Genomic DNA, 50,411 nt, shown 5'->3' with positions numbered 1-50,411 from the left:
AGTTCGTCGCTCATGCGGTTGAAGCCGTCTTCGAGCACGCCGAATTCGTCGCCGCGGTTCAGCGCAAGGCGCTGCGACAGGTTGCCGGTGCGCATGGAGTCGTGCACCTCGACGAGACGCGCCATCGGCACCGTGATCGCGCGATAGAGCGCGTAACCCGTGGCGAGCGCGGCGAGCAGCACCACGCCCAGCGCCGTGGCGAGCGTGATCTCCGTGCCCGTGACCGAGTTGCGGATGGTCTGCGCGGACTCGTCGGCCTGCTGACGGTTTTCCTCGACGAGCGAGTTGGCCGTGGCGAGCACCTCCTGCCAGGCCGGGCCGATCTGCGTGAACGCGGCCTGCGCAGCCGGGCGCGAGGCGGGCAGCTGGCTCGCTACCGCCTTCGCCAGCGGCAGATAGCGCGCATACGCATCGCGAAAGCGCTGGAAGCGTTCGCGGTCGTCGCTGCGAAACAGCGTGCGTTCGTACTGCCGTTCGGTCTCCTCCACCTGCGCCAGGGCCGCGGGCAGGCCAGACAGGTCGTGGGCCACGCTGTCCGCGTCGGCATCGACGAAGGCCGCGCGCTCGACGAGGCTATAGGTCTGGTTGGCCGCCGCGCGCAGCGAGGTCGCGTAGAACAGGCCCGGCACCGAATCGCCCGTGAGGCTCATCGCCTCGCTGTCGATGGCGCGCAGGCGGTCCCACGAGATTGCGGCCATCGCGAGCATCAGCACGAACAGCAGGCCGAAGCTGAGGACGATGCGCGTGCCGAGGGTGAAGCGACCCTGAGTCTGTCGAGGCAGGCCGGCTTGGCCGGAACGGGGCATGGCGGTGCTCATTGCGCTAGAGACTCTCCGGTGGCGTGGACCGGCGCGCCGGCCCTGCCGGCGAGGCGGGGCGCGGCTGCGCCGGGCGTGGCCGCACGCGGCGGCCGTGACCGCCGTAGTGTAATGCGTTTGCGCACTTTTATGGGACAAGCGATGCTAGTTGTCAGCCACGCAGGACGGGGCTCGCCGGGCTTTGGGAGATAAATCTGCAGGGTTCGCCGGGGCCTTTTGGCGACCCGGCGCGGCGCCGTGCGGGGATCGGGCGCACTGCGGCCAATGCGTCCCGCATCGACAGGCGCTCGGGAAGCGGCCGCGGCGCTGGGCCTGCCTTACTTCTTGACGAAGCGCAGCGTAGCGTCGACGACCATCTCGCGATGACGCGCGCGCAGGCGCGGATGCGAGGGGTCGCGCCCGAACGCCGCGCCGAACGTGTGGCGGTTGCCCACGCGGTGAAAGCACATCGAACTGATGAGCAGGTGCAGGTCGATGGGATCGATGTCTTCGCGGAACGCGCCGCTCGCCACGCCGCGCGCGAGCAGGTCTTCGATCGTGCGGATCGCGCTGGCGTTGCGGCTGCGGAAGGTCTTCAGGCGCTCGATGTACTTCGCGCCGTGAATATTCTCGATCGTCACGAGGCGCACGAAGTCGCGATGGCGGTCGTGATAGTCGAAGGTGAATTCGACGAGCCGCCGCAGGCCTTCGCTGGGATCCAGTTCGTCGATGTGCAGGTCGAGTTCGAGCGCGCGGATGTCGCCGTAGACCTTGTCGAGCACCGCTTCGTACAGCCCTTCCTTGCTGCCGAAGTAGTAATACAGCATGCGCTTGGTGGTATTGGTGCGCTCGGCGATCGCGTCTACGCGCGCGCCTGCGAGACCCATGGCCGAGAATTCGGCCGTCGCCACTTCGAGGATATTGCGCTTGGTCTGCTCGGGATCGTACTTGCGCCGGCTTTCGGATTGAGCATCGTTGCGTTCGGCCGAAGCCGCCGGTCTTGCCATGTTTTTTTGGGCCCGCAGCAGGGATGGGATGCGGGGGATTCTAGCACGCGGGGCGCGGCCCGTTAGAAGGCGCCGCGCCCCGCTATCCCGCTGAAAGCCGCCCGCAGGCGGCCTCTGCGAGCCTTACAGCTCGATGCGCTTGATATCGCCCACGATGAAGATATACGAGGCCGCGCCGATCAGCGCGATCACGCCGATGAACACGAGCGCCCAGACGAACGAGCCCGTCGCACCCACGATCAGCCCGACGACCAGCGGCGTGATGATGCCCGCGAGATTGGCCGCCAGGTTGAAGATGCCACCCGTGAGGCCGAGCATGCCGGCCGGCGCGATATCCGACACGAGCGTCCAGCCGAGCGCGGCCATCCCTTGCGCGAAGAACGCCACCGAAAGGATCGCGATCACGGCCACGTTGCTATCCACAAAGTTCGCGAGAATGATCGTCGAGGCGAGCAGCAGCCCGGCGATGATCGGCAGCTTGCGCGCCACGTTGGCCGAGATCCCGCGGCGCAGCATCCAGTCGGAGAACGTGCCGCCGAACATCACGCCGATCGACGCGGCAATGAACGGCATGATCGCGAAGAAGCCGATCTTGAGCCAGCCCATGTGGCGCTCGGTGGCGAGGTAGGTCGGGAACCACGTGAGGAAGAACACGAGCGTGGAGTTGCCCGCGAACTGCCCGAGGCAGATGCCCGCGAGCTGACGGCGGCGCACCAGCTTGCCGGCCATGCGCCAGTCGAAGCCCTGCTTTTTCGTTTGCCCGGCAGCGGCTTGCGTGTCGGCCTTGCGCTCGTAGCGAGCCAGACCGCCGCCCGCCTCGATGTAGTCGAGTTCGGCGCGGTTGGCCGCGGGGTGCTCGTGCGGCTCGCGATACAGGAACCACCAGACGAGGCCGAACGCGATGCCCACGCCGCCGACCACGTAGAACAGCGAGCGCCAGCCGTAGGCGCCCATCAGCGCGAAGAGGAACGGGCTGAAGAACGCGAGGCCGATATATTCGCCCACCGTATAGGTGCCCGTGGCGAACGCGCGCTCGCTTTGCGGGAACCACGTGGCGACCACGCGACTATTGGTCGGGAAGCACGGCGATTCCGCGGCGCCCAGACCCAGACGGCACGCGAACAGCGCGCCCACGCCGCTGATGAAGCCCTGGGCGAGCGTGCACATCGACCAGAGCGTCATCGAAAGCCAGTAGGTGAACTTGCTGCCGAAGCGGTCGAGGAACACGCCGCCCGGAATCTGCGCGACGACGTAGCTCCACGAGAACGCCGAGAACACGAGGCCCATGAGCGCCGCGTTGATGCCCAGCTCCTTGGTGAGCTGCGGCGCTGCGATGCCGAGCACGGTGCGATCGAGGTAATTGATCATCGTGCCGACGGCCAGCAGGCCGAGGATGCGATAGCGCGCTTTCGAGCGGCGCATGGCGCCCTCGGCGGGCGCGGCTGCGGAAAGGTTCGGCGCGTCGCCGCGCCCCGTGGATACGGGTTGTGCCATGTCTTTGTCTCCGATTGGTCGACGGGAGTTGGCGCTTTAGCGCTTACTCCCGTCCCATGCCTGTAAGGCGGTCGACGGGAGTCAGCGACTTAACGCCGACGCCCGTCGCGCGCTGTCGTTGTTATTCGCCGGCGCCTGCAGCATTCGCGGCCAGCATGGATTGCAGATGCGCATACATGCGTTCCGCGTCGGGCTCGACACCCGTGAACAACCGGAACGCATCCACTGCCTGGTACACCGCCATGCCGCCGCCGCTCAGCGTGCGGCAGCCGCGCGCCTCGGCCGCTTCGAGCAGCGCGGTGCGGATCGGGAAATACACAATGTCCGCCACCCACAGCCGCTCGTGCAGATACTCCGCAGGCAGCGGCATGCCGGGCAACTTCGCCATGCCGGTGGGCGTGGCGTGGATGAGGCCCGTGGCGTGCTGCAGCACGTCGCGCAGATCGCCGCCCGCGCTCACGCGGGCCGCCGGGAAGCGCGCCTGCAATTCACCGGCGAGCGACCCGGCGCGCGAGGCGTCCACGTCGAACAGCGTGAGCGCCTGGGCCCCCATCTGCAGCGCCGCGTGGGCGACCGCCGCGCCCGCGCCGCCCGCGCCCAGCTGCACCACCGCTTCGAGCGAGACATCGGGCAGGCCGCGCTGGAACGCGCGCGCGAAACCCGACCAGTCGGTGTTGTGGCCGATGCGCTTGCCGTCGCGGAACAACACCGTGTTCACGGCGCCGAGCGCGCGGGCGTCGTCGGAAAGTTCGTCGAGCAGTTCGATCACAGCCTGCTTGCACGGATAGGTGATGTTCAAACCGTCGAAACCCATGCGCTCGGCGGCCAGCAACAGATCGGGCAGCGCGGCGGGCGTGAGCTTCAGCGCTTCGAGGTCGATGCGACGGTACACATAGTGGAAGCCGAGTTCGCGGCCTTCCTGCTCCTGCATCGCGGGCGTGAGCGAGCCGCCGATGCCCGAGCCGATCAGGCCGCAGAGAAACGAGTTGGCGGTTGCGCGCGCGCCCAGCGCATTCGTTGTGGCATTGGTCTGGGCGCTCATTTCGTCACCTTTTTGGCGAGCAGCGTGGCCATGCGCTCCAGCGCGAGCACATACCCTTGCGTGCCGCAGCCGACGATGATGGCCTCCGCAATGGGCGAAACGAACGAATGGTGCCGGAACGCCTCGCGCTTGTGCACGTTCGAGATATGGACCTCGATCACGGGCTTCGCGATGGCGGAAAGCGCATCGGCGATCGCTACCGACGTATGCGTATAGGCCGCCGGATTGATGACGATGCCGTCCACACGCGTGCGCGCCTCATGCAGCCAGTCGATCAGCTGATGCTCGGCGTTCGACTGGCGAAAATCGATCTCGAGCCCAAGACGCCCCGCCGCTTCGCGGCACAGGTTGGCAACGTCATCTAACGTTTCAGCGCCGTAGATCGCGGGCTCCCGCGTTCCCAGCAGATTCAGGTTCGGTCCGTTCAGGACCAGCACCGAAGGCATTCCCATTACACACACTCCAGAACAGCTTGACGACCGGCACGGCGCATGCTCGAGAACCGTTGCATGTTTCACCGCATGGCCGCCAGTGTGCCGCGAAGCGGTGCACCGGTCACCTGGGGTTTGCCAGAATTTGTACTAACTAGTTAGTTTGGCGTATCCTTCGGGCACTCCAGCGGCAAGTGTGCCTGCGGTGCGCCAGTTAGTTAAACGCCCGCCCCACGCCCCGCACCGGACCCTTGTTCTACACCGAAGTCGTAGTCAGCACGCTCGCCATGCCCATGTCCAAGCCGCTCCACATCCCCTCTCGCGCGCTGCGCCGCTCGATCGCCACGGTGTCGATCAGCGGCACGCTCGCCGAAAAGCTCGCCGCCATCCGCGCCGCGGGCTTCGACGCCGTCGAGATCTTCGAGAACGATCTGCTCTATTTCGAAGGCTCGCCCGCCGACGTGCGCCGCATGGCTGGCGATCTCGGCCTCGATATCGTGCTGTACCAGCCGTTCCGCGATTTCGAGGGCGTGGCGCCCGAGCGGCTCGCGCGCAACATCGAACGCGTGAAGCGCAAGTTCGACGTGATGCATCAGCTGGGCACTGATCGTTTGCTGGTCTGCAGCAATGTCTCGCCCGACACGATCTGCGACGACGGCCTCTCCGCCGAACAGCTTGGCGCGCTCGCGCAAGCCGCCGGGGAAGCGGGCGTGACGATCTGTTATGAGGCGCTTGCATGGGGGCGCCACGTGCGCACCTATGGCCACGCGTGGCGGCTCGTCAACACCGTCGACCACGCGAACCTGACGCTCGCGCTGGACAGCTTCCACACGCTCTCGCTCGACGACACGCCCGACGGCATCGCCGCGATTCCGGGCGCGCGCATCGGCTTCGTGCAGATCGCCGATGCACCGAGAATGCAGATGGACGTGCTCGAATGGAGCCGGCACTATCGTTGCTTCCCGGGCCAGGGCGACTTCGCGCTCGCGGATTTCACGGCGCAGGTGGTGAAAAGCGGCTATACGGGCCCGCTCTCGCTCGAAATCTTCAACGACGGCTTTCGTGGCGCGCCGCCTGCCGCCACCGCCGCCGACGGTCATCGCTCCCTCTTGCTGCTCGAATCGCTCACGCGCGAAACCCTGCAGGCGGAGCAGGTCGACGCGAGCGCGCTCTATCACCCGAGCGCCGCGCCCGCGAACGCGCAGTGGCAATTCCTCGAGTTCGCCGTGGACGACACCGCGCGCGCGCATGTGGCGAACTGGCTAGAAAAGCTGCATTTTCGCCGCGCAGGCCAGCATCGCTCGAAGGACGTGACGCTCTATCAACACGGCTCGGCCGCGATCGTGCTCAACGCCGAGCCCGACTCGTTCGCCAATGCGTTTTTCCAGCGCCACGGGCTCTCGCTCTGCGCCTCGGCGTTTCGCGTGGACGATGCGCGCCTCGCGCTCGAACGCGCGGCGGGCTTTGGCTACCCGCCGTTCTCGGGCCGCGTGGGTCCGAACGAGCGCGTGGTACCCGCCGTCCAGGGGCCGGACGGCAGTCTTAACTATTTCGTTAACGAGGAGCCGGGCCAGCCCACCCTCTTCGAAGCCGATTTCGCGCTCACGGATATCGACGGCCCGGTCGAAGTGGGACCGATCGCCGGCATCGATCATGTGAGCCTTTCGCTGCCCGCCGGCGCGTTCGACTCGTGGGTGCTGTTCCTGAAGTCGGCGTTCGGGCTCGAAGCGACGCCCGCCGTGCTGCTGCCCGATCCGTACGGGCTCGTGCGCAGCCGCGCGCTCATGAGCCGCGACCGCGGGCTGCGCGTCGTGCTCAACGCCTCGGTGGACCAGCACACGGCCGCGGCGGAAACCGTGCGCGCCTACCATGGCACGGGCCTGAACCACGTGGCGTTCAACACCGGCGACATCTTCCGCGCCGTGACCGAATTCGAGGCGGCCGGCGTGCCGCTCCTGCGCGTGCCCGCGAACTACTACGACGATCTCGACGCGCGCCACGCCCTCGACGCCAAGTTTCTCGACGCGCTGCGCAGCCACAACCTGCTCTACGACCGCGACGAGCGCGGCGGCGAGTTCCTGCACGCCTACACGGAGACGCTCGACCAGCGCTTCTTCCTGGAGATCGTGGAGCGGCGCGGCGGCTACGACGGCTACGGCGCGCCCAACGCCGCCGTGCGCCTCGCGGCGCAGGCGCGCCAGCGCGCACTTGCCGCGCAGAGCGCGGGAAATCCGCAGGATTGATTCAAACGCAGTCACCGTAGTCACTTCGCGCAGCAGTACGCACGCCGCATCGACCCGAAAGTCAGGCGGCGTAGCAAAGAAAAATATAAGCAGTCCAAATCTCACCCGGAGACACACAACGATGAAGAAAGCAGGCCTCGGTTTTGGCACGTTCCTCGCGACTAGCGCGGCCCTCGTGGCGAGCCCCGCGTTCGCGCAAAGCAGCGTGACGCTTTACGGCGCAGTAGATGACGCCATCACCTACGTCAACAACCAGAACGGTCACTCGAACGTCTATCTGCGCCAGGGCAATCTGTATGCGTCGAAGTTCGGCCTGCAGGGCAAGGAAGATCTCGGCGGCGGCACGTTCGCGATCTTCGACCTGCAGAACGGCTTCGACCTCAACACGGGCGCACTGTCCTCGAGCGGACTGATCTTCAATCGCCAGGCCTACGTGGGCCTGCAGAACCAGAACCTGGGCACGTTCACGGCGGGCCGCCAGTACACGCCGTATTACCTGTTCGTCGGGCCGCTCACGGGAAGCTCGTGGCTCACCGGCGCAACCGGCGCACACCCCGGCGATATCGACGGTCTCGACACGACGGTGCGCATCAACAATTCGGCCACTTACACCTCGCCGATCTTTTATGGCCTGCAGGCCAGCGCCATGTACGCGCTCGGCGGCATTGCGGGCAGCACCGGCAAGGGCCAGACGTGGAGCGCCGCGCTGCGCTACTCCGCCGGCCCGGTGAGCCTCGCCGCGGCCATCCTGCGCATGGACAACGCGCAGTTGACGAGCGGCTTCGACAGCTCGTCAACGGGCAGTTTCGGCAAGTCGTCACTGAATACGGGCTATGTCTCGGCGAGCGCGGTCCAGCACATCGCGGCGGGCGGCAACTACACGCTGGGCAACCTGGTCCTCGGCGCGTCGTATTCGAACGTTCAGTACATTGCGGGCGGCAAGTCGATCTTCCACGACACGGCCATCTTCAACACCTGGGCCGCGCTCGCCGTCTATCGCTTCACGCCGGCCTTCGACGTGGGCGGCGGCTTCGCCTATACGCTGGCCTCGAAGGCCAACGGCATCACGAGCGCGGCGCGTTATCAGCAGTACTCGCTCAAGGAGTCGTACCACCTCTCGAAGCGCACCACGCTGTATGCGCTGCAGGCCTACCAGCACGCGGGCGGCCAGACGCTCGGCGCGAACGGCGCGGGCAACATCGTCAACGCGAGCCCGGCCGTGGGCGACTCGCAGAACTCGACGCCCTCGTCCACGCGCTCGCAGTTCGTCGGCATGGCCGGTATCGCGCTGTTGTTCTGAGCGTTGTGCCAATGCACCGCCGGGGGCCGCCTGCACGGCCCCCGGTTTCGCTTGCCGCCTCTCGACGCAGCGGCACGACGCTGAGTACACTCGCGGGTATCGCCTGAACGAACCCGCGCGAATCCGCAAACTCACCGTGCCGCCCCCCGTCCCCGCCATCAGCCCACGCCTGCGCAGCCGGCTTCGCACACTCGCCAGGACCCAGCCCAAGGCGGTCCAGCGCACCTACGACACGCTGCTCTCGCTCGAAGGCTATAGCGCGCTCTCGGCGGCGGCGCGCAAGGACATCTTCTCGTCGATCGCGTTTTCCGCGAACCTGTGGTTCCAGTGCCTGCTCGACGGCACGCCGCCCACTGCCGAAGTCATGGACCAGACCGCGGCGTTCGCGCGCCGCCGCGTGCACCAGAACGTGCCGCTGCGCTCGCTGCTGCGCGCCTTTCGCCTCGGCGCGCGCGAGTTGTGGCGCACCTGCACGGAGCTCGCTGAAGCCGACCCGGCGCTCGCGCACGAACTGCTATTCGATATTTCGCCTTATCTACTCGATTACTTCGACGCGTTGGCCGAGCACATCGCCGAGGCCTATCTCGACGAGCAGCACCAGCAGGCGCGCTGGCGCGGCTCGCTGCTGCAACAGCTCTACGACCTCGTGTTTCATGCCCCGGACGACGCCGCGCGCTTTCGCGAGACCGTCGAGGCACTCGGCCTCGACGCCACGCTGCCGCGCATTGCGCTCGCCGTCGATCTGGACTTGCGCGACCACGCGCCTTCGGTGCGCGAGGACGCGCTCGACCGTTTCGCACTCAGCGCCGCGCGCCATTTCGAGCTGAAGCCCGACGCGCTGGTGCGGGCGTGGCACCGCGAGCGGCTGGTGTTCTGGCTGCCGTGCGTGCGCGGCGATTCGATGACGCGCAACGATCAGCGCGTGGCCGAGCATGCGGCCGCGCTCGCGCGCGCCGAGCCGCGCGTGCGCAGCATCGGCATCGGGCTCATGAACGAAGGGGCGCGCGGCTGGGCGGCCTCGGTGGAAGAAGCGCTCAAGGCCGTGGACTTTGCGCCGCGTGGCAGCCGTGCGGACGACGGCGATGAAAACGGCGAGGAACCCGGCAACTTCCTGCGCGTGCACCGCTTTTCCTCGATCGCGATCGAGGAGAGTGTGCGCAGCAGCGCCAACGTACTGCGCTATCTCGTCTCGCTCGCCGAGCAGCTGGCAACCGAGGCGGACCTGCTCGCCACGCTCGAAGCATGGTTCGCGAGCGGGCAGCGCCGGCGCCAGACGGCCGAAACGTTAGGTGTGCATCCGAATACGCTCGACTACCGGCTCGAGCGCGTCGAAACGCTGCTGGGCGCGAAACTCACTGATGCGCACTGGATTGCGCGGCTGGATATCGCGCTCAAGCTGCGCGGGGCGACGCAGGGTTCGGAGCGCGACGGCAAGAAGAAGGAGAAGAAGGGGCGCCTCGGGGTAAAGAGGGCGAAGAGCGCGGCGCGCTGAACGACGTGGCGCGCTCCTTTCGCGTTTCACCCCGCGTCGCGCAATTCCCGCCGCAGGATCTTGCCCACCGTCGACTTCGGCAGCGCCTCGACGAAGCTCACCACGCGCGGCACCTTGTACGCCGCGAGTTGCGCCCGGCAATGCGCGATCACAGCTTCCTCGCTCAGCACCGCCTCACGCACGGGCACCACGAACACGCGCACGGCCTCGCCGCTGCGCTCGTCGGCCACGCCCACGCACGCGCATTCGGCCACGCCGGGCAGCGCGGTCACGACCGCCTCGATTTCATTCGGATACACGTTGAAACCCGACACGAGGATCATGTCCTTCGAGCGATCGACGATGCGCAGGAAGCCACGCGCGTCGAACATACCCACGTCGCCGGTGCGAAAGTAGCCATCGTCTGTGAAGGCGGCGCGCGTTGCCTCGGGCTGGTTCCAGTAGCCCTGCATCACCTGCGGACCCTTCGCGCAGATCTCGCCCGGCTCACCCGGCGCGGCTTCGACGCCGTCGTTCATCAGCTTGACGTCGGTAGAGGGCACCGGCAGTCCCGTCGTCCCGGTGAAGTGATCGACGCTCCCCGGATTGAACGACAGCACCGGGCTCGTTTCCGAAAGCCCGTAGCCTTCGCGGATGAAGCCGCCCGTAATGGCCTGCCAGCGCTCGGACACCGTGGGGATGATCGCCGCGCCGCCACCGCCCGCGAGCCGCAGCCGCGAAAAATCGACCTCGCCGATGCGCGGATGCGCAACGAGCCCCGCATAGAGCGTATTCACGCCCATGAAGCTCGTGGGCCGCGCAGCCTTGAACACGTCGATCATGCCGCTCAGATCGCGCGCGTTCGCAACGAGCCAGTTCTCGGCGCCAATCGAGAAGTAGGTGATGAGATTCACTGTCAGCGCGAAGATGTGATAGAGCGGCAGCGCGGTGACGACGACTTCCTCGCCCGGGTTCATGAAGCCCGGCATGAAGGTCTTGAATTGCTCGACGTTGGCGACGAGGTTGCGATGCGTGAGCAGCGCGCCCTTGGATAGCCCGGTCGTGCCACCCGTGTATTGCAGGAAAAGCGGATCGTCGCCGCACAACGCGGGGGCGTCGAACGGCAATCCGGCGCCCTGCGCGAGCGCCGCCGCAAACGAGCCGGGCTGCGCATCGCGCTCGCCGCTCGCGCTTGTGCAATCGCTCGCGGCGACGCTGAGCACGTTCTTGACGGACGTATTCGCCTTGATCGCATCGAAAGTGGGCAGCGCGCCGTCGAACGCCACGAGCGTTTGCGCGCCGGAATCCGCCAGCTGGTGCTGAAGCTCACGCGGCGTATAGAGCGGATTCACGTTCACCTGCACCGCCCCTGCCCGCACGACGCCGATCAGCGCGATGGGAAACGCGAGCAGGTTTGGCAACATCACGGCGACGCGGTCGCCCTTCTTCACCCCTGCGTGCTGCAAATACGCCGCGAAATCGCGCGAGAGACGATCGACGTCGGCGTAGCTGAGCGAAGCGTCGCCCGGCGAAGCGTCGCCCGCGCGCAATGCCGGCCGGTGCGCATGTTCGCGCATCGCCTCATTGAACATATGGGCGAGCGACGGATGCCGGTCGGCATCGATGGTAGCGGGAATCTCGCCATAGCTGGCGAGCCAGGGGGCTTTCGACACGTTCGTCTCCATGAAATCAATGCGCGGCTTGTCTGCGGGGTGCCACGTTTCACGCCCATGCTACGGGCTTGGCCGAGCCGGGAGAACTGGGAAAGCGGATAAGGTGATTGTGAAAAGTCACAAAAGCGCGTCCGCGCGCGAATCGGTGCGGCGTCACGTCCGTGTCTGATTTCTGTCAATTGTGCGACACTGCGTCGTCTCGTCCGCATCGCGCTTTCAGCGTGCCGACGCGGCACCGCGCCACGCATGTTTGCGAACCCGCATACGCTGCGCCGAGGCGCTTCCTCAAGCGGATTGACCAGAGCCACCACGCTTTCATGCCGGACATACCCTTGTCCCCCTACCGCGCGCCGAGCGCACGCCGCCGCGGTATCGGCATCGCCCTATTTCTCGCCATCATCGCGGCCGGGGCGATTTACGTAATCGATCATCTCGTCGTTGATTTGCGCGCCGTGCGCGAAAGCTCGGCGCTGCCCTTCATCCTGCTCGGGCTTGCGCTCCTCATCGCGCTCGGCTTCGAGTTCGTGAACGGCTTTCACGACACCGCCAACGCCGTCGCCACCGTCATCTACACGAACTCACTCGATCCGCATCTCGCGGTGGCGTGGTCGGGCGCGTGGAATTTCATCGGCGTGCTCGTCTCCAGCGGCGCGGTCGCATTCGGCATCCTGCAGCTGCTGCCGGTGGAACTCATCCTCCAGGTGGGCAGCGGCGCGGGCTTCGCCATGGTGTTCGCCCTGCTGCTCGCCGCGATCGTCTGGAACCTCGGCACCTGGTATTTCGGCTTGCCTTCATCCAGTTCGCATACGCTCGTGGGCTCGATCATCGGCGTGGGGATCATGAACCAGTTCATCAGCGGGCCTTCGGGCACGAGCGGCGTGGACTGGGACCAGGCGGCAGGCGTAGGCAAGGCCCTGCTGTTCTCGCCCGTGGTCGGCTTCGTCATGGCCGGGTTGCTGCTCCTCGTGCTCAAGCTGCTCGTGCGCGTGCCCGCGCTCTATGCCGAGCCCAAAGCCAACCAGGCGCCGCCGCTCTGGATCCGCATCCTGCTCATCCTCACCTGCACCGGCGTTTCGTTCGCCCACGGCTCGAACGACGGGCAGAAGGGCATGGGCCTCATCATGCTGATCCTGATCGGCGTCGTGCCGACCGCCTATGCGCTCAACAAGGCCGTCACGCCCGAGCAAACCACGGCGTTCGTGGTCGTGGCGCGCGAGGCGTCCGCAACGCTCGGCCGATACGCGCACGGCGCGCCGCCCGACAACGCGCGCGCCGAGGTCGAGGCATTCGTGCGCACACGCCAGCTCACGCCCGCCACGCTGCCCGCGCTGCGCCAGCTCACCGACACCATCGCCGACCAGGTCGCGCTGTCCGGCTCGATGGCGACGGTGCCCGACGCGATCGTCGACAACGTGCGCAACAACATGTACGTGACGAGCGAAGCGATCCGCCTGATGCAGAAGGCGAAGGCACCGGAGATGTCTCCCGCCGACGTTAAAGTGCTCGACACCTTCCGCAAGCAGATGGATCACTCGACCAAGTTCATTCCGACGTGGGTGAAGGTGGCCGTCGCGCTCGCGCTCGGCCTCGGCACGATGGTGGGCTGGAAGCGCATCGTCGTGACGGTGGGCGAAAAGATCGGCAAGCAGCATCTCACCTATGGTCAGGGCGCCTCGGCCGAAGCGATCGCCATGATCACGATCGGCATGGCCGATGTCTACGGCCTGCCGGTGTCGACCACGCACGTGCTCGCGTCGGGCGTGGCCGGCACGATGGCCGCGAACGGCTCGGGCCTGCAGTGGGCGACCGTGCGCAACCTCGTGCTCGCGTGGGTGCTCACGTTGCCTGCTTCGATTGCGCTTGCTGCAGGTCTTTACTGGATGTTCCGGCGGCTTCTCTGACATCGGCTTCACGCAGCATGTCGCGCAAACGGAACTTCTGCACCTTGCCTGCGGGCGTGGTCGGCATGGCGTCGAGCAGCCATAGCCGTTCGGGCAGGTACTGCACGGCAACCTTGTGCGCCCTGAGAAAGCCGACGAGCGAAGGCAGATCGACCGCCTCGCCGGGCCTCGCCACCACCACGGCGCAGGCGCGCTCGCCCAGCCGCTCGTCCGCGTACGCGACGATCGCCACCTGTGCCACGGCGGGATGCCGGTAGAGCAGCGATTCGATCTCCACCACCGGAATATTCTCGCCGCCGCGGATGATCACGTCCTTGCCGCGGCCGCTGATGCGGATGTAGCCGCGCGCGTCGACGATCGCGAGGTCGCCCGTGTCGAACCAGCCTTGCGCGTCCGTCGCATTGAGGTGCGCGCGCTTGAGGTAGCCGCCGAAACCCGAGCATGCGCGCACGAAAAGCCGGCCCGCTACGTTCGGCGGCAGCGCGTGGTCGTTCTCGTCCACCACCTTCACTTCCACGCCCGGCAGCGGCGCGCCATCGGTCGTGGAGGCGCGTTCGTCTTCGTCGTCCAGATGCGTGAGCGTCACGGCGCCCAGCTCCGTCATGCCCCACGCGGAGACGATCTTCGCCCCCAGCGCCATGCGTGCGCGATCGACCAGTGCGCCGGGAATGGGCGCGCCCGCGCACAAGAACGTGCGCAGCGTCGGCACACGCGTGCCCGTCTCGACGGCCGCGTCGGCGAGATCGCCGAGGAACGCCGTGGACGCCATCGTGAACGTCGCGCGTTCCTGTGCGATCAGCGCAAGCGCCGCCTCCGGCTGCCATACGTCCTGCAGGACGGCGCTCGCCCGCAATGCAATGGGCATCATGAGGCCATACATGAAGCCGGTTTGATGCGCCATCGGCGAAGCCATCAGCACGACGTCGTCGCGGCCCAGACGCATGGCCTGCGCATACGGGAAGATGTTCGAAAACAGCGTGTTGGACGTGTGCATCACGCCCTTGGGCTCGCCCGTCGTGCCGGATGTGTAGAGCAGCTGCGTTACGTCGTCGGGGCCGGGGCGATTGCGCGTGAGGATGGCTTCGGCGTCACTCGCTTCTTCCCAGCGCGGGCCGCTCAGGAGCGCTTCGAAACTGTTGCGCGCCGGCTCGCCTGCGTCGGTTGCGCCCACGACCACCACGTGCTGCAAGGCGGGGAGTTCAGGCCGCAGCGCGCGCAGCATGGCCTCGTAGTCGAAGCCTCGATAGCGCCGCGGCACGACCATCACCTTGCTGCCGCCATGGTTGAGCATGAACGACAACTCGCGCTCGCGAAAGATCGGCATGAGGGGATTGAGCACGGCACCGATGCGCGAGCACGCGAGATAGAGCAACGTGAACTGCCAGCAGTTCGGCAGTTGCATCGAGACCACGTCGCCCTTTGCGACGCCGAGCCTGGCCAGGCCCACGGCGATGCGGTCCGCCATGCGCGCCATCTGCGCGTAGGTGAAGCGCGTGGTCTCGCCCTCCTCGATGCGTACCGCCGTGAGCGCGATCTTCGCCGGACATTCGGCCACGCAGGCGTCCAGCTCGTCGTTGATGGTGCGCCCGGGCCACCAGCGCCTTGCGTCCTCGCGCGCGCGGCGCGGCCCGATCAGTACCGCGTCGAACTCCATGTGCAGCCTCCCGTGGCGTTGCAGGAAACGTCGCAGGCGGCGCGCATCATGCCGGCACCGCGTCGCGGCCCGCGTTCGAGCGCGCGATGATGGTCTTCATGATCTGGGCCGTGCCGTCGCCGATCTGGAAGCCGAGCACGTCGCGCAGGCGCTGTTCGAGCGGGCCGCGGTCGTAGCCGCCGTGCCCGAACGAAAGCAGGCATTGATGCACCACGTCGTAGGCGAGCTTCGGCCCCCACCACTTGCACATGGCCGCTTCGGCCGTATGCGGCAGTCCACGGTCCTTGAGCCACAGCGTTTGCAGACACAGCAGGCGCGCCGCCTCCACCTGGGTGGCGTATTCGGCAAGCGGATGCGACACGCCCTGGAACGCAGAGAGCGGCTTGCCGAAGGCTTCGCGCTGGGCGACGTACTCCCACGTTTCTTCGAGGCTCACGCTCGCCACGGCGAGCACCTGCAGGCCGATCAGCGCGCGCGAAAAGTCGAAACCCTGCATCACCTGAACGAAGCCCTTGCCCTCGTCGCCCAGCAGGTGGTCCACCGGCACGCGCACGTTCTCGAAGAAGATCGAACCGCGTCCGATCGCGCGCTGCCCGTGGCAGTCGAAGCGGTTGCGCGTGACGCCGGGTAGATCCATCGGCACGAGGATGGCCGAGACGCCGCGCGCGCCATCTGCCACGCTGCCGGTGCGCGCGAACACCACGGCGGCGTCGGCCTGATCGGCCGCCGAAATCGAGGTTTTCTCGCCGTTGAGGACGTAGTGGTCGCCCATATGCTCCATTTTCAGCCGCAGGTTTGCGGCATCCGAGCCGCCGCGCGGCTCCGTGAGCGCGATGGCGAGCAGCGCGCGCCCCTGCGTGAGGCGCTCGAGCCACGGGCGCGCAATCTCGGGCGCGGCGTGCTTGGCGAGGATCTGCCCGTTGAGCGAGGCAAGCAGGTTGATGTACGAGAGGCTCAGGTCCGCACGCGCAATCTCCTCGTGGATCACCCCCGCGGCGAGACAGCCGAGGCCCTGGCCGCCGTACTGCTCGGGCAATTCCGGCGCGATGAAGCCCATCTCGCCCATTTCGCGCATGAGGCCGCGATCGAGCACGCGTGTGGTGTCTCGCTCGATGAAGCCAGGCGCGACGCGCCCTTGTGCGAAGCGCCGCGCGTGCTCGCCGAGCGCGGCGAGGTCTTCGTCGATATACGGATTCATGATGTCTCCCTGAAGCGGCCTGCCCTATTCATTCGTCATCCTGATCGTCACGGAGACGCCGTTACCTGGCGTACTTGCGGAACTCGGGTTTGCGCTTCTCCTGGAAAGCGCGCACGCCCTCGCGCGATTCTTCCGTGTCGTAGTAGAGCTTGAGCGCATACATGCCCATGCCGGCAATGCCCGCCTGATGCGCGGTGTCCATATTGAACGAGCGCTTGGCGATCGCAATGGCCGTGGGGCTCTTTTCCATGATCTCGTCGCACCACTTCTGCACTTCCGCGTCGAGCTGATCGTGCGGCACGACCGCGTTCACGAGGCCCATGGCCAGCGCTTCGGCAGCCGGATAGCGGCGGCACAGATACCAGATTTCGCGCGCCTTCTTTTCGCCCACCACGCGCGCGAGAAACGCCGTACCGTAGCCCGGATCGACCGAGCCGACCTTCGGGCCCGCCTGCGCGAACACGGCCTTTTCCGATGCGATGGTGAAATCGCAGATCGTGCACAGCACATTGCCGCCGCCCACCGCATAGCCTTGAACGCGTGCGATCACGGGTTTTGGCACGTCGCGAATCGCGGTGTGCAGTTCTTCCATCGGCAGGCCGATCGTGCCGCGTCCGTCGTACTGTCCCGCGTGCGCGGACTGGTCGCCGCCCGTGCAGAACGCCTTGTCGCCCGCGCCCGCAAGGACGATCGCGCCGATCTCGCGGTCGTAGCCCGCCTTGTTGATCGCGTGAATCAGCTCATCGCAGGTGCGGCCGCGAAACGCGTTCATCTTGTCGGGCCGGTTGATGGTGATCCATGCCGCGCCGTTGCGCACTTCGTAGAGAATGTCTTCGTAGTTCATGATCGATGCCTTTGATGGTTCGTAGTCGATAGAGCGCGCGTTCGTCGCCGTTAGCCCGCCATGGTCAGGCCGCCCGATACGCTCAGCACCTGGCCCGTGATGTAGTTCGCGTCGTCGCTCGCGAAGAACACGATCGCGCCGGGCAGATCGTCGGGCTGCCCGATGCGGCCGAGCGGAATGGAGCGCTGGAACGCTTCCAGCAGCTTTTCGGGGTTGCCCGCGCCTTCCTTGTATTCGGCGAAGAGCGCGGTGTCGGTCGGGCCCGGGCAGACCACGTTCACGGTGATGCCGTGGCGCGCATGCTCACGCGCAATGGTTTTCGAAAACGCCACGAGGCCGCCCTTGCACGCCGCATAGACTGCTTCTCCCGACGACCCAACGCGCGCGGCGTCCGAGGCGATGTTGACGATGCGACCGCGCTTGCGCTCGACCATGCCGGGCAGCACCGCGTGATGCATATGCAGCGCGCCCGTGAGATTGATGGCGATGAGCTTGTCCCACTGCGCCGGTTCGGTCTTCGTAAACGGGCGGAAAACGTCCCAGCCCGCATTGTTCACGAGCACATCCACCGGGCCGAGCTGCGCTTGCGCCTGCTCTAGCGCCGTTTCCACTTCGGCGCGATTCGTGATGTCGCAACGCAGCGCCAACGCCTGGCCGCCCTGTTCGTGAATCTCATCGACCACCTTCAGCGCCGCGTCCAGCGACAGATCCAGCACCGCCACGCGCGCGCCCTCGGCCGCGAAGCGCCGGCAGGTCGCCCCGCCGATGCCGCCGCCACCGCCCGTCACCACGACTGTCTTGCCTTCGAGTTTTCGCACCGCGATCCTCCATTCGGTTGAGCAGTACCATAGACGCCTTCGACGCCGGGCCGGCCTTTTGGTCCCACCGCAATTTAAGTCAACATATTGACGTATACTAGGTAACACCCACATCGAAGACAAGTGCGGAATCACCAGGAGAAACCCTTGCGAAAAACACCAATATTTCAGGATTCAAGCCGCTTCGATCTTGCCAACCGGCTGTTCTTCCGGCTCTACCAATGCGCAAACATGTTGCATAAAACGGGCACGCGCGCCGTGGAAGCCGAGGGTTTGACCACGCAGCAATGGGCCGTGCTCGGCGCGCTTTCGCGCCCGGAAGCCCAGCCGGGCATGAGCGTGGGTGATCTCGCGCGCTATCTGATGGTGAGCCGCCAGAACCTCTCGGGCCTGATCAGCCGGATGGAACGCGACGGCCACGTGAGCACCCACGCGGATGCGCGTGATCGCCGCTCGCGCCTCGTCTGCATGACCGGGCCGGGCCGCAAGCTATGGGTGGCGCAGGCCACGCCGAAAATCGAGGCGTACTACGAAGCCGTGCTGGACAATTTTTCGTCGGACGACATGACGCACACGCTGCACTATCTGCTGAAGCTGCTCGATAACATGAAGCGCGTGGATGAACGGGAACGCGTGGCGGACGACGACGATGCGTGAGCGCGCTCGGCTACACTCTGACGTCACGCACAAGGAGAAAACCGCATGAAGATGGACGCAAGTTCGTTCTCACGTCCGGCATGAGCTATCAGGTGGGCGACAAAGCCGAGGCACACCAGTCGTACACGCGTGTGGGTGCGAAGCTCTTCGTCGTCGATTGAAAGCGATGCCGCTTCAGCGCGGCGCGCCGAGATCGGCGTCGAGCCGCTTGCGCAGGTCGCGCACCACGCGCGCGGCGGGAACGAGCCACCACGTGGGCGCCGCCACGGAGAAGTCGTACGCGAGCGCCGTCTGCGCGGCGCCGGTCGTGTGCGCCCGGCAGCGGAACGCCACCATGTGGCGCCGCGTGGCGGTTTGCGAACCAGGCGAGAAGCGCATGACCGCACGCAGCGCGAATTGCGTATCGTCGGGTGCGGCCTCGTACGATTCGATGCTCCACTCCGCTCCGTAGTGCGCCTCGTGACGCAGCGCCGCGCTCACGCGCAGGCGCGTTTCATCGGCGGGCAAGGCCACGGCGTGCTCGCGCCCGGCACGCCCGGCGCGATACAACGTGCGCTGCGACCAGCCCCAGCCGAACGTGAGCACCACGCCGCCCGCCACGAGCGCCCACTGCAGAATATGGGTGAGCCAGCGGCCCACCTCGAAGCGCGCAATGGGCGCGAGCAGCAAGCCCGCGATCCAGTGCGCGGCAACGAAGATCACGATGCACGCGAACACGCTCGCGGAAAGCGTCAGCAGCCAGCCCCGCGACGGGTCGTCGAATTTCGCAAACAGGAAATCGCGCACGCCGCCTGAACGCGCGTGCACGGCATCGGTTTCAGGCGTGGTTGCGCCCTCGGGCTCGCCTCGCTGGGCGGCATCCGCTTCGCCGCGCAGCCCCGTGAGTTCGCCGTGCAGCGAGTCGCGTTCGGTCCGCATGCGCTGGAGCTCGTCGAGGGTACGCGTGCGCTCGGCGCGCAGCCCGTCCAGCTCGGCGCGCACGCGTTCGCGCTGCGCCAGCAGCGCCTGCATCTGCGCGTGCAGTTCGTCGGCCTGCGCGACGCTCAGCGCGGAGCGGCTCACCGGCGGCGCATGATGCACGGACCAGTACGCCTCGAGCAGCTCGCGCGCTTCCTTGACGCGCTTGAACTGGTCGTCGGCCCAGCGCATCGAGGCGGCCGTGGGGTGCCGCCATTTGTCGGGATGCAGGATCTGCGCGAGATGGCGATAGTGATGCTTGATGTCGGCCTCGCTCGCCCCCGGCTCCAGATCGAGCCGGTAGTAGAGGCGGTCGTAATCCACGGGTCGGTAATCGCGGCCTGGCATGACCTGTATCTATTCGTCAGTGGATGGATTGGCAGGCGGCGCAACGCCCGCCCGCTCAAGTTAGCGCAATGCGCCCGGTCCGGCAAGGAAAGCGCCGCTGCCCCTGCCGCTTCCGTGGCCCGCCCGGTTTCAGTGCGGCCGGCCCGCGAGCAGGCGGCTCAACGTCGCGAACGCGGTGGCCGGCAGCTCGTGCAGCTTGCGCACGACCACGGCATCCGGATAGAACGCCTCGACGGCGTCGTCCAGGATGCCGATGCCGACCAGCTCGATGCCCTGCTCCCTGACCGCCTGCACGCGCGCGAGAAGGTCGCTGCGCAACACCGCCGGGTCGCCGTCGCTCGTCGAAGGATAGCCGTCCGAGAGGACGAAGAGCAGCCGCCGGCGCGCCCTGCGCTGCGCGAGCCGGGACGCCGCCCAGGCGAGCGCTTCGCCGTCGGGGTTCTCGTGGCCGCACTCGATGGCCGCGAGTCCGCTCAGGTCGCGCGAGTCGAAACGCTTGAACACGCGCAGATCCAGCCGCTCGACGAAGCGGTTATAGGCCCGCAGATCGGCGCCGGCGGCGCGTTCGCGCTCGTAGCGCGCGCGCATTTCCGGCGCTTCGATCGAGCTGTAGCCGAGCACTTCCGAATCGAAGGCGAGCTGCGTGAGCGCGTCGGCGAGCGCCGCCGCGCACAGGCGCGCCAGCTCGATCTTGCGGCCCGCCATCGAGCCGCTCAGGTCGAGCAGCAGCGTGACGACCGTGTCGCGCCCGCTCGCATGGCGCGCCACGCGAAACGGCGTGCGGTAGCCGCGCGAGGCGGCGAGACGCGCGAGCGCCGCGCGGTCGATCTCGCCGCGCTCCTGCTCGCGCTTCCAGTGCGTGAGTTCGTCGGCCTTGAGCACGCGCTCGAGCTGGGCCTTGAGCGCACCGGTCTCCGCGCGCGCCAGGGCGCGCAGCTTGCGCCAGGCGCTGGCGTCGCCGCGGCCCGTGAGATCGGAGACGGTGTCGTAGGCCGTGGTCAGCGGGATCGACAGACGTGGCCGCCCGGGCTCCGGGCTGCGATTCGTGGCGGCGTGCGGCGCATCCGCTTCGGAAGGCGTTGAGCCGGAGGCGGAATCGGAATCGGCGCTCGCGCGTGCCGAGGCGCCGTCGTCGCCTTCACGGGCATCATCGGGCTGCGCGGCGCCGCCCGCCGGTTCGATGTCGTCGTCCTTGCCGAATGCGTCCATCGCCTGAGCGAGCCGCGCCGATTCGTCGGCGAGGCCTTCGGACGGGCCAGCCGTCTGCATCATGTTGTTCGCGCCGCGTGACGCGAGCGAGCGTACCCCCGCCACGATCGCCGCCGCGGCGCTCACGCTGGTGCGTGTCGACTGGCTCGCGCGGGCCGCGCCGAGCGGAGCGTCGATCGCGCGCAGCGCGGCGGCCAGCGCCGCGGCATCGCGCTCGAGCACGCCCGGCGCTTCGTCCCACAGCGTACGCTCGATCGCCCACGCAAGGCGCTCGCGCCACGCCAGTTTCGACCAGCGTCGCGCGACTGCCTCACTGCGCTGCATACGCCAGCTTTGTGCGAAGCGTTGCGCGCCAGGGAATGCCCGCGCGAATTGCGCGAGCACGCGACGGTCCTCGATCGCCTGCGCAATGCGCCCCGTCACGCCGGCTTGCGGCGTGTCGAGACGCGCCGCTTCGCTATAGCGATGGCGCGCCGCCAGCAAATCGAGCGCGCCGAGCAGCGGGGCTTCATTCGCACCATCATTCGCGAGGCGCGCGGGCAGCACGAAGCGTGCGCCTTCAATGCGCGGCTCGCCCGCGCCGAACGTCACGCTCACGCGCGAGTCGCCGGTCAGCACCCGCGCCAGGCGGCCGAGCGCGCCCGCAGGATCGGCGCTCGCCGTCAATCGTTCTGTTTCGTCCTGCAAACTGGACACAGGGCCTCCACCCTCACGCGTCGAAGATCACGTGATGCCGGATGACGCTGCGGATGAGCGCCGCATCGTCCGCACTCACCTTCGCGTAGATCGCCGGCCCCGCCGCGCGCTCGACGTCGCCCGTGCGCAGCATCAGTTCGGCCCAGTCGATCAGGCGCCGCGTGGAGAACGCGCTCGCGAGATCCTCGCGGGCGAACGCGGCCCGGCAGTCGGCGGCGATGGCGGCGAGTGTGCGCGCGAGCGGCCGCGTGAGCACCGGCAGCGTGCGCAGCAATACTTCGGTTTCCTCTTCAAGTGAGAGATAGTCGAACAGGTAGACGCGCCAGCGGTCGAGAAACGCCTCGTTGAGCAGATTCGCGCCCTGGTACAGATGGCGGTACGCGCTCATCGCGCCCGCGGCGTTCGCGGTGGCGAACAGGCGGAACGACGGATGCGGCTCGACGATTTCGTTGCCGCGCTCCTTGAGCAGCAGGCGCCCGTTCGGTTCCAGCACGGCGGTGAGCACGGCCAGAATGGACGGCTCGGCAAAGTCGAGTTCGTCGATGATGAGCCAGTAGCCCTCGCGCATTGCCACGGGCAGCGCGCCGTCCACCCAGATCGTCTCGCCGCCCTTCACGGTCCAGAAACCCACGAAGTCGCCGATGGTGGTCTGGCCGTTCATGTTCGCGCGCAGCACGCCATAGTCCGCCCGCGCCGCCACCTGCTCGATGAAGCTCGTCTTGCCCGAGCCCGTATGGCCAATCAGCATGACGCGGCGATTTTCTACGATGTCCTGAACGATGTCGTCGCCGCGCTCGGTGAAAAGGTAGGCTGTGTTCACGCGCGGCACCAGCGCGTTCGGCTCGCCGCGCGGCAGGTCGACACTGCCGATGCGTACGGTGGGCGTGCGGGTTTGCGGGCTGGCCCGGGTCGCTTCGCTCTCGCGCGCTGCTTCGACGGCCCGCTGCAAGGCTGCGGAAAATGTGCTGCCCGCCTGTGTGGCTCGCGCTTCGTCGGCGCGCTGCGCTTCGGAAACGAAGCCCTCGCGGCGCCACTTGAGCAGCTTCGCTTCGAGATTGTCGAGATCGATTTCGGTGTCGATGTCGACTCCACCGTCCTCGCCCTGGCCGTGCTCGATGCGGTACATGTGAGTGCGTTCTGAAGGCGAGACGCGCCACCATTCGCTCGCCCGGCCGGCGCCGCGGGTGTAGAGGCCGAGCGGGGCTTCGTCTTGCAGTGCGGGATCGGTTGCGTTCATGGGAGCGAAAGCGGGCAGCGTGGCGCGGTAGGTCGCCCTATCTTATCTGCGCGCGCCGCAGGTGTTACCCGTGCGTGCCGTAGGTGCGCAAAAGCAGTCGGACAACGCGCACACTCGAGATAATCTTCGCCTCTTCAGAAAACCGGTTACGCGATCAACAATCGAGGCATGTCAATTACCGATCGCGAATCTGTTTCAAAGTCTATGCCCAAAGCATAAAAAATAAGAGAAATCGGATTTACATTTATTCGAGATCATAAAATTCAATTCATTCTTGCACCACCACATTGAATAACAAAAATTTGCTTACTAGGCTTGTTACGCAGCAATCCCGCTGCCAACCAAGGAGAAGCACTGATGAATTACGAAACCGATCTGATGGAAATCCTCGAAAATTCCGATTTTGAATCGGAAAATGCCACCGACAGCACGATGGGCACTCCTGGCGGGGCAATGCTTGAAGGCATTTCATGGGTGTACGTCTAATAGGCGCATAACTTACGGCCATCTTCCGCCTCATGAAAATGAGGCGGCTATGTCATGAAAATACTACCGCAAAATGTACACTTCGCCTGGTTTGATGATCAACTCATTGGGCTCGATATTGCTCACGATCGCTATATAGTGCTGCCACCCGATCAATCCAGAACATTCATCGCAAAAAATCTGGCGACTTCTGCCTGCCGCTATGACGCCCAGACTTGCGCGCCGCCCCAGCTTTCAGGCGTTCCCGTCAACTGCTGGAAATTATCACCCGGACAAGTGCGGAATCGCCTTAACATTATTGAATCGGCGAGATTATTTACCGCCCTTCACAAAGTCCACCAAACCTCAAGAACTCAGCGATTATCCGGCCTCCTTCATCTCATTGAATCGGAGCGCATTCAGCGAAAAAACAAGCGAACAATACGAAATGAAAATGATCTCGCAGCATCACTCAATCTCATCTGCTTTCTTTATCCCGTGAAGACCAAATGTCTGGAATGGGCGTGTACGCTGATTATCGCGGGCTACCGCAATGGACTGGACATGAAGCTGGTAATTGGTATTCAAAACAGGCCCTTCTTTGCGCACGCCTGGGCTGAACTCGATGGTCGAGTCGTGGGCGACGACCCCGCGCGTCGACGTCAACTCGCCGTAATCCTTGAAACGCCCTAGGCCTCCAATGATCAACGCCACCCTCTACGCACGCGATCGCCAGTACGCGTGCGGCGATGCCCCAACTGCGCGCACATGGACTTCCGGGGCGGATCTCGTCGCCAGCTTTCGCATGGCCCGCGAGGGGAACGTCGATTCCCCAGTAAGGTTCGGCGAGAGCGCGGCAGCCTCGTGGTGCATCGCCGGTCAAATCTTCTCCCTGTCACAGGGATCGCCTGCTCGTGAAACGAACCTGGTGACAACATTCCTGCATGACGGCGAAAAAGTACCGGAGCAATATTGGGGCACCTATGCCATCGTCGTCTACGATCGGCAAAGAGACCGCTTTCTGGCTTTCTGTGATCCCTGCGGCCAGTTCCCCGTCTATTACTCAACCGGCGCAAATGGCGAACTCAATCTGGCATCCGACGCCGCAGATTTGAGGCCCGGCGGGCGGGACGTCGCGCAACCGAATATCTCCTGGCTACACGGCTATCTGGCGTACGGGTATGGCGAAGCGGGCGAGACGGGCTGGAAGGGTATCTCCCTGCTTCCGCCGGGCACTCTGCTCACTTTCAAAGGCGGCAATCTCCAATTCTCGAGACTTTGGTCGCCAGCCAAGCCGACTCGTCCTCTGATGCACAATGATCCCATAGCCGTGCTCACCACTGTCGTCAGATCTCTGCTCGGGTCCGTGCCGGAGGCAATACTCGAGTTGTCCGGTGGACTAGAGTCAACGGCGCTTGCCGTTGCCCTGCATCGCGCAGGCCTTTCTACGCGAACTATCGCCGTCACACACTTCGATCCGCATCGAGCGTCGTCGAATGAGATATCTGTCGCTCGAAGCGTGGCCAATCACTGCAAGTTGCGATACAAAACGTTTCCCTTGCTCGCGCAGTTACCGTTTGCGCCAGTTTCAATCATCCCTTTTGTTGCACGCCCTTCGACACAACTGTGCTTTCTTGCGCAATCCAGCGGTCTGGCTAACGCCGGCCTTGCGCGAGCAGACGGGATACTTGTAAACGGTCACGGAGGCGATGCCTTGTTTCTCGCGCCACCAGCCTTTGGCGTAGCGCTGGACGCGGCCGCCAGCTTCCGACTTCTGCGCGCAACGGCGATCGTGCGTGATCTCGCCGTCATGTATCGAGTCCCGATCTGGACTGTCATTGAACGATCAATGCACGCGACGACGCAATATTTCCGTGGAGCACTCGGGCAACATGCCTCGCTTGATGTCGTGCGGGCCTATCCTTTGCCGCCGCCGCACGGCTTGTATGACGACGTACTGGCACGCGGGCGGTTGCGCTTGCGCCCAGGCCGGCGGTACCAGATCGCAGCACTCGGAGCAACGCTCGATGAAACGGTCGTTCAAGTCCGTCCAACTGCACACAGGCCGATTCTGCCGTTTCTCTCACAGCCGATCGTAGAGCTTGCGCTACGGACGCCCCTCGAGGATCTCTTCACGGGCTACCACAATCGGTTGACCGTCCGGCATTCTGCCTTTGCGACATCAAAGCTGCCGAATCTCTGGCGAACCGACAAGGGGGACACGACGCACTCGGCCCTGCAAGGGCTTCGCGTTCACTACGACCACGTCCGCGAGACCTGTCTCGATGGATTCTGCGTTACTAAATCTCTCGTCCATCGGCAGGCGTTGGAAAGTCTCATCAAACGCGCAGCACTGGGATTCCCCAATGGTCTTCGCGAAATCACGCGTATCTATGCAACCGAGATATTCCTGCAAGGAGCCGGGCACAGGTCAAAGCTGTCTGCACGCGTGGACTTAACGTAGCCCGTGCCGGCATGAAATGTCGACGTTTTCATCGTAGTCGCCCACCCACATCAATCGCAATTACCAGAGGCCCGCATGTCGTTTCCATTGGAGTTGGTACGCGAATACATCGCTGCGTACCGGATTGCCGTTAGTCACGACAAGGCACTTCCCGCTCGCTTTGCTGCGGCAACGCTGATCATGATCGCCGTCGTCGCTCTCGAAAGTGCAGTGCCGTGGCTATTGCGAGAAAGCACCAATGCGCTCTCGGTCGAGCGCGCCCCTGGCTTCGGGGGAGCAGCCGTCACGCTCGCGGGCGTCTACGGCCTGTGCTGGACCGCAGCACGCGTCTCAGAGTGGATCAAAACAATATTCTCATCCGCCACGCTTGCCCGATCCGACGCCGCGTTTCAGAAAGCCTATTGTGCGCATCTCATTCGCGTCGAATACGCCAGGCTCGCGACGATCGATCCTGGCGCGACGGTATCGGTCATCGCCAGGAGCCGTACCGCTTTCAGTGCAATCACATTTACGCTCTTCTGGGTAATCGTGCCGGCGCTCTTCCAGCTCGTTGTCACGGCATCGATTCTCTGGCGTGTGACCAATCTCGCATTTGCTGCTGCGTTCGTCGGCGCAATCGGCGCACTGTTCGCGGCGACGTGGAGGCTCGCTGCGAAAACGAGAGGCGCTCACGCCCAGATTTTCGATGCCTCGAATCTTCTCTCCAGCCATCTGGTGGAACGGCTAGGCTTTATGCTGGATATCAAATTGAACAACGCCTATGAGCGCGAAGAAGCCGGACTCGACCGCATCCTTGCCGTTTATGTCGCGCAAATTTCGCACGGCAATGCGCGGCTTGCGCTGCTGCTTGCAGCGCAAGCGTTTTTCACCGGACTCGTGCTGTCGATCTTCACAATCGTCGCAGCGACAGCGGTCACGCGCGGCGTTTTCCGCATCGGCGATTTTGTGATGATTACCGGTTATGTCGTGGCGCTGACCGCACCATTCACGGGCCTCGCTGCTTCACTTTCCGATCTGCGCAGAAGTCAGCTTGCCTTGCACGAAGGCCTCGGCATTCTTGCACTGCCGCCCGAGCCGGGTGGCGTCGAGGTCGCAATTGCACTTGACGCGAACCCCGTTTTTGCCTTGTCGGATGTCGATATTTCATTCGGAACACGAGCGATTTTTCGCGGAGCCAACCTTATCGCGAATCGAGGCGAGGTAACCGTCCTGATCGGACCATCTGGAAACGGGAAGTCGACACTCGTCAATCTGATGCTCGGCCTCATGCGCCCCGAACGCGGGCGGGTCGAGTTGAATGGCGTTGACGTTTCTACACTCTCTCCAGCTTCGATATCGCGGACTGTCGCTGTCGTTCCGCAAAACCCGCTGATCATCAGCGGAACGCTCCGTGAAAATCTTGCTTTCGGCTGTGCAGACCCGCCTTCCGACGAGCAGTTGCTGGCGCTGGTCTGCGCGCTGGAACTGCAAGGACTCGCCGGCGAGTCGGGCGGCAACGTGCTCGATGTCATCGTCGGCGTACAGGGTCGAGCGCTTTCCGGCGGCGAAAGGCAACGTATCGCGCTGGGTCGCGCCCTTGCGCGCCACACTTCAGTCATCGTCCTCGATGAGCCAACCTCTTCACAGGATCCGTCCCGCGAGGCGCGGGTGCTGGAACAGGTACGCCGTCGCGTTCCCACGATCATCGCAATTACGCATCGTGAAGCGTTGCTGGAAATGGCAGATCGCGTCTATCAGGTCGATAAAGGGCGCGTCGTCGAATCGAGTGCCAGAAGACAAGCGGCCACGACCAGGCAGAGCGGATAATGTCGCGGAACGCTCACCCCCCAATTCCCCCGGAGCCCCCATGCCGCAAGCCGCGCCGCCCGAACTCGACGACGAGCCAGGGCGCGGCCGTTCGCTCGCACGCCACTACCCGCGCGGCCTCCAGATCGAGCCGCACTCGCATACATGGGCGCAGGTGCTCTACGCCGTCTCCGGCGTGATGTGGGTCGAGGTGGAGCGCGAAGCGCTCGTCGTGCCGCCGCAGCGCGCCGTGTGGCTGCCTCCCGGCACGCAGCACGCCATTCACATGCTGAGCGCCGTCGAAATGCGCAATCTCTATCTGCACGAGCGCGACAGCCAGCACCTGAGCGAGCGGTGCGACGTGTTCGAGGTCAACGGCCTGCTGCGCGAACTCATCACGGGCCTCGCGGAACACGCGCGCGAAGACGACGCCTGGCTCGACGCCGCCTATCGCCTCGCGTCGCTCGAACTCGCCCACGCGCCGCGCTCCACGCTGCGCATCCCGCTGCCGGACGCGTCCGACCGCCGCCTCGCCACGCTGTGCCGCGCGGTGATCGACAACCCGTCGGCCGATATCGGCTTCGAACAGCACGCGGCATCGGTGGGCGCGAGCGTGCGCACGCTCGCGCGGCTCTTCACGCGCGAGCTTGGCATGGGGTTTGCGGAGTGGCGCCGCCAGGTGCAGCTCGCACTCGCGGTGTCGCGCCTCGCGGAGGGCGAGCCCGTGAGCGCCGTGGCGCGCATGCTGGGCTATCTGCCCAGCAGCTTCAGCGACATGTTCCGCCGCGAACTGGGCGTGCCGCCCAGCGAGTTCCGGCCCACCGGCACCCTTGGCGGCACAGCGGGTTTCGCAGAGGAAAGCGCGGCGCAGTAACGCGCGCGTAGACGCGTGGCGCGGCTCAATGCGGCGGCAGATCGCCCACTAGCGGAAACATGTCGGGCGTATAGCCCATATTGAAGTAACCGGCCCGTGCATAAGTGGCGATTCGCTCGAGGTGCTCGGTTTCGCGCGACGCGTCGCGCAGTTCGGGCTCATCGGCTTGCGGCGTGGGCGGCGGACGGTTCGCCCGGCCGCGCCGCGCGAACCACGCCGGCACGGACAGCATCGACAGCTTCGACATTGCGGACTCCTTGCGAGGCGTTGACCCCTTCCAATCTAGACAGGCGGAGCCGCACACGCAAACAAGCATTTCTGCGATGCATTGCACACCGCGGCCGATGCTCATCCTGCAGCCGGCCCAGACGCTGTAAACACTTGAAAACCTTACAAATAACTAACGTTTCGAAATTGGCGCACGAGTTGGTTAGACTGCGAGTCTTAGCCTTCGCTGCATGGCGAGGCACGGCTTCGACGGCATAACAATCATGAGAATGCGTATGCAGCAACTCGACAGTCTCCGGCAGCAATTCGCGGCACCCAAGCCGTTGAGTGCGCCGACATGGTTTCTCCGCATCGCCTCGCGCGATGTTCCGACCTCCTGGAGGCAGGCATGAGCGACGTCCCGCAGACGCAACCCGCGCCCCAGCCCCCCCCGCCGCCCGCACCCCCCCCGCAGGCGCCGAAGCGCCGCCGCCTCGGGCCGCTCATTCTCGCCATCGTCGTGATCGTGCTGATCGTGCTCGTGGTCGTGCACATCATGCGCAACAAGAAGACGGAGCACGGCGCTACGCCCCAGGTCGTGACCGTCGCCGCCGCCACGCTCGGCCCCATGCCCGTGACGCTCAACGCGCTCGGCACCGTCACGCCTCTTGCCACTGTCACGGTTCTGCCGCAAATCAGCGGCTACCTCACCGAGGTGGGCTACAAGGAAGGCCAGGACGTCGTGAAGGGGCAGTTCCTCGCGCAGATCGACCCGCGCCAGTACGAGATCAGCAAGGAGCAGGCGCTCGCGCAGCTCGCCAGGGACCAGGCCCTGCTGGCGCAGGCGCGCGCCGACCTCGCGCGTTATACGCAGTTGAACGCAAAGCAGTCGATCGCCGCGCAGACCTACAGCGACCAGCAGTTCCTCGTCAAGCAGTATGAAGCCGCAGTGCAGGCCGACAAGGCGAACGTCAGGCTGTTCGAGCTCGATCTGATCTACTGCCGCATCACGGCGCCGGTGTCGGGGCGCGTGGGCCTGCGGCTCGTCGATCCGGGCAACTACGTGACGTCGTCCAGCTCCACGGGCATTGCCGTCATCACGACGATCAAGCCCACCACCGTTCAGTTCGCCATCCCGCAGACTTCGCTCGGCAGCGTGCTCGAGCGCGTCAACGCCGGCGCGAAACTGCCGATCACCGTTTTCAGCAGCGACAACACCCGCCAGATCGCCACCGGCACGCTGTTCGCGCTCAGCAACCAGATGGCCACGGCCACCGGCACGGTCACGCTGCGCGCGAGCGTGCCCAACGACAACGAGGCGCTCTTTCCCAACGAGTTCGTCAACGTGAGGCTGCTCGTCGACACGCTGCAGAACGCCGTGCTCGTGCCGACGCCCGCCGTGCAGACCGGCGCGCCCGGCGACTACGTGTACCTCGTGAACGCCGACAACACGGTGTCGGTCCACAAGGTCACGCTCGGCCCGAGCGACGGCCGCTACACGGTGATCTCCGCAGGCCTGCAGCAGGGTCAGCATGTCGTGACCGACGGCCTCGACCGCCTCAACGACGGCGCGAAGATCCAGCCCGCGGGGCCGAGGCCCGCCACGCACGCAGGCGCGGCGAGTGCCCCGCACCATGGCAGCGCCCCGGGCGCGGCCAGCGAACCGGGCGCCACGGCGCCGAACGCCTCCGACGCGAGCGCCGCGGCCTCGCAAGCCGGTTAAGCCCCGGGCCCAGCGCCGATGAATATTTCGCGTCTTTTCATCCTGCGGCCGGTCGCGACTTCGCTCCTGATGATCGCGATGGTGCTGATCGGCCTCGTCGCGATGAAGTTCCTGCCGGTTTCCTCGCTGCCCGCGGTGGACTATCCCACCATCCAGGTGCAGACCTTCTATCCGGGCGCGAGCCCGAACGTGATGGCGACCACGGTCACGGCGCCGCTCGAGGTGCAGCTCGGCGAGATCCCGGGCCTGCAGCAGATGATCTCGTACAGCTCCGAGGGCGCCTCGGTCATCACGCTGCAGTTCGACCTCTCGCTGAGCCTCGACGTGGCCGAGCAGAACGTGCAGCAGGCCATCAACGCGGCCAACAGCTTCCTGCCGAGCGGCCTGCCCGCGCCGCCGACCTACGCCAAGGTCAACCCGGCCGACCAGCCCATCCTCACGCTCGCGGTCACGTCGAAGTCGATGTCGCTCACGCAGTTGCAGGACGCGGCCAACAACCGTCTTGCCACCAAGATTTCCGAAGTGCCGGGCGTGGGCCTCGTCACCACGGCAGGCGGCAACGTGCCCGCCGTGCGCGTCGAGGCCGACCCGCAGAAGCTCGCGGCCTACGGCCTGAATCTCGACGACCTGCGCACGCTGCTCGCCAACGTCAACGTGAGCAACCCGAAGGGCAACTTCGACGGCCCCGAGCTCAACTACACGATCAATTCGAACGACCAGATTTCAGACCCGAAGGACTACGAAGACACCGTCATCGCCTATGAGAACGGCTCGCCCGTGTTCATGCGCGACGTGGCGCGCGTGTCCACGGCCGCGCAGGACGTCGAGCGCGGCGCCTGGTACAACAAGACGCCCGCCATCGTGCTGAACGTGCAGCGCCAGCCGGGCGCGAACGTGATTGCCACCGTCAACCAGATCATGCGGCAGTTGCCGCAACTCGAAGCGGCGCTGCCCGCGGGCATGCAGGTCACGGTGGTGTCGAACAGCGTGGGCGTGATCCGCGCTTCGGTGAGCGACGCGGCCTTCGAACTCGTGCTCGCAGTCGCGCTCGTGGTGGCCGTGATCTTCGTGTTCCTGCGCAATCTGCCCGCCACCATCATTCCAAGCATCTCGGTGCCAGTCTCGCTGATCGGCACGCTCGCGATCATGTACGAGCTGGGCTACTCGATCGACAACCTCTCGCTGATGGCGCTCATCATCGCCACGGGCTTCGTGGTGGACGACTCGATCGTGATGATCGAAAACATCGTGCGCTACCTCGAAGAAGGCGACAAACCCTTGCAGGCGGCGTTAAAAGGCGCGGGCCAGATCGGTTTCACGATTCTTTCGCTGACGATCTCGCTGATCGCCGTGCTAATTCCGCTGCTCTTCATGGGCGGCGTGATCGGACGCCTCTTCAGCGAATTCGCCGTCACGCTCGCGGTGACCATCGTGCTGTCGGCCGTGGTCTCGCTCACGGTCGTGCCGATGATGTGCGCGCGCATCCTGCGCGCCCAGGCGGAGCGCCACCCGAGCCGCTTCGAGCGCGTCAGCGAAGGGCTGTTCAACAAGACGCTCAACGCCTACGAGCGCGGCCTGCGCTGGGTGCTCGACCACCAGACGCTCACGCTCGTCGTGTTCGTGGTGACGGTGGTGCTTACCGGGCTGCTGTACGTCGTGATTCCGAAGGGCCTGTTCCCGGTGCAGGACGTGGGCGTGCTGCAAGGCATCAGCGTGGCCGACAACTCCATCTCCTACCAGGCGATGGTGCGGCGCCAGTCCGCCCTGGCCGAAGAAATCCTCAAGGACCCCGATGTCGTTTCGCTCACTTCGTACGTGGGCATCGACGGCATCAACAACACGCTCAACAACGGGCGCTTCCTCATCAACCTGAAAGCGCACGACGACCGCTCCGAATCCGCCGACGAAATCGGGCGGCGCATTCAGCAGTCGGTCGCGAAGGTCGCGGGCGTACGCCTTTACATCCAGCCCGAGCAGGACCTCACGCTCGACACCACGGTCTCGCGCAACCAGTACAACTTCGTGCTGCGCGGGCCGAGCCAGGATGCGTTCGAGCAGTACGTGCCCGCGCTCATCGCGCGCATGAAGCAGATCCCATCGATCCGCGACGTGACGAGCGACCTCAACACGGATGGCCTTTCCGTGAACGTCGAAGTGAACCGCCAGCTGGCGGCGCGCTACGGCATCACGGCGGCGACCATCGACAACGCGCTCTACGATGCGCTGGGCCAGCGCATCGTTTCGACCATCTTCCAGCAGTCGGACCAGTACCGCGTGATTCTGGTGGCGAAGCCCGAGGCGCTGCCCACGGTCGAATCGCTCGGCGACCTCTATCTGCCGAGCCAGACGAGCAGCGAAGGCCAGGTGCCGCTCAAGGGCATCGCGAAGATCAGCATCACGCGCTCGCCGCTCATGATCAGCCACCTCGCGCAGTTCCCCTCGGTCACGATCTCGTTCAATCTCGCCGATGGCGCGTCGCTCTCCGCCGCCGTGCGCGACGTGCGCAAGGCAGAAGCCGCCGTGAGCCTGCCGCCCTCGATCACCTCGTCGTTCCAGGGCGCGGCGCAGGCGTTCGAAGATTCGCTTGCCAGCGAGGTGTATCTGCTGATCGCCGCGCTCGTGGCCGTGTATATCGTGCTGGGCGTGCTGTACGAAAGCTATGTGCACCCGGTCACGATTCTTTCGACGCTGCCTTCGGCCGGCATTGGCGCGCTGCTCGCGCTGATGATCGCGGGCAAGGACCTCGACGTGATCGGCATTATCGGCATCGTGCTGCTGATCGGCATCGTCAAGAAGAACGCCATCATGATGGTGGACTTCGCGCTCGAAGCCGAACGCGTGCAGGGCAAGCCGCCGCGCGAGGCGATTTTCGAAGCGTCGCTGCTGCGTTTCCGGCCGATTCTCATGACGACGCTCGCGGCCATGCTCGGCGCGCTGCCCATGCTGCTCGGCAGCGGCACGGGCTCGGAGCTACGCCGCCCGCTGGGTCTCGCGATCATCGGCGGGCTCACGCTTTCGCAGATGCTCACACTGTTCACGACGCCCGTGATCTATCTGTTCTTCGACCGGCTGGCGGAACGCTTCGGCCGCAAGCGCAAGCCTGAAAGCCACGCGGACGGCGGCTCCGGCACCGGCGCGCCACCCGCGCCCGAGGGCACGCCGTGAACATCTCGGCGCTCTTCATCCGGCGGCCGGTCGCGACCTCACTCCTCGCGATCGCGATCCTCATTTCGGGGACGCTCGCCTTCTTCCGGCTGCCGGTCGCGCCGCTGCCCAACATCGCCTACCCGGTGATCGTGGTGCAGGCCAACATGGCGGGCGCGAGCCCGGACATCATGGCGTCCACCGTGGCCGAGCCGCTGGAGCGCCGGCTCGGCACCATCGCGGATGTCAGCCAGCTCACGTCGATCAGCAACACCGGCACGGCGATCATCGTGGTGGTGTTCGGCCTGAACCGCGACATCAACGGCGCGGCGCGCGACGTCGAAGCGGCCATCCAGGCCGCGCGCGCCGACTTGCCCACCACCCTGCGCAGCAACCCAACGTATCGCCAGTACAACCCCGCGAGCGCGCCGATCATGGTGCTCGCGCTCACCTCGGACACGCTCACCAAGGCGCAGCTGTACGACTCCGCCGATTCGGTCATCCAGCAGCAGCTCTCGCAGGTGGACGGCGTGGGCCAGATCACACTGGGCGGCGGCGCGCTGCCCTCGGTGCGCGTCGAACTGGAGCCGGGCAAGCTCAACAGCTACGGCATCGGCCTCGAAGACGTGCGCGCGTCGATTGGCGCGGCCAACGCGAACAGCGCGAAAGGCCATATCGACCAGGGCAACCAGCGCTACACGGTGACTTCGAACGACCAGATCAGCAAGGCCGCGCCGTTTCGCGACGTGGTGATCGCCTATCGCAACGGCTCGCCCGTGTTCCTGCGCGACGTGGCTTCCGTCATCGACTCCAACGAAAACATCCGCAATGCGGGCCTCTACAACGGCAAGTCGGCCGTGCTCGTGATCGTCTACCCGATGCCGGGCAGCAATGTCGTGAAGACGGTGCAGCAGATCCGCGCGCGCCTGCCCTCCATCGAGGCCGCGCTGCCCGCCACGATCAAGGTGGACGTGGCGATCGACCGCTCCGAGTCCGTGCGCGCCTCCGTGGCCGACACCGAGCGCACGCTCTTCATCGCCGTGCTGCTCGTGATCGGCGTGGTGTTCGTGTTCCTGCTCTCGCCGCGCGCCACGCTCATCCCCGCCGTGGCGCTGCCGCTTTCCATCGTGGGCACGTTCGGGCCCATGTACCTGCTCGGCTACAGCATCGACAATCTCTCGCTCATGGCGCTCACCATCGGCACGGGCTTCGTCGTGGACGACGCCGTGGTGGTGCTGGAGAACATCGTGCGCCACGTCGAGGCCGGTATGGACCCGAAGGAAGCCGCGCTCAAAGGCGCGGGCGAGGTGGGCTTCACGGTGCTTTCCATGAGCCTTTCGCTCATCGCCGTGTTCCTGCCGATTCTGCTCATGCCCGGCATCGTGGGCCTGCTCTTTCACGAGTTCGCGATGACGCTCTCGATCGCGATCCTCATCTCGCTCGTGATCTCGCTCACCGTCACGCCCACCATGTGCGCCTACGTGCTCAAGCGCGAGGCGCTGCACAAGAAGCCCTCGCGCGCGGCCGTGTGGATCGACGCGCAGTTCGAGCGCTTCAAGCAGTTCTACTCGCGCACGCTCGATGTCGCGCTCAATCACGCGCGGCTCACGATCTTCATCCTGTTCGCGCTGCTGGTCGGCAACGTGTTTCTCGCGCGGCTGCTTTCCGGCACGTTCTTCCCCGAGCAGGACACCGGCATCCTGATCGGGCAGATCATCGCGGACCAGAGCATTTCGTTCACGGCGATGGAGAAGAAGCTCGCGCAGCTGCAGGCCATCGTGAAGGCCGATCCGGCCGTGCAATCGGTGGCGGGCTTCACGGGCGGGCGCGCGCTCAATTCGGCCACCGTGTTCGTCGAACTGAAGCCGCTCAACGAACGTCGCCTGACGGCCACCGAGGTCGTGAACCGCCTGCGTCCCACGCTCAATGCCGTGTCGGGCGCGCGGCTCTTCATGCAGGCCCAGCAGGACCTGCAGATCGGCGGGCGGCAGTCGGCGGCCGAGTATCAGTACACGCTCACGAGCGACGACGCCGACGCCCTCTTCACCTGGGTGCCGCGCCTCGTGGACGAGCTGAACAAGCACCGCGGCCAGATGTCGGATGTGAACTCGGACCTGCAGCAAAATGGTCTGGAGGCCTACATGACGGTGCAGCGCACGACCGCCAAGCGCTACGGGTTCGATCCGAACCAGGTGGACAACGTGCTCTACGATGCCTTCGGCCAGCGCACCGTGTCGACCATCTACAACGCGATCAACCAGTACTTCGTCGTGATGGAAGTGGCGCCGCAGTACTGGCAGTTTCCGCAGTCGTTCCAGGATATCTGGCTGAGCACGGCGGCGGGCAACGCGAGCGGCGCCGCGCAAACGCAGATGCCGTCGAGTGTCATCTCGGGCGTCACGCCCTTCACGGCCGTGAACACGGCCACCACGGCGAAGGGCAACACCAACGAGCGCAATGCCAACGCGGTGGCCAACCAGCAGAACAACGCGATCGCCAACAGCAAGGGCGGCAGTTCCAGCGGCAGCGCGGACAGCACGGCCGCCGAAACCATGGTGCCGCTCATGGCGCTCATGGACTGGAGAACGCGTCATACGGCCACCCAGGTCAATCACCAGGGCACGGAAGTCGCGGGCACGATTTCGTTCAATCTGCCCCAGGGCGGCTCGCTTTCCGAGGCCGGTACGATCATCGAGCAGGCCGAGCGCAACATCGGCATGCCGGCGTCCATCCACGGCGCGTTCGCGGGCGCGGCGCAGGCCTACGCGCAGTCCATGGGCGTCGTGCCGCTGCTCATTCTCGCCGCGCTCGCCGTGGTCTATATCGTGCTGGGCGTGCTGTACGAAAACACCATCCACCCGCTCACGATCCTCTCGACGCTGCCTTCGGCCGGCATCGGCGCGATTCTCGCCATGCTGATCTTCGGCACGCCGTTCTCGGTGATCGCGATGATCGGCATCATCCTGCTCATTGGTATCGTCAAGAAGAACGGCATCATGATGGTCGACGTCGCCATCCAGTTGCAGCGCCACGAGGGTATGGAGGCGCGCCGCGCGATTCACGAAGCCGCCGTAGTGCGTCTGCGCCCGATCATGATGACGACCTTCGCGGCCGTGCTCGGCGCGCTGCCGCTCGCCATCGGCATTGGCCAGGGCGCTTCGCTGCGCCAGCCGCTCGGCGTAACGGTGATGGGCGGCCTGCTCCTGAGCCAGGTCTTTACCCTGTACACCACGCCGGTGATTTACCTGTTCCTCGACCGCCTGCGCGCACGCCTCGCGCGCTGGGCCGCGCGCCTGCCGTGGAATCGCCAGGCCGATGAGAGCGCATCATGATGAAGACTCGCCTTAATCCATCGCTCACGCGAATGCTGATCGCCGCCGCAAACGCCACCACGCGCGCGCTGCCGCTCGCGCCACTCACCGCCGCGCTGCTGCTCGCGGGCTGCATGGTCGGGCCGGACTACCACCGCCCGCAGGTCACCGTGCCCGCCACGTGGAAGGAACTGCCCGGCTGGACCCAGGCCGAGCCCGAAGCCGCCCAGGGACCCAAGGGCGACTGGTGGACCGCCTTTCAGGACCCGCTGCTCGACGAACTGGAACCGCTCGTCCAGGTGTCGAACCAGACCGTGCGGCAGAGCTACGCGAACTACCAGCAAGCGCTCGCCGAAGTGCGCGTCGCGCGTGCGAGCCTGTTCCCGACCATCGGCATCACCGGCTCGCTCGCGCGCGAGCGCTCCTCCACCGGCACGCTCAGCAGCGTGAGCAGCATCACGTCCACGCCGAGCGGCGCGCGCATCGTCAACGGCGGCACGCTCGAAGCGAACGCGAGCTGGGACATCGACCTCTGGGGCCAGGTGCGCCGCCAGATCGAGGAACAGTCGGCCACGGCCCAGGCGAGCGAGGCGACGCTGGCGAACGCTACGTTATCCGAACAAATTGCCCTGGCGAATGCCGTGATCGATCTGCGCATCACCGATGCCGATATCGACCTGCTCACGCATACCGTGCAGGCGTACTCGGATTTCCTGCGCGTGGTGGCCAACCAGGACCAGGCGGGCACCGTGCCGCCGTCCGATCTGATCTCCGCGCGCACGCAGCTCGAATCCGCGCGCGCGAGCCTGATCGCCCTGGGCGTGGCGCGCGCGCAAAACGAGCACGCCATCGCGGTGCTCGTGGGCCGCAACCCCGAAGAAGTCGATATCCCGCACAGCACGCAGCTTCCCGCGCTGCCCACCATTCCCGCCGGCGTGCCCTCCACGCTGCTGCAGCGGCGGCCCGACATTGCGACCGCCGAACGCCAGATGGCGTCGGCCAACGCAGCGATCGGCGTGGCAGTGGCCGCGTACTATCCGACGATCTCGCTCACCGCGCTCGACGGCTTCACGCAGTCGCCGCTCTCGGGCCTGCTGCACATGAGCAACTATGTGTGGTCGCTCGGTGCGAGCGCGACCCAGACGATCTTCGACGGCGGCCAGCGCAGCGGCCAGGTGGCGGCCGCGCGCGCGAGCTACGACGCGGCGGTGGCGAACTATCGCGGCACGGTGCTGACGGCGTTCCAGGGGGTGGAGAACGATCTCTCGGGGCTGCGCATCCTCGCGCAGCAGGCCGACGTGCTCGACGGCGCCGTGCGCGACGCCATCCGCGGCGCGCAGATCGCGCAAAACGAATACGAGGCGGGCACCGTGGACTACACGACGGTCGCCACGGCGCTGGCTACGCAGGTGACCAATCAGCAGAGCGCGCTCAATGTGCATCAGCAGCGGCTGCTCGATACGGCTTCGCTGATCGGCGACCTGGGCGGCGGCTGGTCCGGGCAGCTGCACGACGCGCAGCATCCGGCGCGCGCGGTGACGCCGGCTTCCGACGCCGCGGCGGCGGGCGCGAGCAGTCCGGCGAACGTGGAAGCGAGCGGAACGCAGGGCGCCGCTGCGAGCCCCTGATCGAGCGAACCCGCGCTACGCGCGCGGCCGCGTTTCCGAAGCTTCCGTCACGGGCATGGCGGAGGCCGGCAGACCGAACACGGCGTCGAAGATCAGGTTGTAGACGTAGTTGTAGACGAGAAAGAACACCGAGAGACCGATATCCATGGCGAACGCCTCGAACAACGTCACTTGCAGCGTGAGCGCGATCATCGGCACGAGCAACACCACGAGGCCGCCCTCGAAGCCGACCGCATGCGCAATGCGGCGCGCAAAGCTGCGGCCGCGTTTCGTCTGGCGCGCTTCCCAGCGCTCGAACAGCAGGTTGTAGACGAAGTTCCAGCCCACCGCGATCAGCGATGAAAACACCGCCGCCGCGCCCGCGCGGTCCATGCCGCTGCCCGAGAGCGAGGCGAAGCTCGTGCCGGTAATCAGGATCGCGATGCCCTCGAACAGCGTGACGTACACGATCCGGCGCTTGATACCCTGCATGAACGAATGCTCCTGATGCGCTTCCCGCGTGGCTTCGGGCTGCGTCGATCGCCGCGCTTGCCGCGAGCGCGGCGAAACCCTGCGCGAATCAACCGAGATCGGTGAAGACCGAAGCCGCGGGCAGACGCGACTTCGGCAGCTTCGCGTTGAAGTCGTCGGCGCTGCGGTAGCCAAGACCGACCACCACCAGCGCGGTGAGGCCCTGCTCGCGCAGGCCCAGTTCCTCGTCGAGCGCCTTTGCGTCGAAGCCTTCCATCGGGCAGGCGTCGATTTCGAGCGTCGACGCGCCGATCAACAGCGTGCCGAGCGCGAGATACGCCTGCTTCTCCATCCACGCCGGCAGGTCGTTGCGCTCGCGATGCAGGTTCACATAGAACGCGCGGGTCTTTTCCTGACCCGCCTTGGCCTCGGCATTGGCGAAGCGGCCGTCGGCCTCTTCCTGCGCGAGCACGCCGGCAAGGTGCGCTTCGTCCATGTCGGTGCGCACGCACAGCACCACCACGTGCGAGGCGCGCGTGACCTTCGGCTCGTTGTACGCGAAACCTTCCATGCCACGGGCGATACGCGCGCGTGCCGCGTCGCTTTCGGCCACCACGAAATGCCACGGCTGCGAGTTCACCGAGGACGGGCTGAAGCGGATCAGCTCCTTGAGTTCGTCGATGACGGCGGCGGGAATCTTGCGGGCGGGATCGAACGCCTTGGTGGCGTGGCGGGCTTTCGCGAAGCGGGTGAGGTTCAAGCGGTTTTCTCCTTCGTATGCGGTCGACCGGGGCAAGACCCGGCAAGGCCGACATCGTACCAGCATCGTGCGCCGGCCGCGGGCGCGGTCTGCGCGGCTGGCGCGCCTGCGCTATGCTGGAAGGCCGGAATCGCCGCGACGGCGCACCCGCCATGCGCCGCCAGCAAGGAGAATACCGATCATGCGCCAGGCCATCCATCATCTGCCGGTGAGCACGCGCACGCGCGGGCTCGTCGAAATCAGCCATGAGGTGCGCGCGTTCGTGCGCGAGCAGCGCATCGCCACCGGCCTGCTCACCCTCTTTTGCCGCCACATGTCGGCGTCGCTCGTCATCCAGGAAAACGCCGATCCTTCGGTGCGACGCGATCTCGAACGTTACTTCGAGCTGCTCGCGCCCGAAGATCCGCAGCGCTACGAGCACGACACCGAAGGCCCCGACGACATGCCCGCGCATTTGCGCACGGCGCTCACACACACGCAGCTCTGCATCCCGGTCGAGCACGGCAATCCCGTGCTGGGCACGTGGCAGGGCATCTACGTGTTCGAACATCGGCGCGCGGCGCACACGCGCGATATCGTGCTGCATCTGATCGGCGAATGAGCCGATCAGGCGCACACGCAAATCCCGTACGCAAGCGCTATGCTACGGCTTTCGTTCAACCGACTCACCGAGGGTTGCCCCAAATGAAACAGTCCGCCGGATCCATGATTTCCTTTACCCGCCCTGACGGCCAGTCGCTCCAGGGTTATCTCGCCAAACCGGAAAAGACCGAAGGCGCGCCCGCCATCGTCGTGATCCAGGAGTGGTGGGGCTTGAACGACCAGATCCGCGGCGTGGCCGACCGGCTCGCTCAGGCTGGCTACCTCGCGCTCGTGCCCGACCTCTATCGCGGCAAGAGCACCGTCGAACAGGAAGAGGCTCACCATCTGATGACGGGCCTCGACTTCGCGGACGCCGCCTCGCAGGACGTGTACGGCGCGGTCACCTATCTGAAGACGCTCACGGACCGCGTGGGCGTGACGGGCTACTGCATGGGCGGCGCGCTCACGCTGCTCGCGGCCACCATGGTGCCGGGCTTGACGAGCGCCGTGGTGTGGTACGGCTTCCCGCCGCTCGAATACATCGACGCGAGCAAGATCACGGCGCCCATCCTCGGCCACTTCGCGACCCAGGACCAGGCGTTCAGCATCGAAACCGTGGCGGAACTCGAAACCAGGCTCAAGGGCGCCAACGTCGACGTCGAATTCCATCGCTATCTTGCCCACCACGCGTTTGCGAACGAGACCGCCGTGGGACCGAACCGCATCCCCATCACGCAGTACGACCCGGTCTGGGCGCAGCTCGCGTGGGACCGCTCGCTGACGTTCTGGGGCCGCACGATGTGGCCGCAGCGCGCGGCGCGCTGAAGCGCTCACAGCGGCCCGCGCGCACGCGCGGATCTGACGTAGAATCGGCGTCGCACCGCCTCGCGCGGGCGACGCCGATTTGCATTGCAGCGCCTTCGTCCCTCTCACGCTTTTCGCGGAGACTCCATGACGCCGCTCATCCTCCAGCGCCCCGCGCTGCTGTTCATCGTGCTGATCCTCGTGCTGCCGCTTGCCGCCGGGCTCGGTGCGAGCGTGCTGCACCGCTACTTCCCGCTCGCCGAGGAGGCGCGCGAGAACTACAAGATCGTGCAGGGCGCCACGCTCACGCTGCTCGCGCTCCTGATCGGCTTCACGCTCTCGATGGCCGTGAGCCGCTACGACCAGCGCAAGAACCTGGAGGAAGAGGAAGCCAACGCGATCGGCACGGAGTATCTGCGCGCCGAACTTCTTGGCGGCGAGGCGGCTGCCCAGACCAAGGCGCTGCTTGCGCGCTACCTTCAGGCGCGCATCCACTTCTACGTCGTGCACGAGCCCGGCGCACTCGATCAGATCAACCGCGACACCGGCGAGCTTCAGACGCAGCTCTGGGCGAGCGTGCGCGATCCCGCGAAGGCGCAACCGAATCCGGTGATGGCGCTCGTGGTCTCCGGAATGAACGACGTCATCAACACCCAGGGCTACACGCAGGCTGCGTGGATCAACCGCATTCCCGTCGCCGCGTGGGCGCTGATGATCATCATCGCCATCTTCAGCAACCTGATGCAGGGCTACGGCGCGCACGGCCAGGTCGGCCGGCGCGTGCTGCTGCTCATCCTGCCTATCACCGTGACGCTGTCGCTCACGCTCATCGCCGATATCGACAGCCCGCGCGGCGGCCTCATTCGCGTCGCGCCGCTCAATCTGATGAGTCTTGCGCAGTCCATGCCTGCCAATCCCTGAACCCCGCTCCGCGGCGCCGCACGATCACACCCAAGCCCGTACCGCCATGAAAGTCATCCGCTCGAAAACCTTCACCGCCACCCGCCCCTGGGGGGCGCTCGATATCGCCAACCTGAACGGCACCACCGTGCGCCTGCACTGGACCGACCAGCCGTACAAATGGCACGTCAACGACGGCGAGGAAGTGTTCGCCGTGCTCGACGGCGTGGTCGACATGCATTACCGCGAAGATGGCGCGGAGCAGGTCGCGGTGCTCGAAGCCGGCGACGTGTTCTTCGCGGGCGTGGGCTGCGAGCACGTCGCGCATCCGCGCGGCGAGGCGCGCATTCTCGTGGTCGAGCGCGAAGGGAGCGTGTAGCAGCGTGCAAACCGCGTCTTGCGGCGAAAAGACGGCGTGCGCCATTTCCACTAAACTTGGCGGCCTGACTCCACTCCCGCCTCTCGATCAGGCCGCGGCGCGCCTTGCACGGCAAGCGCCGCGCCGTTGAAGGCCTTCAAGGACGCCGCATGAACGACCTTTTCGCATTTCCCATCACCCGCAAGTGGCCAGCGCTTCACCCCGATCGCATCCAGCTCTATTCGCTGCCCACGCCCAATGGCGTCAAGGTCTCGATCATGCTGGAGGAAAGCGGCCTGCCTTATGAGCCGCATCTGGTGCGCTTCGACGCGAACGACCAGATGTCGCCGGAATTCCTCTCGCTGAACCCCAACAACAAGATTCCCGCGATCCTCGATCCGAACGGCCCGGGCGGCGAGCCGCTCGCCCTGTTCGAATCGGGCGCGATCCTCATCTATCTCGCCGACAAGAGCGGCCGTTTTCTCGCCCGTGAAGGCGCGGCGCGCTACGAGACGATCCAGTGGGTCATGTTCCAGATGGGCGGCATCGGCCCGATGTTCGGCCAGGTGGGTTTCTTCCACAAGTTCGCGGGCAAGGAGTATGAGGACAAGCGTCCGCGCGACCGCTACGTCGCCGAGTCGCGGCGCCTGCTCGCCGTGCTGGACCAGCGCCTCGAGGGCCGCAAGTGGATCATGGGCGACGACTACACCATCGCCGACATCGCGACGTTTGGTTGGGTGCGCAACCTTGTTGGCTTCTACGAGGCGGGCGACCTCGTGGGTTATGCCGATTTCAGGAACGTCGCGCGCGTGCTCGGAGCATTCGTCGCGCGTCCGGCGGTCGAGCGCGGGCTCAACATTCCGCCGCGCGGCTAAGGCTCGCCCGCAGCGTCATTGCGGCGCCGCTTTCACGCGCGCCGCAACCGAGTCGGCCACTTCGGCCGCCGCGCGGTCCACGTTCTTGCGGTCATCGGCGCGCGCCAGCACGAATTTGGCCGCCGCCACGTAGGGATTGAGCGCGATGGCCGCGCCGGCGCCCGGCTTCGCGTGGCTCGACTGGCTGTCGATCACCCGATACAGCGGCTGCGGCGCCTGGGTGGTCAGGTTGTCCACGGCCACCGCCAGCTCGATCTGGCTCGCGCCCGAGCCGAAACCCACCACCGCGCGCCGCATGCTGTTGCCTTCGTCCACGCTCAGGAAGACGCCGCGCACCAGCCAGCCCTGCGCGGGTAGCGGCGTGCCGCCGGGCAGGCGGCGCGCGTCGAGGCCCTTCTCGCGCAGGTCGTTCACCAGCGCGTCGGCCATTTTCGTGACGACCTGATCGGCCTGCTGCTGCGGGTCGCGGTGGCGCAGTCGTGGCAGCAAGCCGCCCATGCGCTCGCGCGCATTCTCCACAGGATTCGAATCCTGCTTGACGTTGGCCGCGTCGAGTTCGAAGTCCGTCACGTAGACGAGCGGCGCAACCGGTTGTTGAGCCGCGGCGAGCGGCGCGAACGCGCACAGGCAGAGTGTCGCGACCAGCCTCCCGTTCCATTGCATCTTCATCGCAAGCTCCCGTACGTTCGTCAGCCAGCCATTCATGCCGTGGCCGCGCGTGCGGCACGGCCATCAACCGTCGATCAGCCCGAGCCGCGCCAGGTCGCTTGCGAGCGATTCGGTTTCGACGAAGTGGCACGCCTGCAACCCCGCGTCGAGCGCGCCCGTGACGTTCGCTTCGCTGTCGTCGATGAAGAGCGTTTCCTGGGGCCGTGCGCCGAGCTGGGCAACGCAGCCCAGGTAAGTCTGCGCGGCGGGCTTGACCGCGCCGAACGTCGCCGACGAATAGACCTGCGAACCGAAAAGCCGCGCGACGGGCGGATTCAGATAGTCGAGGTGATGCGTGACGAGCGAACAGTTGTTGGTCAGCACGGCGATGCGGCATCGTGCGGCCACACGTTGCGCCAGCGCGAGCGCCGCCTCGTTCGGCGTGATCGACGCGCGCCGCGCCGCGAGCCACACGTCGCGGCCTACCTCGCAGCCGAGCATTGCGCCCAGTGCGCGCAGATAAGCGTCGGGGTCGATCTCGCCCGCGTCGGCGCGCGCTTCGAGACCCGAGCCCCAGATCGCGTGACGCACCGCTGCAGGCGGCGCGCCGGTGGCGGCCGCGAGGCTCGCTACGCGCGCGTCGCGATCGTAGTGGGACAGCACGCCTTCCATGTCGAACAGGACTACGCCGATCGCCGCCATCTGCCGCTCCCGCCACGATATTTCGCACCGCGGTCCCGCCACATCCGCAGCCGATCATACCGCCGCCCGGCGCCAGGCGGCGCACGAATGGCACGCGTGAGGCGGGCTGATCGCGCCCCTAAAACCACCCATCGATTTTGGGTAAACTGGGACGCATGGACACCTGCCGTTATTGCGGAAAACTGCGCGACGAATGGGATTGCCACGGGCCAGCGTGCCGCCAGGCGATCGCGCAGGCGCTGCACCGCCAGCGCAAGGGGCTGCCGATGGTCGCGAACGTGATCCGCAACGAAATCCCCGCGGACGCCACCACCGGCCAGATCATCACCGTGCTTTCGCGCCAGCGCCAGCGTGCGCGGCGCGGCAACGAGGAACGCCGCGAGCGCAAGGCGCTCGATCTCCCCGAAGGCGAGTAAGCCACCCGCCGAACCCGGTCAGCGCCCGTTCTCGTCCTCGTTTGCGGGTGCGGCAATGCCGATGCGCGCGAACGTTTCCTCCAGATGATTCACGCACACGCGTACTTTCGCGGACTGCGCGAGGCGCGCCGGGTACACGGCCCAGACATTGGCCGGCTGCGTCACGCCGGGCAGCACGCGCTGCAGGCGCCCGCTCTCCAGCAACGGCGCGACATCCCACATCGAGCGCAGCACGATGCCGCGGCCCGCCAGCGCCCACTGCACGGCCACCTCGCCGTGGTTGGTCGAGAGCGGCCCCGCCACCTTCACCGAGACCGTTTCGCCATGCGTGTTCAGGCGCCAAACGCCGAACGGATGATCGCGCTCCTTGATCGCGAGGCACGCGTGTTCGGCGAGATCGGCGACCTCCTGTGGCGCGCCGCGCCGCGCGAGATACGCGGGCGCGGCGCAGAGCACGCGATAGTTCGTGGCGAGACGCCGCGCGATCAGATGGCCGGCGATCTCGTCGCCGATACGCACGTCGAGGTCGAAGCCCTCGCCCGCCACATCGACAAGCCGGTCGAACAGCTCGAGGCGCACGCTCAGCTGCGGATAGCGCTCGGAAAGCCCGGCGAGCGCGGGCGCGACGAAGTTGCGGCCAAAGCCGAAGCTGCTCGACACGCGCAGCGTGCCGCGCGGAATGCGCCGCGTGGTGGAGACCTCGTCCACGAGCCGCTCGACGTCGTCGAGGATCTTGCCCGCCGACGCATAGACGCGCTCGCCCGCCTCGGTCATCGCGACGCGCCGCGTCGAGCGATGCAACAGGCGCGTGCCGAGGCGCGCCTCGAGCACGCCCACGCGCTTGCTGACATAGGCCGGCGATGCCGCAAGCGCTTCGGCCGCCGCGGTGAAGCTCGCCTTGCGCGCGACCATGCAGAACACGCGCAAGTCGTCGAGCTCCGGCGACGCGATGGATTTTGGCGCTTTCGGTGCGTCCGGCATAGGCGTCACCGCGGCGTCACAGCGCGGCAGCTACCGCTTCGCCCAGCGCAGTGGTGTTCGCCGTGCCGCCCATGTCGGGCGTGCGCGGGCCTTCCACCAGCACCTTCTCGATGGCCTGCATGATCGCGTCGTGCGCGGCCTTGTATTGCGCGTCGCCGTTGCCGAGGAAGTCCAGCATCATCGCCCCCGACCAGATCATCGCGATGGGGTTGGCGATCTGCTTGCCGAAGATGTCGGGCGCGGAGCCGTGCACCGGCTCGAACAGCGACGGGAACTTGCGCTCCGGATTCAGGTTCGCCGACGCTGCCAGACCGATCGTGCCCGTGCAGGCGGGGCCGAGGTCCGAAAGAATGTCGCCGAAGAGGTTCGAGGCGACGACCACGTCGAAGCGGTCCGGTTGCAGCACGAAGCGCGCGCACAGAATGTCGATGTGCTGCTTGTCCCACTTCACGTCGGGATATGCCTCGCCCATCGCGGCCACGCGCTCGTCCCAGTACGGCATGCTGATCGAGATGCCGTTGGACTTCGTGGCCGCCGTGAGCTTCTTGCGGCCGCGCTGGTTCGCGAGCTCGAACGCGTACTTGAGAATGCGGTCGACGCCGTGGCGCGTGAACACCGACTCCTGCAGCACGAACTCGCGCTCGGTGCCTTCGAACATCCTGCCGCCCACCGAGCTGTACTCGCCCTCGGTGTTCTCTCGGACGACGAGAAAGTCGATGTCGCCGGGCTTGCGGTTGGCGAGCGGGCACGGCACGCCGGGCAGCAGACGCACCGGGCGCAGGTTCACGTACTGGTCGAACTCGCGGCGGAACTTCAGGAGCGAGCCCCACAGCGAAATGTGATCGGGCACCTTGTCGGGCCAGCCGACCGCGCCGAAATAGATCGCATCGAAGCCCTTGAGCGTGGCAAACCAGTCGTCGGGCATCATCTTGCCGTGCTGCAGGTAGTAGTCGCAGCTCGCCCAGTCGAAATGGGTGATTTCGAGCTTCAGGCCGAACTTCGCGGCCGCCGCCTCGACGACGCGCACGCCCTCGGGCATCACTTCCTGGCCGATACCGTCACCCGCAATCGCGGCGATCTTGAATGTCTTGCTCATGTCGCGTTCTCCGTTTCTGTGTTGATTCTGTGCTGATGCGCCAGCATGCCTGAAAACCCGCCAGCAACCAGCCCCGCAGGCGTGGATAGATTCAACACGAAACGTGAATAATCGCACGAGAGCGCGCTACGGTCCATGGACGCGCCCTGTTCAGCGCCCGGCGATTTCCTGCCGGTCGCCGTTCTCGCCTAAAATCCCGGTTGGCCCCACCGCGCCTTTCGCTGCAACGGCGCATATCCTGATCGACCGACCTATGTTCCCGCTTTCCGACACCCTTCCCTCCGACAAACCCGCCCTCTACGAATCGCTGGCCGCGCAGGCGCGCTCGCTGATCGAAGGTGAAAGCGACGTCATCGCGAACGCCGCGAACTTTGCTTCGCTCGTGTTTCATTCGCTCGAAGGCCTGAACTGGGCGGGCTTTTATTCGTTCGACGGCAAAGAGCTCGTGGTCGGCCCGTTCCAGGGCAAACCGGCGTGCGTGCGCATTCCGCTGGGCAAGGGCGTATGCGGCACGGCCGCGGCCACGCGGCAAACGCAGGTCGTGCCCGACGTGCACGCGTTCGCGGGTCACATTGCGTGCGATTCGGCTTCGCAGTCGGAAATCGTCGTGCCCCTCGTCACGCCGGACGGCGAGCTGATCGGCGTATGGGACGTGGACAGCCCGCATCTCGCGCGCTTCGACGAAGAGGACGCGAAAGGCATGGAATTGCTGTGCCGCACGTTCATCGAGTACGGCATGAAGCGTCGCTAGGCGTCATTACGCGTCGTTGGGCGCACGACGCCGCGTCTTTCCGAGTGGGCGTCCTGAATCGCTCGACGCGTACTCAGGATGCCGAATCGTCTGGCGCATTCGCCTTGACGAAGTCGACGAACGCGCGCAGGGGCGCCGGCAGGTGCCGCCGCCCAGGATAGTAGAGAAACGGCCCCGGAAACGACACGGCCCAGTCGTCGAGCAGGCGCACGAGCGCGCCGCTGCGGATATGCGGCAGCAACATCTCTTCAAACAGATAGACGATGCCGACGCCATCGAGCGCCATGTTGATCAGCAGGTCGAGCGCCGCGCCGGGGCGCACGACGAGCGGCGTGGGCGGGTCGAGGCGCAGCACTTCGTCGTCGCGCTCGAAATGCCAGAGCGGCAACGCGCCGCCCGCGAACTGCACGCGCAGGCAAGCGTGATCGAGCAGCTCGCGCGGGTGTTCAGGCCGCCCGCGCGCCGCGAGATACGCGGGTGAGGCGACCGTCGCGAAACGCTCCACGCGCGGCCCGATGGGAATCGCGATCATGTCCTGCTCCAGCCGCTCGTCGTAGCGGATCCCGGCGTCGCACCCGATCTGCAGCACGTCGACGAAGCCGTCCTCTACCACCACCTCGACGCGGATCTCGGGATACGCGCGATGAAACGGCGCGAGCACGCCCGGCAGGATGGTGCGCGCCGCGCTCGCGGGCACGTTGAGCTTGAGCGTGCCCGCCGGCTTTTCGCGGTAACCGTTGAGCACGTCGAGCGCCGCTTCCATCTCGCTGAAAAGCGGCGTGATCGATTCGAGCAGACGCTGCCCCGCCTCGGTCGGCGCGACGCTGCGCGTGGTGCGGTTCAACAGGCGCAGCCCGAGCTTCGCCTCCAGCCTGCGCACCGCGGCACTCAGGCTCGACGCCGAAACGCCGCCCACGCGCGCCGCATCGCGAAAGCCGCCCGCGCGCGCCACCGAAACGAAAGCGGCCAGATCGTTCATTTCCATCGGCATGGTTCACCCCACACTGTTCGATTTTCCGCACAGCCTGTTCTGATCAGATGGGATTATCGGACAATTCGAAGGCGCCCATACTGCGGACATTCGTCAACCGAGGAGTACGCAATGCCGAACCGCAAACCCGCAAGCACCTATGGACTGGCTGGCCGCCAGGTGAACCGCATGGGCTATGGCGCCATGCAACTGGCCGGCCCCGGCGTGTTCGGGCCCCCGAAGGACCGCGCGCAGGCCGTCGCGGTGCTGCGCGAGGCGCTGGAACTGGGCGTCGACCACATCGACACGAGCGACTTTTACGGCCCGCACGTGACGAACCAGATCATCCGCGAGGCGCTGCATCCGTATGCGCCGAACCTCACGATCGTCACCAAGGTGGGCGCCGTGCGCGACGACAAGGGCGCCTGGCTGCCGGCGCTGGAACCCGCCGACATCGAGCGCGCCGTGCACGACAACCTGCGCAACCTGGGCCTCGACGCGCTCGATGTGGTCAACCTGCGCATCATGGGCGACGTCCACAAACCGTCCGAAGGTCCCGTGGAAAAGCAGGTGGAAGCGCTCGCCCGGCTGCGCGAGCGCGGCCTCGTGCGCAACGTCGGCATGTCCAACGCGACCGCCGCGCAGATCGCGGCGGCGCAGCGCCTCGTGCCGATCGTGTGCGTGCAGAACCACTACAACCTCGTGCACCGCGACGACGACGCGCTGATCGACGCCCTCGCCGAGCAAGGCATCGCCTACGTGCCGTTCTTTCCGCTCGGCGGCTTTACGCCGATCCAGTCGTCGGCGCTTTCGGCGGTGGCCGCGCGCCTCGAAGTCACACCGATGGCGCTCGCACTGGCGTGGCTGCTGCGGCGCTCGCCCAACATCCTGCTGATTCCGGGCACGTCCACGCTTTCGCATCTGCGCGAGAACGTGGCGGCGGCGAAGCTCGACCTGAACGACGACGTGCTCGCCGAACTCGACGCCATCGGCAGCAGCGGCAACAGCGGCGGCCACGCCTGAGCGCGAGGCGAGGCGAGGCGCCGTCACGCCACTTCGGCCATCTCCAGCTTGTTGGCCAGCGCGTCGCGGATCAGCGCGACCGGCCGCACGAGGCGCCCCGGCAGCGCCCCGTGCACGAGCCACACGTTCAGACCCGAGCGGAAGTCGGTCGCATCGATGATCTGTAGCTGGTCGCGCAGCGGGCTGCGGGCGAGCGCCTGCGGCGCGGCGAGCCCGACGCCCATGCCGCGCGCGACCAGCGAAAGCTGCAGTTCCGAGCCGAAGGCCTCGACCGCGACGTTGAACGGCAGACCCGCCATGCCCATGGCGCGGCTCAGCGCCGAGCGCATCCCGCAACCGTCCTGGTTCAGCACCCACGGATGGTGCGCGAGCGCGGCGAGCGTGGTGGGCTCATCGGGCAAACCAAACGAGCGCGCCGCGACGACGAGGGTCGGCGTGTAGCCGAGCTGGGTCGCGACCACGCCCTCCGGCGGCATCACCGCGGCGGGCAGCAGGATCACGGCCGCATCGAGCCGCG

At 66.2% G+C, this 50,411-nt stretch carries 44 protein-coding genes; 22 read left to right on the top strand and 22 right to left on the bottom strand.

Annotated elements, in window-relative coordinates:
* From AB4Y44_RS35820 to aroQ, 5 genes are all read right to left on the bottom strand, one after another.
* Positions 1–806: MCP four helix bundle domain-containing protein (locus AB4Y44_RS35820; protein WP_368702161.1), on the bottom strand; the 806-nt coding region annotated here is incomplete at its 3' end.
* A 329-nt stretch (positions 807–1,135) separates the two neighbouring features.
* Positions 1,136–1,804, bottom strand: coding sequence for a TetR/AcrR family transcriptional regulator (locus AB4Y44_RS35815; protein ID WP_342922868.1), 669 nt, complete (start codon positions 1,802–1,804; stop codon positions 1,136–1,138).
* A gap of 123 nt (positions 1,805–1,927) precedes the next feature.
* The gene (locus tag AB4Y44_RS35810) at positions 1,928–3,226 is read right to left on the bottom strand and encodes an MFS transporter (protein WP_368702165.1); all 1,299 of its coding nucleotides are present in this window, start codon (positions 3,224–3,226) and stop codon (positions 1,928–1,930) included.
* Between the two features lie 193 nt (positions 3,227–3,419).
* A complete protein-coding gene (locus tag AB4Y44_RS35805; protein WP_368702160.1) occupies positions 3,420–4,340 on the bottom strand; it encodes a shikimate dehydrogenase in 921 nt (306 codons plus the stop codon).
* On the bottom strand, positions 4,337–4,792 hold the full coding sequence (aroQ, locus tag AB4Y44_RS35800) for a type II 3-dehydroquinate dehydratase (RefSeq protein WP_158762774.1): 456 nt from the start codon (positions 4,790–4,792) through the stop codon (positions 4,337–4,339). Before aroQ ends, AB4Y44_RS35805 begins: the two co-directional genes overlap by 4 nt.
* A gap of 305 nt (positions 4,793–5,097) precedes the next feature.
* On the opposite strand from aroQ, the gene AB4Y44_RS35795 reads away from it, so the two are divergent.
* The 3 genes from AB4Y44_RS35795 (at position 5,098) to AB4Y44_RS35785 (ending at position 9,806) form a co-directional block, all read left to right on the top strand.
* Positions 5,098–7,014, top strand: a complete 1,917-nt coding sequence (locus AB4Y44_RS35795; protein ID WP_368702164.1) for a bifunctional sugar phosphate isomerase/epimerase/4-hydroxyphenylpyruvate dioxygenase family protein — start codon at positions 5,098–5,100, stop codon at positions 7,012–7,014.
* A gap of 121 nt (positions 7,015–7,135) precedes the next feature.
* Positions 7,136–8,314 (top strand): porin, encoded by a 1,179-nt coding sequence (locus tag AB4Y44_RS35790; RefSeq protein WP_368702159.1) that lies wholly within the window; start codon positions 7,136–7,138, stop codon positions 8,312–8,314.
* 136 nt (positions 8,315–8,450) lie between these two features.
* Positions 8,451–9,806 carry a PucR family transcriptional regulator gene (locus AB4Y44_RS35785; RefSeq protein WP_368702158.1) on the top strand — a complete coding sequence of 452 codons (1,356 nt, stop codon included), beginning with the start codon at positions 8,451–8,453 and terminating at the stop codon, positions 9,804–9,806.
* A 26-nt stretch (positions 9,807–9,832) separates the two neighbouring features.
* Here the strand turns inward: AB4Y44_RS35785 and AB4Y44_RS35780 are convergent, their stop codons facing one another.
* Positions 9,833–11,458, bottom strand: coding sequence for an AMP-binding protein (locus AB4Y44_RS35780; RefSeq protein ID WP_368702157.1), 1,626 nt, complete (start codon positions 11,456–11,458; stop codon positions 9,833–9,835).
* 317 nt (positions 11,459–11,775) lie between these two features.
* Here AB4Y44_RS35780 and AB4Y44_RS35775 point away from each other — a divergent pair, with 317 nt between their 5' ends.
* Complete coding sequence (locus AB4Y44_RS35775; RefSeq protein WP_368702156.1) at positions 11,776–13,359, top strand: inorganic phosphate transporter; 1,584 nt, start codon at positions 11,776–11,778, stop codon at positions 13,357–13,359.
* Here the strand turns inward: AB4Y44_RS35775 and aliA are convergent.
* The 4 genes from aliA to badH all read right to left on the bottom strand — a co-directional run bounded on the left by aliA (position 13,295) and on the right by badH (position 17,873).
* A complete protein-coding gene (aliA, locus tag AB4Y44_RS35770; protein WP_368702155.1) occupies positions 13,295–15,013 on the bottom strand; it encodes a cyclohexanecarboxylate-CoA ligase in 1,719 nt (572 codons plus the stop codon). The two genes, AB4Y44_RS35775 and aliA, sit on opposite strands and share 65 nt — an antisense overlap.
* Before the next feature lie 46 nt (positions 15,014–15,059).
* Positions 15,060–16,211: a cyclohexanecarboxyl-CoA dehydrogenase gene (gene aliB, locus AB4Y44_RS35765; protein WP_368702154.1), complete on the bottom strand. Its 1,152-nt coding sequence runs from the start codon at positions 16,209–16,211 to the stop codon at positions 15,060–15,062.
* A gap of 61 nt (positions 16,212–16,272) precedes the next feature.
* Complete coding sequence (gene badI, locus AB4Y44_RS35760; protein ID WP_368702153.1) at positions 16,273–17,055, bottom strand: 2-ketocyclohexanecarboxyl-CoA hydrolase; 783 nt, start codon at positions 17,053–17,055, stop codon at positions 16,273–16,275.
* Between the two features lie 50 nt (positions 17,056–17,105).
* Entirely contained in the window at positions 17,106–17,873 is a 768-nt protein-coding gene (gene badH, locus AB4Y44_RS35755; protein WP_368702152.1) for a 2-hydroxycyclohexanecarboxyl-CoA dehydrogenase, read from the bottom strand.
* 231 nt (positions 17,874–18,104) lie between these two features.
* Between badH and AB4Y44_RS35750 the strand changes: the two genes are divergently transcribed.
* Positions 18,105–18,530 (top strand): MarR family transcriptional regulator, encoded by a 426-nt coding sequence (locus tag AB4Y44_RS35750; RefSeq protein ID WP_368702151.1) that lies wholly within the window; start codon positions 18,105–18,107, stop codon positions 18,528–18,530.
* 174 nt (positions 18,531–18,704) lie between these two features.
* Here the strand turns inward: AB4Y44_RS35750 and AB4Y44_RS35745 are convergent, their stop codons facing one another.
* The 3 genes from AB4Y44_RS35745 to AB4Y44_RS35735 all read right to left on the bottom strand — a co-directional run bounded on the left by AB4Y44_RS35745 (position 18,705) and on the right by AB4Y44_RS35735 (position 22,977).
* Entirely contained in the window at positions 18,705–19,835 is a 1,131-nt protein-coding gene (locus AB4Y44_RS35745) for a DnaJ domain-containing protein (protein ID WP_368702150.1), read from the bottom strand.
* A gap of 129 nt (positions 19,836–19,964) precedes the next feature.
* A complete protein-coding gene (locus AB4Y44_RS35740; protein ID WP_368702149.1) occupies positions 19,965–21,740 on the bottom strand; it encodes a cobalamin biosynthesis protein CobT in 1,776 nt (591 codons plus the stop codon).
* A gap of 13 nt (positions 21,741–21,753) precedes the next feature.
* On the bottom strand, positions 21,754–22,977 hold the full coding sequence (locus tag AB4Y44_RS35735; RefSeq protein ID WP_368702148.1) for an AAA family ATPase: 1,224 nt from the start codon (positions 22,975–22,977) through the stop codon (positions 21,754–21,756).
* Positions 22,978–23,334: 357 nt separating this feature from the next.
* Between AB4Y44_RS35735 and AB4Y44_RS35730 the strand changes: the two genes are divergently transcribed.
* The 5 genes from AB4Y44_RS35730 to AB4Y44_RS35710 all read left to right on the top strand — a co-directional run bounded on the left by AB4Y44_RS35730 (position 23,335) and on the right by AB4Y44_RS35710 (position 28,565).
* Positions 23,335–23,463: a hypothetical protein gene (locus AB4Y44_RS35730; RefSeq protein ID WP_368702147.1), complete on the top strand. Its 129-nt coding sequence runs from the start codon at positions 23,335–23,337 to the stop codon at positions 23,461–23,463.
* A 54-nt stretch (positions 23,464–23,517) separates the two neighbouring features.
* On the top strand, positions 23,518–24,135 hold the full coding sequence (locus AB4Y44_RS35725) for a lasso peptide biosynthesis B2 protein (protein ID WP_368702146.1): 618 nt from the start codon (positions 23,518–23,520) through the stop codon (positions 24,133–24,135).
* 7 nt (positions 24,136–24,142) lie between these two features.
* Positions 24,143–25,906: an asparagine synthase-related protein gene (locus AB4Y44_RS35720; protein WP_368702145.1), complete on the top strand. Its 1,764-nt coding sequence runs from the start codon at positions 24,143–24,145 to the stop codon at positions 25,904–25,906.
* Positions 25,907–25,981: 75 nt separating this feature from the next.
* On the top strand, positions 25,982–27,712 hold the full coding sequence (locus AB4Y44_RS35715; RefSeq protein ID WP_368702144.1) for an ATP-binding cassette domain-containing protein: 1,731 nt from the start codon (positions 25,982–25,984) through the stop codon (positions 27,710–27,712).
* 40 nt (positions 27,713–27,752) lie between these two features.
* Positions 27,753–28,565 (top strand): helix-turn-helix transcriptional regulator, encoded by an 813-nt coding sequence (locus AB4Y44_RS35710; protein ID WP_368702143.1) that lies wholly within the window; start codon positions 27,753–27,755, stop codon positions 28,563–28,565.
* A 25-nt stretch (positions 28,566–28,590) separates the two neighbouring features.
* On the opposite strand, the gene AB4Y44_RS35705 is transcribed toward AB4Y44_RS35710, so the two are convergent.
* A complete protein-coding gene (locus tag AB4Y44_RS35705; protein ID WP_342922884.1) occupies positions 28,591–28,812 on the bottom strand; it encodes a hypothetical protein in 222 nt (73 codons plus the stop codon).
* Between the two features lie 369 nt (positions 28,813–29,181).
* Between AB4Y44_RS35705 and AB4Y44_RS35700 the strand changes: the two genes are divergently transcribed.
* The 4 genes from AB4Y44_RS35700 to AB4Y44_RS35685 are packed head-to-tail and all read left to right on the top strand — an operon-like array spanning position 29,182 to position 38,578.
* A complete protein-coding gene (locus AB4Y44_RS35700; protein WP_368702142.1) occupies positions 29,182–30,495 on the top strand; it encodes an efflux RND transporter periplasmic adaptor subunit in 1,314 nt (437 codons plus the stop codon).
* Positions 30,496–30,513: 18 nt separating this feature from the next.
* Entirely contained in the window at positions 30,514–33,660 is a 3,147-nt protein-coding gene (locus AB4Y44_RS35695; RefSeq protein ID WP_342922886.1) for an efflux RND transporter permease subunit, read from the top strand.
* Positions 33,657–36,971 carry an efflux RND transporter permease subunit gene (locus AB4Y44_RS35690; RefSeq protein WP_368702141.1) on the top strand — a complete coding sequence of 1,105 codons (3,315 nt, stop codon included), beginning with the start codon at positions 33,657–33,659 and terminating at the stop codon, positions 36,969–36,971. The genes AB4Y44_RS35695 and AB4Y44_RS35690 overlap by 4 nt, the downstream gene beginning before the upstream one ends.
* A gap of 32 nt (positions 36,972–37,003) precedes the next feature.
* On the top strand, positions 37,004–38,578 hold the full coding sequence (locus AB4Y44_RS35685; protein WP_368702163.1) for an efflux transporter outer membrane subunit: 1,575 nt from the start codon (positions 37,004–37,006) through the stop codon (positions 38,576–38,578).
* A 15-nt stretch (positions 38,579–38,593) separates the two neighbouring features.
* Here AB4Y44_RS35685 and AB4Y44_RS35680 read toward each other — a convergent pair whose 3' ends face one another.
* A complete protein-coding gene (locus AB4Y44_RS35680) occupies positions 38,594–39,049 on the bottom strand; it encodes a PACE efflux transporter (protein WP_342922888.1) in 456 nt (151 codons plus the stop codon).
* 88 nt (positions 39,050–39,137) lie between these two features.
* On the bottom strand, positions 39,138–39,788 hold the full coding sequence (gene nfsB, locus AB4Y44_RS35675; protein WP_342922889.1) for an oxygen-insensitive NAD(P)H nitroreductase: 651 nt from the start codon (positions 39,786–39,788) through the stop codon (positions 39,138–39,140).
* A gap of 181 nt (positions 39,789–39,969) precedes the next feature.
* Here nfsB and AB4Y44_RS35670 point away from each other — a divergent pair, with 181 nt between their 5' ends.
* The 5 genes from AB4Y44_RS35670 to AB4Y44_RS35650 all read left to right on the top strand — a co-directional run bounded on the left by AB4Y44_RS35670 (position 39,970) and on the right by AB4Y44_RS35650 (position 43,307).
* The gene (locus AB4Y44_RS35670; protein ID WP_368702140.1) at positions 39,970–40,389 is read left to right on the top strand and encodes a secondary thiamine-phosphate synthase enzyme YjbQ; all 420 of its coding nucleotides are present in this window, start codon (positions 39,970–39,972) and stop codon (positions 40,387–40,389) included.
* 83 nt (positions 40,390–40,472) lie between these two features.
* Positions 40,473–41,195: a dienelactone hydrolase family protein gene (locus AB4Y44_RS35665; RefSeq protein WP_368702139.1), complete on the top strand. Its 723-nt coding sequence runs from the start codon at positions 40,473–40,475 to the stop codon at positions 41,193–41,195.
* Positions 41,196–41,321: 126 nt separating this feature from the next.
* The gene (locus tag AB4Y44_RS35660) at positions 41,322–42,095 is read left to right on the top strand and encodes a hypothetical protein (RefSeq protein ID WP_342922891.1); all 774 of its coding nucleotides are present in this window, start codon (positions 41,322–41,324) and stop codon (positions 42,093–42,095) included.
* Between the two features lie 46 nt (positions 42,096–42,141).
* Complete coding sequence (locus AB4Y44_RS35655) at positions 42,142–42,453, top strand: cupin (protein WP_368702138.1); 312 nt, start codon at positions 42,142–42,144, stop codon at positions 42,451–42,453.
* Between the two features lie 149 nt (positions 42,454–42,602).
* A complete protein-coding gene (locus tag AB4Y44_RS35650; RefSeq protein WP_342922893.1) occupies positions 42,603–43,307 on the top strand; it encodes a glutathione S-transferase N-terminal domain-containing protein in 705 nt (234 codons plus the stop codon).
* A 15-nt stretch (positions 43,308–43,322) separates the two neighbouring features.
* Here AB4Y44_RS35650 and AB4Y44_RS35645 read toward each other — a convergent pair whose 3' ends face one another.
* On the bottom strand, positions 43,323–43,976 hold the full coding sequence (locus AB4Y44_RS35645) for a DUF4410 domain-containing protein (RefSeq protein ID WP_368702137.1): 654 nt from the start codon (positions 43,974–43,976) through the stop codon (positions 43,323–43,325).
* 63 nt (positions 43,977–44,039) lie between these two features.
* Positions 44,040–44,657 carry an HAD family hydrolase gene (locus AB4Y44_RS35640; protein ID WP_368702136.1) on the bottom strand — a complete coding sequence of 206 codons (618 nt, stop codon included), beginning with the start codon at positions 44,655–44,657 and terminating at the stop codon, positions 44,040–44,042.
* 155 nt (positions 44,658–44,812) lie between these two features.
* On the opposite strand from AB4Y44_RS35640, the gene AB4Y44_RS35635 reads away from it, so the two are divergent.
* Entirely contained in the window at positions 44,813–45,073 is a 261-nt protein-coding gene (locus AB4Y44_RS35635; RefSeq protein ID WP_254357810.1) for a hypothetical protein, read from the top strand.
* A gap of 18 nt (positions 45,074–45,091) precedes the next feature.
* Here AB4Y44_RS35635 and AB4Y44_RS35630 read toward each other — a convergent pair whose 3' ends face one another.
* Entirely contained in the window at positions 45,092–46,054 is a 963-nt protein-coding gene (locus tag AB4Y44_RS35630; RefSeq protein WP_368702135.1) for a LysR substrate-binding domain-containing protein, read from the bottom strand.
* Between the two features lie 16 nt (positions 46,055–46,070).
* Positions 46,071–47,150: a tartrate dehydrogenase gene (locus AB4Y44_RS35625; protein ID WP_342922897.1), complete on the bottom strand. Its 1,080-nt coding sequence runs from the start codon at positions 47,148–47,150 to the stop codon at positions 46,071–46,073.
* Between the two features lie 253 nt (positions 47,151–47,403).
* Here AB4Y44_RS35625 and AB4Y44_RS35620 point away from each other — a divergent pair, with 253 nt between their 5' ends.
* Entirely contained in the window at positions 47,404–47,901 is a 498-nt protein-coding gene (locus AB4Y44_RS35620; RefSeq protein WP_342922898.1) for a GAF domain-containing protein, read from the top strand.
* Between the two features lie 73 nt (positions 47,902–47,974).
* On the opposite strand, the gene AB4Y44_RS35615 is transcribed toward AB4Y44_RS35620, so the two are convergent.
* A complete protein-coding gene (locus AB4Y44_RS35615; protein WP_368702162.1) occupies positions 47,975–48,886 on the bottom strand; it encodes a LysR substrate-binding domain-containing protein in 912 nt (303 codons plus the stop codon).
* A gap of 117 nt (positions 48,887–49,003) precedes the next feature.
* On the opposite strand from AB4Y44_RS35615, the gene AB4Y44_RS35610 reads away from it, so the two are divergent.
* Entirely contained in the window at positions 49,004–49,894 is an 891-nt protein-coding gene (locus tag AB4Y44_RS35610; protein ID WP_368702134.1) for an aldo/keto reductase family oxidoreductase, read from the top strand.
* A gap of 23 nt (positions 49,895–49,917) precedes the next feature.
* On the opposite strand, the gene AB4Y44_RS35605 is transcribed toward AB4Y44_RS35610, so the two are convergent.
* Positions 49,918–50,411 (bottom strand): substrate-binding domain-containing protein (locus tag AB4Y44_RS35605; RefSeq protein WP_368702133.1); only part of this gene is annotated, 494 nt, incomplete at its 5' end.

The organism is Paraburkholderia sp. BR10937 (assembly GCF_040965695.1).
In the GTDB taxonomy this organism is placed as follows: domain Bacteria; phylum Pseudomonadota; class Gammaproteobacteria; order Burkholderiales; family Burkholderiaceae; genus Paraburkholderia.
Note: the sequence above shows the minus strand (reverse complement) of the source record. Positions and strands in the feature narration are given on the sequence as shown.

What these genes read in the sequence shown, in the direction of transcription:
- AB4Y44_RS35815 (WP_342922868.1), bottom strand. Translation starts at nt 1,804, where the DNA reads ATGGCAAGACCGGCGGCTTCGGCCGAACGCAACGATGCTCAATCCGAA.
- AB4Y44_RS35810 (WP_368702165.1), bottom strand. Translation starts at nt 3,226, where the DNA reads ATGCGCCGCTCGAAAGCGCGCTATCGCATCCTCGGCCTGCTGGCCGTC.
- AB4Y44_RS35805 (WP_368702160.1), bottom strand. Translation starts at nt 4,340, where the DNA reads ATGAGCGCCCAGACCAATGCCACAACGAATGCGCTGGGCGCGCGCGCA.
- aroQ (WP_158762774.1), bottom strand. Translation starts at nt 4,792, where the DNA reads ATGGGAATGCCTTCGGTGCTGGTCCTGAACGGACCGAACCTGAATCTG.
- AB4Y44_RS35790 (WP_368702159.1), top strand. Translation starts at nt 7,136, where the DNA reads ATGAAGAAAGCAGGCCTCGGTTTTGGCACGTTCCTCGCGACTAGCGCG.
- AB4Y44_RS35775 (WP_368702156.1), top strand. Translation starts at nt 11,776, where the DNA reads ATGCCGGACATACCCTTGTCCCCCTACCGCGCGCCGAGCGCACGCCGC.
- aliA (WP_368702155.1), bottom strand. Translation starts at nt 15,013, where the DNA reads ATGGAGTTCGACGCGGTACTGATCGGGCCGCGCCGCGCGCGCGAGGAC.
- aliB (WP_368702154.1), bottom strand. Translation starts at nt 16,211, where the DNA reads ATGAATCCGTATATCGACGAAGACCTCGCCGCGCTCGGCGAGCACGCG.
- badI (WP_368702153.1), bottom strand. Translation starts at nt 17,055, where the DNA reads ATGAACTACGAAGACATTCTCTACGAAGTGCGCAACGGCGCGGCATGG.
- AB4Y44_RS35750 (WP_368702151.1), top strand. Translation starts at nt 18,105, where the DNA reads ATGTTGCATAAAACGGGCACGCGCGCCGTGGAAGCCGAGGGTTTGACC.
- AB4Y44_RS35745 (WP_368702150.1), bottom strand. Translation starts at nt 19,835, where the DNA reads ATGCCAGGCCGCGATTACCGACCCGTGGATTACGACCGCCTCTACTAC.
- AB4Y44_RS35735 (WP_368702148.1), bottom strand. Translation starts at nt 22,977, where the DNA reads ATGAACGCAACCGATCCCGCACTGCAAGACGAAGCCCCGCTCGGCCTC.
- AB4Y44_RS35730 (WP_368702147.1), top strand. Translation starts at nt 23,335, where the DNA reads ATGAATTACGAAACCGATCTGATGGAAATCCTCGAAAATTCCGATTTT.
- AB4Y44_RS35725 (WP_368702146.1), top strand. Translation starts at nt 23,518, where the DNA reads ATGAAAATACTACCGCAAAATGTACACTTCGCCTGGTTTGATGATCAA.
- AB4Y44_RS35720 (WP_368702145.1), top strand. Translation starts at nt 24,143, where the DNA reads ATGATCAACGCCACCCTCTACGCACGCGATCGCCAGTACGCGTGCGGC.
- AB4Y44_RS35715 (WP_368702144.1), top strand. Translation starts at nt 25,982, where the DNA reads ATGTCGTTTCCATTGGAGTTGGTACGCGAATACATCGCTGCGTACCGG.
- AB4Y44_RS35710 (WP_368702143.1), top strand. Translation starts at nt 27,753, where the DNA reads ATGCCGCAAGCCGCGCCGCCCGAACTCGACGACGAGCCAGGGCGCGGC.
- AB4Y44_RS35705 (WP_342922884.1), bottom strand. Translation starts at nt 28,812, where the DNA reads ATGTCGAAGCTGTCGATGCTGTCCGTGCCGGCGTGGTTCGCGCGGCGC.
- AB4Y44_RS35700 (WP_368702142.1), top strand. Translation starts at nt 29,182, where the DNA reads ATGAGCGACGTCCCGCAGACGCAACCCGCGCCCCAGCCCCCCCCGCCG.
- AB4Y44_RS35695 (WP_342922886.1), top strand. Translation starts at nt 30,514, where the DNA reads ATGAATATTTCGCGTCTTTTCATCCTGCGGCCGGTCGCGACTTCGCTC.
- AB4Y44_RS35685 (WP_368702163.1), top strand. Translation starts at nt 37,004, where the DNA reads ATGCTGATCGCCGCCGCAAACGCCACCACGCGCGCGCTGCCGCTCGCG.
- AB4Y44_RS35680 (WP_342922888.1), bottom strand. Translation starts at nt 39,049, where the DNA reads ATGCAGGGTATCAAGCGCCGGATCGTGTACGTCACGCTGTTCGAGGGC.
- AB4Y44_RS35670 (WP_368702140.1), top strand. Translation starts at nt 39,970, where the DNA reads ATGCGCCAGGCCATCCATCATCTGCCGGTGAGCACGCGCACGCGCGGG.
- AB4Y44_RS35665 (WP_368702139.1), top strand. Translation starts at nt 40,473, where the DNA reads ATGAAACAGTCCGCCGGATCCATGATTTCCTTTACCCGCCCTGACGGC.
- AB4Y44_RS35660 (WP_342922891.1), top strand. Translation starts at nt 41,322, where the DNA reads ATGACGCCGCTCATCCTCCAGCGCCCCGCGCTGCTGTTCATCGTGCTG.
- AB4Y44_RS35655 (WP_368702138.1), top strand. Translation starts at nt 42,142, where the DNA reads ATGAAAGTCATCCGCTCGAAAACCTTCACCGCCACCCGCCCCTGGGGG.
- AB4Y44_RS35650 (WP_342922893.1), top strand. Translation starts at nt 42,603, where the DNA reads ATGAACGACCTTTTCGCATTTCCCATCACCCGCAAGTGGCCAGCGCTT.
- AB4Y44_RS35645 (WP_368702137.1), bottom strand. Translation starts at nt 43,976, where the DNA reads ATGAAGATGCAATGGAACGGGAGGCTGGTCGCGACACTCTGCCTGTGC.
- AB4Y44_RS35640 (WP_368702136.1), bottom strand. Translation starts at nt 44,657, where the DNA reads ATGGCGGCGATCGGCGTAGTCCTGTTCGACATGGAAGGCGTGCTGTCC.
- AB4Y44_RS35635 (WP_254357810.1), top strand. Translation starts at nt 44,813, where the DNA reads ATGGACACCTGCCGTTATTGCGGAAAACTGCGCGACGAATGGGATTGC.
- AB4Y44_RS35630 (WP_368702135.1), bottom strand. Translation starts at nt 46,054, where the DNA reads ATGCCGGACGCACCGAAAGCGCCAAAATCCATCGCGTCGCCGGAGCTC.
- AB4Y44_RS35625 (WP_342922897.1), bottom strand. Translation starts at nt 47,150, where the DNA reads ATGAGCAAGACATTCAAGATCGCCGCGATTGCGGGTGACGGTATCGGC.
- AB4Y44_RS35620 (WP_342922898.1), top strand. Translation starts at nt 47,404, where the DNA reads ATGTTCCCGCTTTCCGACACCCTTCCCTCCGACAAACCCGCCCTCTAC.
- AB4Y44_RS35615 (WP_368702162.1), bottom strand. Translation starts at nt 48,886, where the DNA reads ATGGAAATGAACGATCTGGCCGCTTTCGTTTCGGTGGCGCGCGCGGGC.
- AB4Y44_RS35610 (WP_368702134.1), top strand. Translation starts at nt 49,004, where the DNA reads ATGCCGAACCGCAAACCCGCAAGCACCTATGGACTGGCTGGCCGCCAG.